This window comes from Catenulispora rubra, assembly GCF_015356825.1.
Taxonomy (GTDB): domain Bacteria; phylum Actinomycetota; class Actinomycetes; order Streptomycetales; family Catenulisporaceae; genus Catenulispora; species Catenulispora rubra.
In genome coordinates this window covers 172,311-229,047 of sequence record NZ_JAACYW010000001.1, presented here as the reverse complement: position 1 = coordinate 229,047, position 56,737 = coordinate 172,311, and the positions used below count along the sequence as shown (strand labels likewise).

Genomic DNA, 56,737 nt, shown 5'->3' with positions numbered 1-56,737 from the left:
CCGGAGGCCTCGGCACCGCTATCGCCGAGGCGCTACGCGTCCGCGGCGCCAACCTCGCGCTGCTCGACATCGACGAGGATGCCGTGCGTCGGCAGGCGGATGCGTTGGGAGGCGAGACCGTAGCGCGGGGCTGGGCTGCCGATGTCCGCGACTTCGACGGCCTTCAGAGCACGATGGCCGAGGCCGCCGAGCACTTCGGACGCCTCGACGTCGTCGTGGCCAATGCCGGCATCGACACGATGGCGCCGCTCGCCACGCTCGACCCTGCCGCCTTTGAGCGCGTCATCGACATCAACCTCACCGGCGTGTGGCGTACCTTCCGCGCGGGGCTGCCGTTCGTGCAGCAGCGTGGCGGCTACCTTCTGGCGATCTCGTCCATGGCGGCCTTCGTCCACTCCCCGCTCCAGGGTCCCTACACCGCCAGCAAGGCCGGTGTCTGGGCCCTGTGCGACTCGACCAGGCTTGAGGTGCGCCATCTCGGCGTCGGCGTCGGAAGTGCTCATCCGACCTTCTTCCGCACTCCGTTGATGGATCAGGTCGTGGCCGATCCCGCCGGCAGGACCCTCTGGGGAGGCAACGAGAAGGGCTTGTGGAAGATGATCCCGCGCGACCAGGTCGTCAAGGACATCGTCACAGGCATCGAGCGCCGAGCCGCCGTCATCGTCAGCCCTCGGAGGAACACCCTGGTGGCCCGCGCACCCGGCATCTTCCGTCCGTTGATTGACCGCATCGGCTTCCGCGGGACCACCGTCCCGGACGCCATCGACCTCGCATCGAGCACTGGCTGGCGTAAGCCGCCTTCGACCCTTGCCTAGAATCGAACATATGGTCTTATTTCGCCGATCGCGTTAGAATGCCAAGAGAAGGAAAGAGCATATTTCCGCGAGAACCGGTTTTCCGGCCTTGCCGGGTCGGAGCGAGGAGTTCCGCATGCCCGACCGCTCGCCCGATGAACTTTTCCCTGCTGAGTACATCAAGGGGTCGGCGCGCCAGGCCGATGGTCAGTCAAAGGCGGCCGGCCGCCAGATGACGGACGAAGAGTGCCGTGTGGCACTACGGGACACCGAGGGTCTTCTTCATCGTTCCTACTCCGAGTACTCGCAAGTGATCGTCGCGTACCGGGAGGGCGGTCCGATCTTGGTGGCCGAGACCCAAAAGCGGCTGCAGGATTACCGGTTGCCGAAACGCGACCACGAGAGAGAGCTCCTCGAAAAGGCGGAGCAAGTTGAGGCTGAAGTCGATCGCTGGCTACCGCATACCGTCCAGTTCACCCCCTTGCTGGCTGTCGTCTCGGTCGGTATGGACTCCGCGTTGACGGAATTGATGGCCGTAGCCTTAAGGAAAATACGAGAGCTCCCTAGCCTCGGCAGCGCCCTGGAAACCGTGGAATCTACCTTCGAGCTGCTTGGCCGGACTCTTAAGGCTCTCGAAAGTGCGGCGACCGAAGGCGACGCGAAGGCGTTGGAAGCGCTCCCGACGGACATTGAATTGAGCGAAGCGAGCGCCAAGTTCAAAGAGATCGACGACGACCTGGGTCACGCGAAAGACGCTCTCAACGTCATGGCGGCTTATGCGGTAGTTGCCGGTGTCCAGGTTGCGGCAACTTTTCAGGCGATTGCTCGGTATATCGAGTCGAGAAACGCCTATCTGATAACCTTCTTAGAGGCAACTGATCGCTCTGGAGAGCCTGAGGGTGCGACGAGTTCCGTTGTTGTCCGGGGCGGCGTCATTCAAGGCGCTTATGACGCTATCGCAACCGCTGTGGGGCAGTACGCACCTATCATACTTCCCAAGATATTTACGCAATTCCCGCTCATTGGCGGCGGCTTTGCGATATTCGACGTCGCGCGGACGATGAATGAGAAACGCAAGCTGGTAGAGGAGCGTAGGCGGCACTTTGAGGAGCTTGCCGAGGCGCACAGGGCGCGCGGCGACACGGACGAAGTGTATTGGCTCAAGGACCGCCTGAAAGACGACCGGGGTGCCGTCGACGAGCTGGTGAAATCTACGCTTGATATGTGTAGCGGCCTTACGGGCTTGGCTCTGGCCGCGCAGGCGGCCTACTGAGCCGGTGCGCGGCCGCCGCCGACGGCTTCGTGCTTTATCTCGTGGATCTGTGCCAGGCTGATCCCGATCGTTCCGTTGATCGCCTTGGGGCTCTCACCGTGTTCGAGCAGCCGCCGCACGGCAGATCGTGCTCGATGCTCAGAGCCGGCCGCGTCGGCTGCTGCTCGGGTCTCGACCTCGTCGCCGTGCTCCTGCGCGTCGAAGTAGTCCGCGAGGATTTCGCGTAGGGTTTCTTCCCGGCGGCGGAACTCTTCGGCGCGGTGCGCCAATGCGGCGTCCGCTTTGCGTAGGGCGGCTGAGTCGCGGCTGTCTTCGGCGGCCGGCGGAGTATCCGGTCTCCCGCTGGTCCGGACCACCACGCCGTTCAAGAACAGCTCGACGGCATGTCGCAGGTGCGCTTCCTCGGCTTCGGGCGTGCGGTAGATGCCGTACGCCGCGAGCCATGCGGGCAACGCGCCGACCATGGCGAAGAACTGCTCGGCTGCGAGCTCGACGTCGTCGACGGCCACGGTGCCGTCGCACTCGTGCCGGCGGAGCAGGTCAATGATCATCCGGATCTTCGGTGACCAGGTCACAGCCTGGGAACTCACGGCGAAGTCGGGGAAGCGCGGTGCCTCGGCGATCGCCATCCGGCTCAGCCGGACGATGTCGGGGTCCACGGACCGGGCCAGGATCGCCCGCGCGATCACGGTCAGCGCGTCGGCCAGGTCGTCCGGCAGGGGTTCCGCGACCCGATCGTCGCGCTCCTGGCGGGTCAGCGCCCACGAGCTCACGGCGACGAACAGCGTGTGCTTGTCGGGGTAGCGGGAGTACAGGGTGCTCTTGGTGATTCCCGCGGCCTGCGCGACCGCCTCCATGGTGGTGCGGTCGTAGCCATATTCCAGGAACGTGTCGACGGCGGCCCGCCGCAGCCTCTCGGTCAGCCGGGCCGCCTCCTCCGGAGTCGGTCGTCCAGCCCGGGTGCGTGCGGCCCCAGTCGTGGCTTCCATGCGGCAACTGTACGTTTCCGTCTGCCACGCATCAACGTCAGTGCTGGTGGGACGACTTCATTGACCTTAACCAGACGGCCTCGTATGGTTACAGGCGGCAGTACATTCGGTCTCAGTCGCTCGGAGGCAGATCGATGGCGCACTTCCCCAAGCCCCCCGAGGGCAGCTGGACCGAGCACTTCCCGTCGCTCGGCACCAGTCCCGTCTCGTTCGAGGACTCGATCTCACCCGAGTACTACGAAACGGAACGCAAGGCGGTCTTCGAACGTACCTGGCTGAACGTCGGTCGCGTCGAGCAGATCCCGAAGCGGGGCAGCTACTTCACCAAGGAGATCCACGCGGTCGGGGCATCGGTGATCGTCGTTCGCGACGCCGGGGACCGGATCCGCGCGTTTCACAACGTCTGTCGTCACCGCGGCAACAAGCTTGTGTGGAACGACCTGCCGCACGAGGAGACTCGCGGTACGGCACGGCAGTTCACCTGCAAGTACCACGGCTGGCGCTACGGCCTGGACGGCGCCTGCACGTTCGTCCAGCAGGAATCGGAGTTCTTCGACCTCGACAGGTCGGAGTTCGGGCTCGTGCCGGTGCGCTGCGAGGTGTGGCAGGGGTTCGTCTTCATCAACTTCGACGACACGGCCGCGCCGCTGAACGAATACCTCGGGCAGTTCGCGCAGGGCCTCGAAGGCTATCCCTTCGACCAGATGACGCAGGTCTTCAAGTACCGGGCCGACATCGGGAGCAACTGGAAGCTCTACCTCGACGCCTTCGCCGAGTTCTACCACGCACCGGTCCTGCACGCGAAGCAGTACGTGAGCGACGAGTCCACCAAGCTCTCCAGCTACGGCTACGAATCGCTGCACTACGGGATCGACGGGCCCCATTCGATGCAGTCCGCGTGGGGCGGGATGTCGCCGCCGAAGGACCTGCGCATGGTCAAGCCGATCGAGCGTGTCCTGCGCAGCGGTAACTTCGGCCCGTGGGATCGTCCCGACATCGAGGGCCTGGATCCCCTCCCGGCCGGTCTCAACCCTTCCGGCCACCCGGCGTGGGGCCTGGACTCTTATGTCTTCTTCCCGAACTTCATGATGGTGGTCTGGGCGCCGGGCTGGTACCTCACGTACCACTACTGGCCGACGTCGTACAACACCCACATCTTCGAGGGCACCTGCTACTTCGTGCCGCCCAAGACCGCGAGCGACCGTCTCCGGCAGGAGCTGGCCACGGTGACGTTCAAGGAGTTCGGCCTCCAGGACTGCAACACGCTCGAGGCCACGCAGACCATGCTCGAATCCCGGGCGGTCACGCACTTCCCTCTCAACGACCAAGAGATCCTCATCCGGCACCTGCACAAGACCGCCGGCGAGTACGTCTCCGCGTACAAGGAGCAGAACTAGGTGAACGCGAGAGTCGCCGTGGTGACCGGGGGAGCGTCGGGTATCGGCCTCGCGGTCGCCCAACGCCTGGCTCGCGACGGGGTCCGTGTGGCTGTCACCGACCTGAACGGTGAGGCCGCGCGGGCCGCCGCCGAGAAGATCACGGCTGAAGGCGGCACGGCTGCCGGCATCGAACTCGACGTCGGCGACCGGGCTGCCGTTGAACGCGGCTTCGACGAGGTGCGGCGACAGCTCGGCCCGGTGGCGATCCTGGTGAACTCCGCCGGCAAAGAGGGATACCGGCGGTTCCTCAACATCAGCGTCGAGGCGTGGGAACAACTGCTGAGGATCAACCTGACCGGCACGTTCCACTGCTGCCAGGTCGCTGTGCCGGACATGATCGAGGCGCGCTGGGGCCGGATCGTGAACATCTCCTCCTCGTCCGCTCTCGGTGGCCAGCCGTTCATGACCCACTACGTGGCCTCCAAGGCCGGCGTCATCGGCTTGACCAAGGCCCTCGCGTTGGAACTCGGGCCGGAGGGCATCACCGTGAACACCATCCCGCCCGGCTTCATCGACACCCCGATGCTGCGGCGCAGCGAAGAACGCGGGCTGCTCGGCGACAGCGTCGACCACCACGCCTCACAGACGCCGGTGCGTCGCCCGGGCCGTCCCGAGGACATCGCCGCCACCGCCGCGTTCCTCGTCAGCGACGAAGCGGGCTACATCACCGGCCAGGTCATCGCCGTCAGCGGTGGCCGCAACACCTGACCCCTCCGGCAGAGCCGAAAGCAGGGAGCTAAGCCATGACTGAAGAACTCCTCGTCTCTGTGGACGGGCACATCGTCGAGCCTTCCGATCTCTTCCGCACCCGCCTGCCGAAGCAGCTCAGAGATCGCGCGGTGTGGGAGGAGGACTTGACGATCGAGCCCCTCGGAGACGATGGGCGGACGCACTTCCGCAAGCTCCACACCCCGGGATTCGAAGGCTGGACGAACTCCGCCTACCCGCACTTCGACGGCTCGCCGAACACGGGTCATCCCGACCGGATCATCGAGGACCTGGACGCCGAGGGTGTCTGGGCTCAGGTGATGCACCCGAACCTGTCCTTCTTCGGGCTGTACTCGGACGACCATGAGCTGTCGATCGCGCACGCCCGCGTGTACAACGACTACGTCGCCGAGACCTTCGGCGCCTACCGCGCCAGGATCGCCCCCACCGCGCCGATTCCAATGACCCATGTCGACGATGCGGTGGCGGAGATCGAGCGTGCCGCGGGACTGGGGTTGCGGGCGATACTTCTGCCTGCTGTTTCCCCGGTGCCGTACCACAACCGGGAGCTCGACCGGGTATGGGAAGCGGCCCGGGCCAACGGAATGGTCGTGGTTTTCCATGTCGCGACCGGCGGTGTGAAGGTGGACAAGAAGGCGTCTCCCACGCTCCGAGGTCTCATCGAAACCGTCAAGACGCAGAGCCGGGAGCTGGACGACGAAGCCATCGTCAATCGAATGGTCTTCGCCGCGACGTATCAATCGCTGGCTCCCCAGCAGATCATCGCCTCGCTCGTGGGCGGCGGCGTCACCGAGCGGTTCCCGGACCTGCACTTCGTGCTGGTCGAGTTCAACGCCAACTGGCTCGTCTCGCTCATGGCCGCGCTGGACAAGGCCTGGACGCTGGGGGTCGGCCAGGACCGCGACTTCTGGGTCGGCACCTGGGACGACGCCCGCGCGGACAACGACCAGCCGGGGATGGCGCAGGTGTTCCGGCTGAACGAACGGTGGCCGTATCCCCTGAAGCCGAGCGAGTACATCAAGCGCCAGATCCACGTCTCGTTCCAAGAGGATCCCGTGGCCGTCGCCTGCCGACACATCACCGGTCTGTCCACCCTCGTGTGGGGCGTTGATTATCCCCACCCGGAGGGGACCTTCAGACGTACCCGAGAGGCCATCGCCAACCAGTTCCAGGGTGTCGACGCCGACGACCGCGCGGCGATCCTCGGTGGCACCACCGCCCGGCTCTTCGGGCTCGAGACGCCGGCCGTCGTATGAGCGCCGTGGGCGAGAGCCTCAGCGAGGATCACCCGGCGCTGCGACGGCTGCTTGACAAGGACGCGCTCGTCGACCTCGTCCATCGGTATTCGTACTGCGTCGACCACCAGCTCTCCGACGAGCTTTCGGCGCTCTTCACAGACGACTGTGTCATCGACTACGGTGCCGGCTTCGCCCCCGTCGTCCGTGGTCGAAGCGCCTTCCGGGCGATGCTCGCCAAGAACGATGAGCGCCCGGGCTACCTCGCCACCAGCCATCACAACGCCAACGTCCTGGTCGTGTTCGACACTGACGACCAAGCGACCGTGCGGACATCGGTGTACGCCTGGCATCGCACGACGGCCGGGGCGACTCCGCAGGTCTGGGGCCACTACCACGACGTTGCCGTGCGGACGCCGGAGGGGTGGAAGCTTCGCGAACGGAGACTGCACCTCCTCGGAGTCGACATCGAAGGCTGGGACGGCGATTACCATCGCGCCGCGCACACGTGCCCCGCGATAGCTGCACCCGGGGTCCCGACCGGCTGGTGACCCTGTCTGTTTTCCTGACCCGATCCGACCAGAGCTGAGCGCAAAGGACGTTTGGAAGACCGTGAACGATATCAAGACACTGAATTTCTTCCTGGACGACGATCTCGTCGCGGATCCGTATCCGTACTACGAGGCGATGCGCGGGCAGTGCCCTGTCTCCCGGGAGCCACACCACGGCGTGATGCTGGTGACCGGCTACGAGGAGGCGACGCAGGTCCTGCAGGACTCTGAGCGGTTCTCGTCGTGCATCTCGGTGACCGGTCCCTTCCCGGGCTTCCCGGTCCCGCTGGAAGGAGACGACGTCTCCGCCCTGATCGAGCAGCACCGCGACGAGCTGCCGATGAGCGACCAGCTCCCGACGTTCGACCCGCCGACCCACACGGACCACCGCGCGTTGCTGATGCGGCTCATCACGCCGAAGCGGCTCAAGGAGAACGAGGAGGCGATCTGGCGCCTCGCCGACCGTCTCCTGGACGAATTCCTCACCGGCGGACAGGGCGAGTTCATCAACGGCTTCGCCAGCCCATTCGCGCTCCTCGTTATCGCTGACCTGCTCGGCGTGCCCGAAGAGGATCAGCAGGGGTTCATCGAGGGCCTCCGGCACCGGCCGCGCTCCGAGGCGAGCGTCGGTGCCATGGGTGAGGCGATGGCGCACTCCCCGATGGAGTTCCTCTACGCGAGGTTCACCGCGTACATCGAGGACCGCCGCCGCGAACCCCGCGACGACGTGCTTTCGGCCCTGGCCGCCGCGAGGTTCCCCGACGGTTCGGTCCCCGAAGTCATCGACGTCGTCCGGATCGCGGCCAACCTGTTCTCCGCGGGCCAGGAGACGACCGTCAGGCTCCTCAGCACCGCGCTGAAGGTGATCGCTGAACGCCCCGACCTCCAGGAACTCCTGCGCAAGGAACGTCACCGCATCCCGAACCTCGTCGAGGAGTCGCTTCGGATCGAGAGCCCGATCAAGGGCGACTTCCGTCTGACCCGGGTACCGACCACCGTCGGCGGAGTCGACCTGCCGGCCGGCACCATGCTGATGGTGATGAACGGCGCCGCCAACCGGGATCCGCGCCGCTTCGACGATCCCGCGGTGTTCGACATCGAGCGCTCGAACGTCAGGCAGCACATCGCGTTCGGCCGCGGCGTCCACACGTGCCCGGGTGCGCCGCTGGCGCGGACCGAGGCCCGGGCCAGCATCGAACGACTCCTCGACCGGACGGCCGACATCAGGATCTCCGAGAGCGCGCACGGTCCCGAAGGCGCTCGCCGCTACAGCTACCTCCCGACCTACATCCTGCGCGGCCTGAGCGAACTGCACCTCGAGTTCACGCTCGCCGAGGAGGAAGGCTGATGAAGGTCGTCGTCGACGAGGACCGCTGCCGGGGTCATGCTGTCTGCTGTTCGCTGTTCCCCGAACTCTTCACGCTGACCGATGACGGCTACGCGTCGGCGGTGGAGCCCGAGGTCGCGGCAGAACACGAGGAGGACGTCCGCAACGCCGTCGCGCAGTGCCCTGAGCGCGCCATCTCGGTGAGCTGAAGCGCCCTGTGCCTGAGCTCGAACTGTCCTGCGGCCTCCCGCCCGGCCCGGATTTCGCCGATCTGACCGTCCTGGCCGAGGAACTCGGCTATGCGAGGGTCTGGATCTACGACTCGGCGCCGTTGTGGGAGGACCCGTTCGTCCACCTGGCGCTCGCCGCGCAGTGCACGTCGCGCATAGGTTTGGCGACCGCTGTCCTCATCCCCGACCAGCGTTCTGTGATGACCATGGTGTCCGGGATTGCCACCATCGCCCGGCTGTCCGGCGGACGGTTCCGGGCCTGCTTCGGCACCGGATTCACCGCGCGCCTGGCTGTTGGGCAGCGCCCCATGACGTTGGCGGCACTCGCTGAATATGTCACGGCTGTGCGGCGGTTGCTGGCCGGGGGCATCGCTGTGGTGGACGGCGCTCCGACCAGGATGATGCACGCGGACGGCCTGGCCGCGTCCCGGCCGATCGAGGTCCCGCTGTGGGTCAGCGTGTTCGGCCCGAAGGGCGCGGCGCTGGTCGGCGAGGTCGCCGACGGGGTCATCGGGCCTGCGCACCCCACGCTCCCGGCAGCCATGATCATGTCCGGTACCGTGCTCGGACCGGGTGAAGATCCGGCCTCCGACCGCGTCGCTGAGGCGATCGGACCGTGGCGGGTCGTCGACTGGCACAACGCCTACGCCAAAGGCGGCGCCGAGGCGGTCGACGGCCTGGCCGGCGGTCAGGCTTGGCGCGCGGAACTGGAAGCGCTCGCCCCGCACGACCGGCGGCACCTGCTGACGTTCGAAGGCCACGTCACCCACCTCCCGATGCGGGACCGCCGGCTGCTGGAGCACGTGGACCGCAAGACCATGGTCGGTGACCGAGCCCGGATCGCCAGGCAGCTGTCGCGTCTGTCCGACGCGGGCTACAGCGAGGTCGTCTACACGCCGACCGGGCCTGATGTGGCCCGTGAGCTGCGGGAATTCGCGTCTGCCTACTACCAGTGAACGCTGTACGCAGCCAGCGCCTGTACGGCATCGGCACGCATGACAGGCCGTTCCTACTGCGATTTCAGTAGTGCGAAGTGTCGGCATCGGCACGACGACGCGAGAGCCGTCGCCGGACACGCTGGTGGGGTAACCGAAATCAGATGCGGAGACCCTGTAATGGCTACATTCCTTGCTCGACTAGGCCGTCTGGCCTTCCGACGGCGCTGGGCCGCCGTCTTCGTGTGGGTACTCGTGCTGGTCGGCGTAGGAGCCGGAGCCGCCCTCGCGCCCAAAGCCGCCGACAGCGGCTTCTCGATGCCCGGTACCGAGTCACAGAAGGCGTTCGACCTGATCCAGGAGCGGTTCCCCGGCGGGAACGCCGAGGGTGCGACCGCGCGGATCGTCTTCGTCGCGCCGAGCGGGCAGAAGATCACCGCGGCCGGGGCCGAGGCGGCCATCGACGCCACGGTGACGGAGGCAGCCGCTGGTCCGCAGGTCGCCAGCGCGGTCAATCCTTTTCAGGCGCATGCTGTCAGCCAGGACGGGTCGACGGCCTATGCGACTGTCAACTACACCGCGAAGGCAGCCGACCTGACGGACGCTGCCAAGGCGTCGTTGCGGACTGCGCTCCAGCACGGCCAGGCCGCGGGCCTGACGGTCGAGGTCGGCGGTGACGCGCTGGCCAAGCAGCCGGCGGCCGGCGGCGCGACCGAGGGACTCGGCATTCTCGTGGCCGCGCTTGTACTGCTGATCACGTTCGGCTCACTGGCCGCGGCCGGGCTGCCCTTGCTGACAGCGATCGTCAGCGTCGGCGTCGGCACCGCTGGAATCCTGGCACTGGGCAGCGTGTTCGGGCTGTCTTCGTCGACCGGCACCCTGGCCACGATGCTGGGACTCGCGGTCGGCATCGACTACGCGGTGTTCATCGTCTCCCGCTACCGCGAGGAGCGTGCGCGGGGGCATGCGCCACAGGAAGCCGCCGGGCTGGCGGTCGGTACTGCGGGGTCGGCCGTCGTGTTCGCCGGGCTCACCGTCGTCATCGGGCTGGCCGGGCTCACCGTGGTCGGCATCCCCGGTCTGACCAAGATGGGGCTCAGCGCCGCCGGCGCCGTGGTGGTGGCCGTGCTCGTCGCATTGACGCTCGTTCCGGCCCTCCTCGGGATGTGGCCGCGTGCCGTGCTCGCCCGCTCGGAGCGCCGTGAGACTCGCAAGGCCCGCAAGCGTCTCCGGAACGGCGGAATCGCCAAGCCCAACGGCGGAACGCGGTGGGCCAGGTTCGTGCTGCGCCGTCCGCTCCCTGTTCTGCTGCTCGCGGTTGTGGGCCTGGGCGTCATCGCCGCTCCCGTGACGAAGATGCACCTGGGTACCGCCGGGGACGAGTCCAAGTCGACCGCGACCAGCGAACGCCGTGCCTACGACGACCTCGCCAAGGGGTTCGGCCCCGGCTTCAACGGCCCGCTGACTGTCGTCGTCGACGCCAAGAACGCCAAGGACCCGAAGGCTGCCGTGGCCGAGACCGTGCAGCGGATCACTGCCACTCCGGGCGTCGTGTCCGTCTCGGCTCCTCGCTTCGACGCCGCCGGCGACGCTGCGATCTTCTCCGCCGTCCCGTCCACGGCACCAGACGACCAGAAGACCGTCGACCTCATCAAGACCATCCGCGCAGAACGCCCTGCGCTCCAGTCCACCACCGGCTCGACCTTCGCGCTCACCGGCTCGACCGCCGTGAACGTCGACAGTGCTGCAAAAGTCCAGGCTGCGTTGATCCCGTACCTCGTGGTCGTGGTCGGCTTGGCCTTCGTGCTGCTGATGATCGTGTTCCGGTCGTTGCTGGTTCCACTCAAGGCGGCGCTTGGGTTCCTGCTGTCGGTGCTGGCGGCGCTCGGCGCGGTTGTCACGGTCTTCCAGCAGGGCCACCTGGCGAGTCTGCTCGGCGTGCACCAGGCCGGCCCGATCATGTTCCTGATGCCGATCTTCATGGTGGGCATCGTGTTCGGGCTCGCGATGGACTACGAGGTCTTCCTCGTGACACGTGTGCGCGAGGCCCACGTTCACGGCGAACGCTTCGATCAGGCGATCGTCTCGGGCTTCCGGCACAGCGCTCGTGTGGTGGCGGCCGCCGCGCTGATCATGACGGCGGTGTTCTCCGGGTTCATCGGCGCCGACGATCCTATGATCAAGATGATCGGGTTCGGTATGGCGATCGCGGTCCTGTTCGACGCGTTCGTCGTCCGGATGGCGATCGTGCCCGCGGCCCTCGCGCTGCTGGGGGAGCGGGCCTGGTGGATGCCGCGCTGGCTGGACCGGTTGCTGCCGAAGGTGGATGTGGAAGGCAAGGCGCTGGAGCGGGTGCCCGCCACCGAGCGGGACGCTGATGAGGCCGACACCTCGCACCAGGATGATCGCGACGTCGACTGGCAGCGACAGCCAGTCTGACAGTGGTACGCCGGAGGTGCCGTGTGCGACAGACACACGCGGCACCTCCGGCCGATTCACCGGACCATCGGTCACGATGGTCATAGCTCCTGATGGGAAGACCGATGACCGCAAGCTGGCAGCGCTATCTCCGCGACCATCCGCGCGCCGTCGACCGGGTGTTGGCGGTGCTGGTGTTCGTCGCGGCCGGCCCGGCGAGCAGATTCGCCGTCCGGCCTGCCGGTTGGTGGCCGGTCTCGCTGTGCGCTGCCATCTCCGGTGCGGCATTGTTGTGGCGCCGAACCCACCCGCGTGAGGCCGTGATCGTGACCGGCGTCTGCGCCGTCATCCTCGCCGCCCTGGGCTACTTGCTCAACATCCTGCTTCTGGCCCCGCTCATGGTGACGCTCTACACCATCGCCGACCGTGCCGACCGGCGTACCGCTCGCCTCTACACCGCCGTCGCGGTCGCGGCAGTGGTGGTCACTGCGGTGATCGCGGCGCCGCCGGGCCGCCAGGTGGTGCTGGAGACGATCGGCCCGATCGCCTGGTTGCTGATCCCGGCCGGCCTCGGTTACGTGGCCAGATTGCGGACGGCCTATCTGGAAGCGATGCAGGCCCGTGCCGAATACGCGGAGCAGACCCGGGAGGACGAGGCCCGGCGCCGGGTCGCCGACGAGCGTGTGCGTATCGCACGCGAGCTGCACGACGTCGTCGCCCACCACCTGGCCTTGGCCAACGCGCAGGCCAGCGGCGTCGCGCACCTTCTGCATTCGCATCCGGACGAGGCCGAGAAGATGGTCAACGAACTCGCCGGGACCACCTCCTCAGCGTTGCGTGAGCTGAAGGCCACGGTCGGCCTGCTCCGCCTCCCCGATGACACCGAGGCGCCCCTGGAACCCGCGCCGGGCCTCGATCGGGTGCCGGAGCTGGTCGAGGCGTTCACAGCGGCCGGCCTCGCGGTCGCCGTCTCCGTCGAGGGCCATGCGCAGCGGCTCTCGCCCGGGGTGGACCTCACCTGCTATCGCGTCGTGCAAGAGTCGCTGACCAACGTCGCCAAGCATGCCAGCGCTGGGAACGCAGAGGTTCGACTCGTCTACACGCGTGATCGTCTGCGTATCACGGTCACCGACGACGGTGGCGGCGCATCCGCCATCCACCGGTCGTCCAACACCGGCTTCGGACTCATCGGCATGCGAGAACGCGTTCAGTCCGTCGGAGGGACCCTCCGTACCGGACCGAGGCCTACTGGTGGGTTCGAAGTGGTAGCCGAACTCCCGCTGTATCCCGTCGCTTCTGAAGAAGGAACGCTTCCGTGACCCCCGAGCCGCCCCCGAAGATCCGTGTCCTGCTCGCCGATGATCAGGCTCTGCTGCGGGCGACGTTCCGGATCCTTGTCGACTCCTGTCCCGACATGGAAGTGGTCGGCGAGGCCGCCGACGGTACCGAGGCGGTCGCCTCGACCCGGGCCCACCGTCCCGACGTCGTGGTGATGGACATCCGGATGCCCGGAACCGACGGCCTGACCGCCACCGCCGAGATCTGCGCGGATCCGGAGCTGGTGGACACCCGCGTTCTGATCCTCACCACCTTCGAGATCGACGAATACGTCGCGCGGGCTCTGCGCGCCGGGGCCAGCGGGTTCCTCGGTAAGGACGTCGGTGCCGACGTGATGCTGGACGGCATCCACACCGTGGCCTCTGGAGAAACCCTGCTCTCGCCGCAAGCGACCCGGATGTTGATCGGCCGATTCCTCGCCGCGCCTGATCCCGACGACCGGCTCGGCTCTCCGGAGGCACTGGCTGAGCTGACGGCGCGCGAGCGGGAGTCTATGGCGTTCGCCGCCGAAGGGCTGTCCAACGTCGAGATCGCTGAACGAATGTTCGTCAGTCCGCTGACCGCACGTACCCACATCCAGCGTGCGATGACGAAGTTGCAGGCTCGCGACCGCGCGCAGCTGGTTGTCATGGCCTACCAGTCGGGGCTCGTCAAACCGTAACCGCGACCGTTCTGCGGCATGAACTCTCCCCGTCGCTGCCGGATTCTCGACCTCGTCACCATACCGTACGTACGGTACGGTGACGAAGAAGAGCGGTACTGAAGAGCCATCAGTAAGGGGATCCCATGCCAAGGCAGATCGAGAACTTCATCGACGGGAAGTCCCGTCCGGCTGCGGGCGGGCTTTGGCTTGACCTCGTGGACCCGGCCACAGAGCAGGTATCGGGCCGTGCGGCCTTGTCGCGGACAGAGGATGTCGCCCTGGCGTATGCCTCGAGCGCTGAAGCGGCGAAGGAGTGGAACCGGACGACGCCGGGGGAGCGCTCGCACCTGCTCGCGCAGCTGGCGGAGGCCATCGATGCGCGTTCTGACGATTTCGTGGAAGCCGAGAGCGCGGACACGGGCAAGCCCAGAAGCACGCTCAAGGAGTTCGAGATCGACACCGCGGTCGAGGATCTGCGCTTCTTCGCCGGCGCGGCCCGCAGCCTGGAGGGTCGGGCATCGGGGGAGTACATGAGGGGACATACCTCGGTGATCCGGCGTGAGCCCATCGGGGTCGTCGGACAGATCGCTCCGTGGAACTTCCCGCTGGTCATGGCCGCGTGGAAGATCGGACCGGCGCTCGCCGCGGGCAACACCACCGTCTTCAAGCCGTCGGAGACGACACCATCGAGCGCCGTACTGCTCGCAGAGATCGCTTCGGAAATCCTGGGGCCGGGGGTTCTCAACGTGATCACCGGGGACCGCGAAACCGGCCAAGCGCTCGTCGACAGTCCGGTGCCCGGGATGGTGTCTCTGACCGGCTCGGTGCGCGCCGGCCGCCAAGTCGCCGAGGCCGCGGGGGCGCGGCTGACCAGGCTGCACCTGGAGCTCGGCGGCAAGGCGCCGGCAGTCATCGCGGCCGACGCGGACGTCGAGGCCGTCGCAGGTGCTCTGGCGCTGGCCTGCTTCTTCAATGCCGGGCAGGACTGTACGGCCGCGACCAGGCTCATCGTCCACCAGGACCGCTACGACGAGTTCGTCGAGGCACTGGTTACGGAGGCGAACCGGATGCGCGTGGGCGGTCCGTTCGAGGAGGGCGTCTTCTACGGGCCCCTCAACAGCCTGGGCCAGTTGCGCATAGTCGAGGGGTTCCTTTCCCGGCTCCCGGATCACGCCCGAGTGCTGGTCGGAGGAAAGCGGCTCGACCGTGCCGGCTACTTCTTCCCACCCACGCTCGTCGCGGACGTCCGTCAAGACGACGAGATCGTGCAGAACGAGGTCTTCGGGCCGGTGGTCACGCTGCAGCGGTACTCGACCGACGACGAGGCGCTGGCGCTGGCGAACGGGACCGAGTACGGGCTGGCCGCCTCGATCTGGACCAACGACCTGCGTCGTGCCGCGCACTTCAGCCGGGAGATGCAGGCTGGTTGCGTCTGGGTGAACTGCCACCTGCCGCTCGTCCCGGAGATGCCCCAGGGTGGCTACAAGCAGTCGGGATACGGCAAGGACTTGTCCGCGTACGCGGTCGAGGAGTACACGCGGATCAAGCATGTCATGACCTTCACGGAGAACGAGTTCGTGCGGCTTGGAGACGACGGGCTGGTCGTCTCCTGACGTTTCCGGGACTTTACGTCTGTCTCGCCGGTGGCTCCACCGCGACGCAGTGGGGCCACGCGCAGGTCAGAAGGGTGCGGCACCCTCTATTCAGATGAACCGTACGTACGGTACGGTTCCAGTCCTCGGGCCGACCAGCGGTCCGATCACGGTATGTGAGGGAACGCCATGGCATCTATAGAGGAGGCGTCAGCCGACGTCGGCGTTACAGAAGCTCCAATGGCGAAGATGAGCCCCTTGCGGGCGATCGCCATGGGCGTCGTCAGTATGCAGTACGGACCAGCCCTGTCGGTCTACGGCGCTTACGTGATGATCTACTCGCCGAAGACCCCGGGACTGACCATCCTGATCACGGTCGTGCTGATGCTCGGGGTGGCGAAGGTCATCACCTTCTTCGCCCACCGTCACGTCGGCAGCGGCGGCATCCTGACCTACATCGCCAGGGATTCCGGCCGGCGGACGCCTGCCTACCTGGCGACCGCGGGCCTGTTCAGCGGCTATGTGGCCGTGCTGGGGTCCACGGTGACCGCGACCAGCGTGTTCGTCACCGGCGTCCTGTACAACCTCGGTGTCAAAGGGGCCGCCGGCGAGCACTGGCAGCTGGTGATACTCGTCCTCATCGCGGTCTGTACGACTGCGGTGTGCCATCGGGGGCTGGAGGCGTCCTTCTGGGTGGCGGCCACTCTGGGGCTCGCGTGCGTCCCGGTGGTCGTCTGGGTGATGATCCAGTACAGCGTGAAGCACGGCGTGCATTTCGCTCCTCTGTACAGCCTCTCAGGGTTCGACCTCACGTCCACGCTGTTGGGTGTGGTGTTCCTGTCGTCTGCGTTCATCGGATTCGACGCCCTCGCGACGCTGGCCTCCGATACTGAGGAGCCGCGCAGGAACGTGCCGCGGATTCTCAACGCCGTCGTTCTGGCCGGAGTCCCGGTCCTTGTCCTGAGCCTTCTGGTCGAGTCGCCGATCGCGAACACCGACGCGTTCGCCGCCGGTGACACCGTCTCCTCGATCATGGCCAAGCAGGGCGGTGTGGGGTGGATGGCTATTCCCGTCGACGTGCTCATCAGTGCCAGCATGATCGCGGCGGCAGTCGCCTTCCAGAGTTTCGCCGGCCGCTTCTTCGCCACCATGGGCTCCGTCGGCCTCCTGCCGCGTGGCCTCAGCGTCGTGGACCCCCAGCGGGGGACTCCGAAACGAGCGAATCTCGTGGCCGGCGCGTTGTCCCTGGCCATTCCGGTCGCCACAGCGATGCTTCTCCACGGCAGCCCGGCAGACGCCACCGTCTACCTGGGCGCGGCGATCGGCTACTCATGGGGCTACGCCTACATCGTCGTCGCCCTGGTCGCGGTGGTGGTCGTGGCGCGGCGGGCGAGAAATCACTGGCCGGTCGCGGTCGCCGGGGCCTTGGCCGCCGCGGGCTTCATCGCCTTCGAAGCGAATGGCCTGCGCGACGGCTTCAAGACCGCCGATTCGACTCAATCGTGGATCTGTGCCGGTGCCGTCGTGCTGCTGGCAGCCGGCTTCCTGCTGGTCCGCAAGATACGGGGTACCGAGATCGATCTGACGGCCATCGATGACGTCGAGTAGACCTCCCGGCGTGGCCGGGGAGGTGGGAGCGACGAACGTCGGGCCGGGGAAGTTGGTAGCCTGACTTGGTGAAGGCGACAGACGCGGCCGACGGGGGTTCCCGGCAGCTCATTATCCGAGCCGCGCTCGTTGTTGCGCTCCGAGAGAGTCCGGCGGCCGTCACGGTCGACGCCGTGATGAAGGAGACGGGGCTCAGCCGTGGCGGTGTGACCCACCACTTCCCCTCGCAGCAAGCCCTCCTCAAGGAGGTCCTCGCCGCCAGCTTGCGCCGGTACGCGAAGCAGTTGGGTGCGGACGACCCCGCGCCGACTGAGAGCGCCAGGACCGCCGCTTACGTGTCGGCGACGTTGGACGCCGACAGTCTCGACAGGGTCGCACTGATGCTCGGTCTGGCCGAGGCGCCGGCGCTGCTCGATGAGTGGATCGCGCTGTATCGCCGGCTGGACGACATCGAGCGGCAATCGGATCAGTCGCCGACGGACGCCTATCTGCGCCGGCTCGCCGCCGACGGGTTGTGGTGGACGCGCATGACGGATCCCGAGAGGTTCACGCCAGAACAGTTCGAAGCGCTGCTTCGAGGCGTGCTGAGCTGGACGCCCAGTCTTGACGCCCGGGCTGAAGGAGTCCGGGCGTGAAGGCCAAGCAGCGAATCCTCGACGCGGTGCCGGCCATCGCGACCACCAAAGGCCTCTCGCACGTGACCTTCGCGGCCATCAAGGAGGAGTCAGGGGTCAGCAAGAGCGGCATCCTGTATCACTTCGGGTCCAAGTCCGAAATCGTCCAGGCGCTCGTCGATCTGATGGTCGAGAACGGTTCGGCCGTCGAGGCGATCGGTGACGACCCGAGCCTGGTGCGGCAGCGGGACCTCGCCTACGCGCGCTGCAACTTCGACCCGGCATACTCGGCCATCCCGCTGCCGTGGGCGTTGGCCATCACGACGGCGCCGGAACTGACCGAAGAGCTGTCGGATCAGGCTCGCAGGATCGACGCGCTTGAAGCAGATTTGCCGCAGGACGAGTGGGTTCCGACCATGCTGACGCGGCTGGCACTGGACGGCCTGTCCTGGAGCGACCTCATCGACAAGGAACGCTTCACGCCTGAAGAGCGCGACGAGTTGTTCACGGCGCTCGTCGGCTGCCCGGAGGAGCAGGTCCACCCTTAGGGGGTGGTTGAGTCCCACGCACTCTCAGGCCAAGGGGTACCGGGCGAGACCGTCGCGGGGCCGGTAGCCGAGCCAGCGTCCACGCGACCGCCGATGCCATCGCGTGCCTGGTGGCGCGTCAATATCAGAATCCCTGTGCCGCGAAAAGCAGGTACATCCATGTCATCTGTGGATGAAGCGCCCTCAAAACTGTACCGTACGTATGGTACAGTCTCGCCGAAGTTTTGAATCCTCCGACGTCACTGGCCCGGCATGGTGCAGGCGCCTGATCGAGCAGGGAGAAGACCGCATGTCCTCACCACAAACCGACGCCGACGTCGTTGTCATCGGAGCGGGGCTCAGCGGCCTGGTGGCCGCTCGTGACCTGAGTGCTTCCGGGCGGACGGTTCTTGTTCTCGAGGCGTCACAGCAGCCCGGCGGGCGGACGTTCGCCGATGAGCTTCCCGGGCTCGGCGTCCGGGTCGAAATGGGCGGGACATGGATCCTTGAGGACGATGAGCCCGCGATCACGGCCGAACTGCAGCGATATGGCTTGGAGCTTGAGTACTCGCCCGAGCCGGAGCGGTTCGTCTTTCGCCACCAGGGCCGGCTTTCCGATGCCTCTTCGCCGTCGCCGAGCCGACAGCGCGAGCTCGCCGCGGCGATCAGCGAGGCCGTGAGCGTCGAGGGCAGCGAACCGACGGTGCAGGATGTGCTCGACGGCCTGGAATCCGACGACGAACTTCGGACTTGGATTCGAGCCTGGACGAACTTCGTGTGCGGCGCGCCGCCCGAGAAGGTGCCGGCCGCCGTGTTCAGGGACGTGCCTGCTGAATACCTGGGTGCCATGGACATGTACAGCGCCAAGCTCCACGCGACCACGGATGCTCTGATCGCAGCCCTGATCGCGGACGCTGGAGTCGAGCCGCAGCTGGGCGAGCCGGTCCTTGCGATCGATCGTCGCGGTGACCGTGTTGAGATCCAGACGAGCCGTCGGACTGTAACCGCGGCCGCCGTGCTCTTGGCCGTTCCCGTCAACACGTGGTCCGAGATTCGCGTGACGCCTGCGTTCGACGGTCAGAAGAAGGAAGTGATCGAGACAGGGCACTGCGGCCGATCGACCAAGGTGTGGATCGTCGCGACAGGGCTGGAGACGGCGGTGAGAGCAGTCGACCCCGACGGCGGCTTCTCGTATCTGCGCACCGACCGCGTCCTGCCGGACGGCCGATCCGTACTCGTCGGCTTCACGTGCGAGGACGAGCTCGCACAGGTCACGACCACAGCGGTGCAAGTGCTGGTTGACCGTGTCCTTCCGGAGTTCACCGTGGACGCTGTGCACAGCTTCGACTTCAACGAGAGCCCCTTCTTCAAGGGCGCATGGGCCAGCTATACCGAGGACATCAGCCCCACTCGCTACGCGGTTGCTGAGCCGCCGCTCTTTTTCGCCGGCGCCGACATCGCAGAGAACTTCGGCACGATCGAGGGCGCCGTCGTCAGCGGTGCTCAGGCTGCAGAGGACATCGACCACCACCTCACGCAGCGCGAATCCGCTCGCTGACCTATTTCGATGACGACGATGACGACAAGGACGTGGATGGCATGAAGGAACCCCATAAGACCTCAGTCTTGGTCATCGGCGCAGGCGTAGCGGGTTTGACCGCCGCTCGCGACCTCCGCGAGGAAGGCGTCGGCGTCGTCGTGCTCGAAGCCCGCGACCGCGTTGGCGGTCGGATCCACACGCGCAAGGACCTGGCCCCAGACCCTGTGGAGCTCGGGGCCGAGTTCGTCCACAACGCCACGAACCCGGTCTGGAGCGAACTCGAGTCGATGGGGCTCGCCAAGGGCGCCTACCGGGTGGAACCGCCCGGCGGGCACGGGGTCTATCCTCTCGACCCTCGGTGGGAGGTGCTCCTCAAGGCCGGGGCACAACTCACCCGCGACATCAACGTGGCCGACTTCGTGCGTGACGTCGAGGACGCCAACCCGCACCTCGGTAGTTTTGCCGACCTGCTGTGGTTCTTCGAGTCCAGGGAGAGCCTGGACAGCACGAGTGCGTTGCACCTGATCCTCGAGATCCAGGCCAACCAGCAGGGCGGCGAGTTCATGGGGGAGAACGACTACAAGATGCCGCAGGGTTGGAGCCCCTTCGTCGAGGCTCTGACCCACGATCTCGACATCCGTCTCGGCCACCCGGTCGACCTCATCGACTGGCGCGGCGAACAGGTCACGGTCCGAACGCGGGTGGACGGGCACTCACGGTACTTCATTGCGGACAAGGTCGTGGTGACGCTGCCCTTGGGCGTGCTGCAAGCGAACTCGGTGACGTTCCTTCCCGAGCTTCCTGAGTCGAAGCTATCGGCGGTCCATCAGTTGTCGAACGTCGACGTCGTCAAGACGATGTTCGTCTTCCCCGCGGACGTGTGGGGCGACAACCCACAGATGATCGATGCTGATGACGGCTCGAACGACAACGGATGGCTCTGCAACGCAGGCTCTGCCTATGGCGGCTCCGTCGTGGGCGTTTGGGCAGACAGCGACTTTGCCCGAGAGCTGTTGTGCATGGAGCACGACGAGATGGTCGCTCGGCTCAAAGCCGGTCTGCGAAAGATCTTGAAAGACCGCTACGTCGAGCCGACGTCCGTTGTCGCGCACTTGTGGGCAGCCGATCCCTACGCGCGGGGCGCATACAGCCACACCCCTCCGGGAGCCGCACTGGATGTCCGGGAGCGCTTGGCTGACGAGGTCGACGGCAAGCTCTACTGGGCAGGCGAGGCGACCGCCACCTTCCGGGCACGTACGGTCCAGGGCGCGTATCTGAGCGGCCGGCGCGCGGCGCACCAGATCGTCAGGGCTTCCGTACCGGTGAGCTGAGCTGACACACGCGTCGTGAAAATCCGGTCGCGAGCTCTGTCGTTCTCCAAGGCTGTCGGGTATCTTCACGTGTAGCGAGAGTGTCATTCTCCTTGGTTGAGATTGAAAATCTCGCCTCGTGGCTGGGGCCGCACGTACGACCCCTGTGTTCCTAATGCACCGAGGAGTCCTGATGAACCTTGACGACATGATCCTTGTCAGCATCGACGACCACGTGGTCGAACCGGCCGACATGTTCCAGCTGCACATGCCCGGGAAGTACGCCGAGTACGTGCCCAAGCTGATCACCAACGACCAGGGCATGGATCAGTGGGTCTATCGCGACAAGCCGGTCGGGGTCACCGGCTTGAACGCCGTCGTCGGGTGGCCGAAGGAGGAGTGGGACAAGAACCCGACCCGCTACGCGGAGATGCGTCCTGGTGTCTACGACATCCACGACCGGGTCCGCGACATGAACGTCAACGGCATCCTCGCCTCGATGTGCTTTCCGACGTTCGCCGGTTTCAGCGCCGGGGCGCTGAACCGGGTCAAGGACGAGATCACCGTCGCGATCATCTCGGCCTACAACGACTGGCACATCGACGAGTGGTGTGCGACGTACCCGGGCCGCTTCATCCCGAACGCGCTGCTGCCGCTGTGGGATACCGACGTGACCGTAGCGGAGATCAACCGGGCCGCGGCCAAGGGCTTCCGCGCGGTCACGATGCCTGAGCTGCCGCACATCGACGGGCTTCCCAGCTATCACGACGGAGACTACTGGGCGCCGGTGTTCTCGGCGCTGGCCGAGACCGGCCTGGTGATGAACCTGCACATCGGTCAGGGCTTCGGTGTGCTCAAGATGGCCTCGGACGCGCCGATCGACAACCTCATGTGCCTGGCGCCGACCGTCTCCCAGGTCGCCGTCCAGGACCTGCTGTGGGGCCCCGCCTTCCGGAACCACCCCGGCCTGAAGGTGGCGCTGTCCGAGGGCGGGGTGGGCTGGATCCCCTTCTACCTGGACCGCTCCGACCGGCACTACACCAACCAGAAGTGGCTGCGCCGCGACTTCGGCGGCCGGCTGCCCAGCGACGTCTTCCGCGAGCACGTGATGGCCTGCTACGTCACCGACCCGACCTCGCTGAAGCTGCGCCACGAGATCGGCATCGACAACATCGCCTGGGAGTGCGACTTCCCGCACTCGGACTCGATCTGGCCGAACGCCCCGGAGTTCGTGCTGGCCGAGCTGGAGTCCGCGGGGGCCGACGACGCCGACATCGACAAGATCACCTGGCAGAACGCCTGCCGGTTCCTCAACTGGGAGCCGTTCGCGGTGACTCCTCGGGAGGAGGCGACGGTGGGGGCGCTGCGGGCTCAGGCCACTGATGTCGATCTCACCATTCGTTCTCGCAAGGAATGGGCCGAGCTTTACGAGCAGCGGGAACGAGTGGCCTGATGACCTCGCTGAAGACCGGGCCGGGTGGCTGTCAGAGCTGCCCGGCGAGCAGCCGGTCGGCGTGATCGGTGGTCAGGACCCAGATCATGCGGATGTTGAAGAAAGTGTCGGGCGATTGCAGCCACGACGTCGGATCGGCCAGTACGGCGTTGATTTGGCTGCGGCTGAGCTGAGGCGCTGGGCGGAGACCGGAAACCACCATGTTCGGAACCGCCGGACCCACGAGCAGATGCGAGCTCTGGTCCCGCAGTTCGCCTCGCCGGCCGCCGACCTGATCGATCGCGATCTCATCGAAATCCGCGAGCCGCTCGACTGCGGCTGGGACGGCGCCCTTCAGTCATCCACCCAGACCGAGCTCGCCGGCACGAACCCCGGCCTGGAATCGGGACTCGGCCTCCAGCAGCCGCATCATCTCCGCCACGCGCCGCCGATACGTCCTCAGCGACAGCCCCATCCGGCGGGCCGCCGCCTCGTCGGTGAGTCCGGTCGTCAGCATGCGGAGCAGGGCCTTGCCGTCGGCGTCGATCACAGGGAGGTCTTGGCCGAGGTAGTCCTCCAGGTCGATGGCGCCCTCCCAGGCCGCGTCGAACATCGAGTACACGGCGTCGATGAGCGCTGTCGACGTCGTAGCCGTGAATTCGCGCTCGCCTCGGACGGTCGGGCCGGCCAGGATCATCGCCTTTCGGTCGCTGATGATCGTCTCGTGCGGGAGGTCGGCGGCGCAGATCCGCACCTGCGCTCCGTAGGCCCGGAGCTCGAGCAGATGCAGACGTTGTTCCTCGGAGGCGAGCGCGGTGGTGCTGTAGAGCTTGCGGACGGCCAGGCCGCCTTCCATCATCGACCGCATCTGGTCCGCCGCCGCCGGCCGTGCCGCACGGCGGGACCAGGTGTTCAGGTTCGTCGCGGCGCAGACGAACTCGTTCTCGGGTTCGGTGAACAGGTGGCCGACGCGTGCGGCTAGTTCCTGTTCACTGTGGAGGGTGATGGTCGTTTCGGCGGGCACAGGTCTCAGTTTCCGCGTCGGGCTTCGCGTCGGCAACATTGGCCACTTGCTGCCATGCGCTCGTTCGCGCGAACGGTCTTGGCAAAGCTTGAGGCATGACGGAGAACATGGTGAACGCGGCTGACACACCGAACACGACGACTGAGAACACCGATATTCCGACCTTCGCCCTCGGCGGCGACCTCGACGTCCGACGCGTCGGATTCGGGGCGATGCGCTTGGCCGCGGGCACGTTCGGCGGCCCGGCCCGGGACCCGGAGGACGGAATGGCGGTCCTGCGGCGTGCTGTGGAGCTCGGTGTGAACCACATCGACACCGCAGGCTTCTACGGCGTCGGCGAGGTCCGCGCCAACTCCATGATCCGTGAGGCGCTGACTCCCTACCAGGATGATCTCGTGATTGCGACGAAGGTCGGACCGATGGTGGACGACTCCGGCGTCCCCCGCTTCGAGGCGGCGCCCGACCAGCTGCGCGGCCTGGTCGAGGCTGAACTCCGCGCTCTCGCCCTGGAACGGCTCGATCTGGTCTACCTGCGAGTCGGTGGCACAGCGGGCCCGGGCGGCGCACCGGTGGCCGAGCGTTTCGCCGTGCTGGCCGCCCTGCAGCAGGAAGGCTTGATCCGTCACCTCGGCGTCAGCAACGTCGACCTCGAACAGTTCGAGGAAGCCCGGACGGTCGCCCCGATCGCCGCCGTCCAGAACCACTTCCACGTGCAGCACCAGGTTGCTGCCACGCTGCTCGGCCGATGCGCCGAGCTGGGGATTGCCTTCGTCCCCTACTTCCCGATCGGCGGTGGATTCCAGCCGCTCGACTCTCCCGGAGTCCTGAAGGTCGCGGCGCGCCTGGACGCGACGCCGGCCCAGGTGGCTCAAGCCTGGCTGCTCGCGATCTCCCCGAACATGCTGCTGATCCCGGGTACCGGGTCGCTGGAGCACTTGGAGGAGAACGTCGCAGCCGGTGCGCTGCGGCTGTCGGCCGAGGACTTCGCTGATCTCGCGGACGATTCCACGCGCGACGCCACAGCTCACTGAGCAGTCCAGCCGCCGTCCACGGTGAGCGTGGTCCCGGTGACGAACCGGGAAGCGTCCGAGGCCAGGAACACCGCGGCTCCGCCGAGCTCCTCGGCGGAGCCCACTCGGCCCATCGGTGTGCTGCGCACGATCCGCTCGCCCCACCGGCTGGCCAGCAGTCCGGAGCTGAGGTCGGTGTGGAAGTAGCCGGGCGCGAGGGCGTTGACGCGCACCCCGCGGTCGGCCCATTCGACCGCGAGCGTCTTGGTGAGTGCCTCGACGCCGCCTTTGCTGGCCGCGTAGGCGGCGATCCGATCGAACCCTGCTCTGGCGTGGACCGACGAGACGTTCACGATCGAGCCGGAACGCTGCTCCAGCATCACTTTGCTGGCCTCGCGACAGCAGTAGAAGGTGCCTTGCAGGTTGACGTCGAGGACTCGCAGCCAGTCGTCGTCGGTGACCAGCTCACTGCGGGTGAAGTGGGGACTGATGCCGGCGCAGTTGACCAGGGCGTCAAGCCGGCCGGTCCGCTCGGCGATCTGCTCGACCATGGCGCGCACCGCGGTCGAGTCGGCGACCGATCCGGGCAGCGTCAGTACTTTGCCGCCAAGGCCGGCGAGCTCCGATTCGAGATCTTCGAGGTCCGACACCGTTCGTGCCGTGACCGCCATGGTCGCCCCGGCTTGGCACAGGGCGACGGCGATCGCGCGACCCAGACCCTTTCCGGCTCCGGTCACCCACGCGGTCTTGTTGTCCAGGCGCAGTTCGTCGTTCACATCGGACATGGCTCAGTCCGCCGTCGGGATGTCGCGCAGGTGCCGCTTGAGGACCTTGCCCGAGGGAGTGCGGGGCAGCTCGCCGATGAAGTCGAAGCGGGCCGGCACCTTGAACTTGGCCAGGCGTGCCAGACAGAACTCTCGCAGCTCTTCGGTCTCCGCGCCTGATCCCGGGCGGAACACCACGAAGGCTCGGGGGACCTCGCCCCAGCGAGGGTGCGGCAGGCCGATGACGGCGGCCTCAAGGACTGCGGGGTGCTCGTAGAGGACTCGCTCGATTTCGGGAGTAGCGATGTTCTCGCCCCCCGAGATGATCATGTCCTTCTTCCGGTCGTCGATGTACAGGTAACCGTCCTCGTCGACGTGGCCGATGTCGCCGGTGTGGAACCAGCCGTCGCGGATGGCTGCCGAAGTGGCCTCCTCGTCGCGCCAGTACCCTGCGAAGACCTTCGGGCCGCGCAGCGTGATCTCGCCGAGCTCGCCCGCCGGGGCCTCCTCGCCTGCCTCGTCGACGATCCTGATCCGGGTGTGAGGAACCGGGCAGCCGACCGAGCCCAGTTTGGACAACGCGTGCTCGCGGTCGAGGAACGTGTCGCCCGAGACTGTCTCCGTCAGCCCGTACGCGTCGGCGAACCAGGCGTTGGGGAACGCGGTCATGATGCGGCGCAGCACCGGTTCGGGGGTCTTCTCGCCGCCACCCAGGATGACACGGACCGAGGTGCCGTCGAACTTCTCGCGGTCCGGGACTTCCAGGACCGCGTTGACCATGGCGGGCGGCAGCCACACGTTGGTGATGCCGTGGTCCTGGATCGCCTGGAGGGCGCCGGGCGCGTCGAACTTGCGTTGCAGGACCACTCTGCCGCCGGCGAAAAGGGTCGCCAGTGCCGGCATGTCCAGCCCGGCGACGTGATACAGCGGGCCGCAGACCAGGGTGGTGTCCGCCTCCGTGAGGCCGAACTGGACGATCAGGGCCAGGTTCTTGGCCTGCAGGTTCCCGTAGGTGATGCGCACGCCCTTGGGGCGCGAGGTGGTGCCGGAGGTGTACATCAGCCTCTGGAGGTCGTCGAGGTCGACGTCCACCGGTTCGACCCGGGCGCCCCGATGGCGGGCCAACAGGTCTTCGTAACCGGTCCACGGCTCTTCTAGAGTGGCGCCGCCCACCAGGATCCGGTGTTCGAGGTCGGGCAGGCCGCCGGCCAGCCGGTCCAGCGCGGGGACGAACTCCGGTTCGGTGACGATGGCCTTCACCTGGGCGTGGCCCAGGATGTACCGCCATTCCTCCTCGGACAGGCGGTAGTTCAGCGACAGGAAGACCGCGCCGAGCCGGTTGGCCGCGTAGACCACTTCCAGGAACTCCGGCTGGTTGTACAGGAGCAGACCGATGACATCGCCGCGCCGGATGTCCAGCTCGGCCAGACCGGCCGCCAGCTCGTTGACGCGCGTGTGCATGTCCCTGACCGTCAGGCGCCGTTCGCCCTGGACGACGGCCGCCGCGTCGGGCCGTTGCGTCAGGTGGTAATCGAGGATGCTCGCGAAATTATGCACAGGACTCTCCTGCTCAGAGGTGGTCTGTTGCCACCTCCTGCGATTTAGTGTACCCATTGGTCTATAAAACCGATGCGCCGAACTCTATGCCGGTGCGCAGTCCTCGACAACCCTTCGCACGCTCCCGATTCCGGGGTTTCCTCAGGGGGTTTCCGTGCCACGTATCCGCCTCGACACCGACGGCCCGGTCGTCACGGTCCGCCTCGACAACCCGCCGATGAACGCCTTCGACAGCGCGCAGCGAGATGAGCTCGCCGCTTGTGTAAGGGATCTGCGGGACGCACGCGGCGTCCGAGCCATGGTGCTCCACGGCGGCGACCGGCTGTTCGCAGCCGGGGCGGACATCAAGGCCCTGGCAGCCATGGACCCCGATGAGGCCAGAGGCTGGAACCGCGCGCTGCAGCGGACCTTCGACGACGTGGCACGGCTGCCGATGCCGGTGGTCGCGGCGGTCACCGGCTACGCGTTGGGCGGCGGCCTGGAGCTGGCCCTGTGTGCCGACTACCGGGTGCTCGCCGAAGACGCGATCCTCGGCCAGCCGGAAGTCCAGCTCGGCATCATGCCGGGCTCGGGCGGCACTCAGCGGCTCGCCCGGCTGATCGGTCCGTCCCGGGCGAAGAACCTGCTGATGACCGGCCGCCGGGTGGGCGCCGAGGAGGCACTGCGGCTCGGACTCGCGGACGAGGTGGTGCCCGCCGGATCGGCTTACGACGCCGCGCTCCGTTACGCCCGCAAGCTCGCAGAGGGGTCGTCGGCGGCGCTGGAAGCCATCAAAGAAGCGGTGGACCACGGTGCCGACATCGACATCTCCGCCGGGCTCGCCCTGGAACGAGCGCTGTTCGCAGGGGTCTTCGGCACACCGGACGCGGCCACCGGGATCCGCTCCTTCATCGAGCACGGCCCCGGCCACGCCCGTTTCGGCGGCACGGCTCAGGACTAGGCGCGCTCGAGATCTCGACGACGGAAGAAAGGGGCGGGGTGCGTGAAAGCACTGCGTTGGCACGGTGCGAGGGACCTCCGGCTGGAGGACGTGGCTGAGCCCCCGGAGCCGATGCCGCATGAGGCCGTGGTGGAGGTGTCCTGGTGCGGTGTGTGCGGTACGGATCTGCACGAGTTCCTCGAAGGCCCGCACATGATCCGCAGCGGTCCGCACCCGTTCACCGGGGCCAGCCCGCCGCTCGCCCTCGGCCACGAACTGAGCGGCACCGTCGTCGCACTCGGTGCGCCCGCGCCCGGGGTCGAGGTGGGCGACCGGGTGACTGCGGATCCGTGCTGGCGCTGCGGCGTGTGCTACTGGTGCACACGCGGCGAGTACCACCTGTGCCCCCAAGGCGGCTCCGTGGGGCTCGCTTCGCCCGGTGCCTTCGCCGAGCGCGTCACCGTTCCGCTGGCCGGGTTGACGCGGCTGCCGGACAACGTCGACGACGGGATGGCGGCCGTGGCCGAACCGCTGGCCGTCGGCCTGCACGCCGTGACCCGTGCCGGCCTGCGACCGGGCGACAACGTGCTCGTCCTCGGCGGCGGCCCGATCGGGGTCGCGGTGGTGCTCGCCGCGCGCCTGGCCGGCGTCGCAGGGCTCTACGTCAGCGAGCCCCTGGCCGGACGACGCGAGATGCTTCTGGGTCTCGGCGTCACCGAGGCCTTCGACCCGCGCGAGACCGACGTGCGCCGTGAGGTGTTCCTGCGGACCGGCCGTATCGGTCCGGACGCCGTTTTCGACGCGACCGGCGTGCCGGGACTCGCCTCGCAGGCGGTCGCCATCGTCCGCCGCGGCGGACGGGCTGTGCTCGCCGGCGTCGGTCACGGCAGCGTCGAGTTCGACATGGGGCAGCTCGTCTTCTACGAGCGCTCCGTGCTCGGCACGCTCGGCTACAACTTCGACATCCCCCGCGTGATCGACCTGATGAGCACCGGGCGCCTGGACGCCTCGGCGCTGATCACCGGGCGTTTCGAGCTCGCGGCCGGCGCCGCGGTCTTCGAGGACCTGGTCGCCGACCGGGCCCGGCACCTCAAAGTTCTGCTGACCCCGAAGGGACTGTGACATGGATTTCGACCTCCCCGAGGAGACCAGGGACCTGCAGGACGTCGTGCGCGAGTTCGCTGCGAAGGAGATCACCCCTTTTGCCGCGCAGTGGTCCGAGGACGAGCACTTCCCGGCCGAGGTCTTCACCAAGCTCGGCGGCCTCGGCCTGATGGGCATGCTCGTGCCCGAGGCGTACGGCGGCGCGGGCTCCGACACCGTCTCGTATGTCGCGGTGATGGAAGAACTCGGAGCGGCGGACCAATCTGTCGCTTCCTCCTGGAACGCACACTCCACCATCGCCTCACTGCCGTTGCTGGCCTACGGCACCGAGGAGCAGAAGCAGCGCTGGCTGGCGCCGCTGGCCCGGGGCGAGGCCATCGGGGCCTTCGGCCTGACCGAACCCCAGGCCGGCTCCGACGCGGCCGGCATCACGACGACCGCCAAGCGGGCGGACGGTGGCTGGGTGATCAACGGCACCAAGATGTTCATCACCAACGCCGGGACCGAGATCAGCCAGGGCGTCACGCTGCTGGCCGTGACCGGCTCGGGTGCGGACGGAGGGAAGCGGTACGCGACCTTCTACGTCCCCACGGGCACAGCCGGCTACTCCTGCGGCCGCAAGATCCGGAAGCTCGGCTGGCATGCCATGGACACCCGTGAGCTGGTCTTCGCGGACTGCTGGGTTCCGGACGACCATCTCATCGGTGAGGAGGGCAACGGGCTGCGGCAGTTCCTGTCGGTGCTCGACAAGGGGCGGATCAGCGTTGCCGCGCTGGCTCTGTCACTGGCCAAGGCATCGTTGGCGTTGGCGGTGAAGCACGCCAGGGAACGGCACCAGTTCGGTCGCCCGCTGACGGACTTCCAGGCGATCGGCCACAAGATCGCCGACATCGGCACCGAGTTCGAGGCCGCCCGCTGGATGGTCTACCGCGCTGCCTGGCTCGCTGATCAGGGCCGTCCGTACAGCACGGCGGCAGCCATGGCCAAGTTGTACGCCTCGGAGGCCGCCAATCGCGCGGCGTCCGAGGCGGTGCAGATCCACGGCGGCTACGGATACGTCCGGGAGTCCGAGATCTCCCGGTTCTACGCCGACGCCAAGATCCTCGAGATCGGCGAGGGGACCAACGAGATCCAGCGCAACGTCATCGCCCGCGCGCTGGTGAAGCAGCCGTGACGCCGTTCGCGGTGCGCTGTGGCGCACCGCGGTTCCGGTCAGTCGCCGACGAGGACGGCCTCCCACTCCTTTTCCGGGTCGAGGGGCTGGTCCGGCCGGTCGCGTTTGAACTCCGCGGCCTGCTTCTCGACGTCCGGCAGTCTTCTGCCCGGTGCGGCGAAGCCGCGGAACAGCGTCGTGCAGTACTCGCGGGACAGGAAGTCGGCATCCCACCGGCCGTCCGGCCGCAGCCACTGGTACGTGTGGTTGTGCATGTTGAGGAACTGCAGGGTGGCCAGGCGTGTGTCGAGCTCCCGGAACGTGCCCAGCTCCACGGCCTCGGTGAGCAGGTCGGTGATCATCTGCTCGAAATCGGTGCGCTGGCCGAGCAGGGTCTCCAGGTGCTCGCCACTGAGGCTGCGGTAGTCGTGCTCGTAGACCCAGATGTGGTCGAGCCGGTGGAAGATGATCTCCAGCAGGGCCTCCGACAGCAGTCGGAGGCGGAGCAGCGGATGCGCGTCGAGCTCGGCGATCTGCCGCGCCCGGACCAGCAGGGGGCGCATGACCCGCGACTGGATCTCGACGAGCAGGTTCTCCTTGGACTGGATGTAGTAGTACAGCGCGCCTCTGGCGAGCCCGACGGCCTGGCCCAGGTCGCTGACGGAGGTCGCCTCGTAGCCGTGGCGGGCGAATAACTCGGCGCCGATGTCGATGATCTTCTGGCGCCTGATCTCGAATCCCGGTCCGTGGCCCGGTGGTCGTGGCATCGGCTGTCTCCGCGGGGTTCGGGTGGGTTCCGGCAGTTGGTTGGACCAAACGGTACATGAAATCTGATCGCGGGTGGCGCGCGCGGCGCGGTGCCCGCGCGAGCATTGCGAGGACGCATGACCCAGCCATCGCAGCCCGCCGACATGGAGCTGCTGGAGATGTACCGCCGGATGCGGCGGATCCGGCGCTTCGAGGAGCGGGCGTCCGACCTCTACAAGGCCACCGAGATCCCCGGCTTCCTGCACCTGTCGATCGGGCAGGAGGCCAGCGCGGTCGGTGCCTGTTGGCCGCTGACCGAACGGGACGGGATCACCTCCACTCACCGCGGCCACGGCCATGTCCTGGCCAAGGGCCTGGACACGGCGTCGATGATGGCCGAGCTTATGGGCAAGGACGCGGGGACCTGCCACGGCCGCGGCGGTTCGATGCACATCGCGGATCCGGGCCTCGGGATCTATGGAGCCAACGGCATCGTCGGCGCCGGCCTGCCGATCGCCGGCGGGGTCGCGACCGCGGCCAAGTTGCGGGGCGCCGGCGACGTGGTGGTGGCCTTCTTCGGCGACGGCGCGGTGGCGCAGGGCATGTTCCACGAGGCGGTCAACCTCGCCGCGGTGTGGGACCTCCCGGTCGTCTTCTTCTGCGAGAACAACCACTACTCCGAGTTCTCTCCCGCCTCGACACAGCACCGGGCCTCGCTTTCCGCCCGAGCCGCCGGGTACGGCATCGCTTACGAACACGTCGACGGCAACGATGTCGTCGCGGTTGCGCAGACCATGGGCGAGATCGTGAGGCGGCTGCGCGGTGGTGGCGGTCCGGTCTTGGTGGAGGCTGAGACCTACCGCTGGCACGGGCACTACGAAGGCGATCCTGAGCGGTACCGCTCACCGGAGGAGGTCGCGGCCGCGAAGGAGCGCGACCCGCTGCTGATTGCTCGCCGTCGCCTCGAAGCCGTCGGCGTGGGCGTCTCGCTCGTCGACGCTGTCGACGAGGAGATCGACAAGGAGATCGAGGCGGCGATCGACTGGGCGAGGGGGATGCCGGAGCCTGCCGTCGAGAGTCTGTACGACTACGTGTCGGCACCGCGACCGGCGATTCCCGAGCCCGCGCCGGTGCCGGCCGACGCCGAGATCTTCCGTTCCATGGACGCCGTGCGACTGGCCCTGGAACACGAACTCGCGGCCGATCCCGACGTCTTCATCGCCGGGATCGACGTCGGTGACGGCGGCAACGTCTTCGGCCTCACGCGCGGGCTGGCGCACGCCTTCCCGGGCCGGGTCCGCGATACGCCGATCAGCGAGAGCGCCATCCTCGGGGCCGCGGTCGGTGCGGCCATGGCCGGCATGAAGCCGGTCGTGGAGGTCATGTACATGGACTTCATCGGCGTCTGTCTGGACATGCTGCTCAACCAGGCGGCCAAGCTGCGCTTCATGACCGGGGGCCGGGCCTCGCTTCCGCTGGTGGTGCGTACCCAGTTCGGCGCGGGTCGCTCGTCCGGCAGCCAGCACTCGCAGAGCCTTGAGGCGCTGCTCGCTCACATACCGGGGCTGACCGTGGTGATGCCGTCCAACCCGGCCGACACCTATGGCCTGCTGCGCGCCGCGATCCAGGACCCCAACCCGGTGGTGTTCGTCGAGAACCGGCTGCAGTACGGCTTCAAGGCTCCTCGGCCGCCGGTCGACCACCTGGTTCCGTTGGGCAAGGCCAAGGTGGTCCGGGAGGGCGCCGACGTCACGCTCGTCTCATGGTCGCGGATGGTCCAGGACTGCTTGCGCGCCGCGGAGCAGCTCGCCGGCGAGGGCGTCAGTGTCGAGGTGATCGACCTGCGCACGATCTCGCCGCTGGACCGCGAGACCGTCCTCGCGTCCCTCGCCAAGACCAGCCGCCTCGTCATCGTACACGAGGCGGTACGGGACTTCGGCGTCGGCGCCGAGCTGGCCGCGATGGCGGTCGACGAAGGGTTCTGGCACCTGGACGCGCCGGTCACCCGTGTGGCGCCGCCGGCGACACCCGCTCCCTACGCGCCTTCGCTGGAGCGGGCGTGGCTTCCGTCGGTCGACACCATTGCCGAGACCGTGCGGCGGATCGCCGCCGTCTGATGGCACTACGGGCGACGATGACTGGAGCCGATATAGGCTTCGCTATGTAGTTTTGAGTAGGCCCACGGAATGGGTATGCGCTGACCCTCGAAATTTCTGTAGCTGTAATCTGGGGAAATAACGGAAGAGACCGAGTCCAAGCGGAAGATCGCGCAGGTCTTCACCTCTTCTGGTTTGAGATCACGGATGATCTTGACTGCGGCGGCCATGTTGGCGCCAGTAAAGAGGTGGTTGTCCACGATCAATACGCGGCGCCCCTTGAGAGTGGGCGGCAGGCCGCTGGTGTCCAGCAATGGCTCGCCGGCTCGGGCTCTGCCTGCGGTTGGGGCATCGATGAAATACAGTATCTTGATTCCGAGATTCAGAGCCAGCACTGCCCCGGGGACGGCCCCGTCTCCCAGTGCGACGATGGCATCAGGTGGCGGGTTCTGGTGCTGAATTTGCGCGGATACGTCCTCGATGCCTCGCAGGGCGATTTTCCAGGTGTACCGTTTCTTGAGTGAAACGGTGACGCCGAAAAGCGTCGAAACTCCAATCACGAGGCCTGCTATGCCAACTACAAAGGAGATCGTTTCCAACGCCATCCCCCGCATATCGCTCGAGGCTCGGGTCGCACTGAACACGGATCCCATGCCCGATTTCTCTAGTGATCGAACGCCTCGCCGGTGGTCTCAGGCGCGCGTGGGCTACGGCCGGCACATTTGGAGTTGCGCGGCACACCGTGGCGGGAGGTACTGCGGCGGCTTCGCTGATCAGCCCATGTAGTCGCTTCATGGAGTGGAACGCGGGCCAGAGCCAGGCGAAGACGCCGCAAGCACGTCAGACGGTTGCGACCGGTGTGAGTGGGCTGCCCTGGACACCGGGGAGGCGCAGCGGGGGAGCGGTCAGCAGGAACCGGCTGCGGCTGTGTTCCCGCAGCCAGGTGGCGAGGTCGTGCAGGTACCACAACTCGCCGAGCGCGACGCCGAGCTTGAACAGGCAAAGGTGGTGGATCGGCAGCAGCGTGTGTCGCTCCCGGTTCCGGTCCGGGACCAGCCCCTCGACCGCGTAGTTGTCCGCCACGAGCGCCGAGATCTGCGACTCGGCGATCCAGTCCAGCAGCGCTGGGTCGTGGGAGTCGAGGTAGGGGGCCGTGGCGTGGATGGCCACGGGATCGGGGTCGCGGCCCCAGGCGAGGACCTGGGTGGCGAAACCGGTGTGCAGGAGGAGGACGTCGCCGGGCTCGACGACGACGTCGTCCGCGGCCATTATCTCCAGGAGGGTCTTGAGGTTGACCGGCTGCCACTGCGAACCCAGGTGGTGGGCCAGGTCGACCAGCACGCCCCGGCCCTGGACCCCGTGTGCCGCCATGTGCTCCAGGCCGAGGTGGCGCGCGAAGCTGAGGCTTCCGCTGCCGTCTCCCTTGGCGTCCTCCTGCGGGCCGACGATGTCGGTGCCGGCCCGGAAGCCGTTGTAGTAGACCGGCTCGTCGACGCCGTCGCCGTCGGCGTCGAACTCGGCACCTTGGTGGGCCAGCGAATCCCACTGGGTCGAGTACTGCAACCACAGGGTCACCACGTCGTCGGACCAGACGTCGATGAGGCTCGGCGCGATCGACTCGCGGGCGATGACGTTGTAGAAGGTGTCCTGCTTGTACTGCAGGTCCTCCGTGGGCCTGAGGATCGGCGGGTAGCGACGCTGATTCAGGGCTGTCCCGCCGGGATAGTCCAGCGGCAGGCTCAGGCTGAAGGCGATCCCGTGCTGAACTTCGCGGACGCCCTGGAGAACCTTCTCGGGGGTCATGAGGTTGATGCGCCCGAGCTCGTCGTCCTCACCCCAGTCGCCCCACGTCGATCCCGGCGGACGCTGCTGCCAACGCTTGGTCACGGTCGAGCCTCCTCTTGGCGCGGGTCGTCGCCGACCGGCTCCGGCAAGCCATTGTGATGTCTTGGCAACGAATATTAGACTGACTGGTCGAAATATCAAATGACCTCGGAGGGGCCATGACTGAGTCCATAGAAGTGTCGGTCGCCGTGGGCGTGCGGGCGGCCGTTGCCGCGTACGCGCAGGCGCTGGACGCCGGACGGACCGACGACCTGGTCGAACTGTTCACGCCGGACGGTGTCTCGGACATAGCCGGCATCGGCGTGTTCGAAGGGCGCGAGGCGCTCCGTGCCGCCTACGCCGGCTTCGCGCCGAAGCGCCCGCAGCTGCACCTCGTGTCCAACACCGTCGTCACCTCATGGACCGAGAGCGAGGTGACGGCGGTCAGTGACCTGGCGTTCTTCCTGCGCGGCAAGTCTGGATGGGCGGTGCAGGCCGTCGGGCGTTATGACGACACCCTGCGCCTTCACGAGGGCGTGTGGCGGTTCCAGCGAAGAGTTACGACTTTTCTGCCCTAGATGCTGATGAAGACCTTGGCTTCTGACGTCGTCGTTTCGTCGGAGGGGTCAGACTGCTGTTTGTCCGGGGGAGTGGACCGCTGAGCTGGTCGAGTTCGATGTGTGGTCACGTGCCCGGGGGCTGACCCGAGCTGGGGGAGTGTGCTCGCATTGCCGCCCGAGCATCGGGAGCAGCTGTTCCCGGCGTTGATGTTCGCCGACGCGTTGGGACGGTCGTGGCTTCCGGGCGGTCCAATCGTTTCTTCGCCGTATCGCATGAGGCTATTCGGAAGTCGGGCATAAGCCCTCACCTAGTCGCCGGGAACATCGCCAGACCTGAAGTTCCTTTGCGAGCCTGGACGTCGGGGAAGCCCGTGCCGCCGCGGGTTTGATCAGGCGGCCCGCCCGGCCGAACGGAACTCGGTCGGCGTGACGCCGTACGCGCGGCGGAAGGCTCGAGTGAAGGTCGTGGTGTCGGTGAAGCCGCACGATGCCGCGACCGCGGCGACGCCGGACTCGCGGCGGCGCGGGTCACCGAGCGACTGCCGGGCCCGCTCCACCCGCTGCTCGCGGATGTACGCGGCCGGCGAGGTACCGAGATCGCGGAAGAGCGACGTCACGTAACGTACCGATACGTGATGCCGGTCGGCGATCGTGCCCGGTCCGAGCGCGGGATCGGCAAGGTTTTCACTGATGAATGCACGCATCATCAGCAGCAGGGCCTCTCGGCCCGCTGCCTGAGGGGCCGCGGCGCCGCTTGCTGACCGGAGCGCTGTCGCCAGCAGCTCGCCGGCCGTATGCGCGAGTTCGGCGCGCTGCAGCGGGTCGTGAAGTTCGTCCTCGACCTCGGCGAGCTCCCGAAGGAATGCGGAGAGCACGCGCAGCGTGGGATCCGCCATAGGCAGCGGTCGTAGACACATCTTGCTGGCATCGCCGAACCAGTGCCCGACCTCCTCGTGCGAGACCTTCAAGACTGTCTGGCCGACCGGCGTGGGCCACCTGAACCGATACGGGCGTGAGGCGTCCCACAGCACAGCCTGCCCCGCAGGGACCTCGGCGGAGCGTCCGTCCTGCTCCACCAGGCCGGCGCCGCCCCGCTGGTGCAGCACGAGCATGTAATCGGACCTCGGGGCCCCGGACACATGCTGTCGTGAGCGCAGAACGTCCATCGGTTTCGACACCAGCCGGGCCATGGCCGTCGTCGGCGAATAGACGGTGGTGTCCACGGTCCCGCGGAAGTCGGACGCGACACTGTCGATACCGCAAGGCGCGAAACTATCACTGCAGATCTGCGCCCATTCCTCGGCGCTCGCGGCGGTGAGAGTACTCATGCCGCAAGGATCCGTAGCGTCGGTTTCGGCCGTGTGAACGAATTGTTCCGCGGACTTTGCGTCATGCGCGGTGCCGCTCAGCGTGCCCAAAAAGCCGACGCAACCGTGCCCGCAACGCCGGTTCCCACTTGACGGCCGCGGTTACCTTTCTGGCCACAGCACTCGCAGCCAGCAGTGGGCGGCTCCCGCCCACACCGAAAAGGAGCGACATCGTGAGCAAGCCCGAGTTCTTCGTCACGCCCGGCTATGGCGAGCGCAAACTGGAGCTCTTCCACTATTCGCAGGCCGTGAGAGTCGGAAACCGGGTGGAGACCGCCGGGCAGGGCGGCTGGAACGACGACGACGAGTTCCCTGAGGGCATTGCTGACGAGATCGCTCGGGCGTTCGAGAACGTCGAGCAGACTCTGGCCCTCGCCGGCGCGGACTGGCAGCACGTAGTCCATGTGAACTCCTACCACTTGCCGCTCGACGAGACGGCAGTTCAAACGATGGCGGAGCGCTTCCGCCACTACCTACCGGGCCAGGCGCCCATCTGGACGTGCATCGGGGTGCCGGCCCTGGGCGACCCCAGGATGCGCGTCGAGATCCGTGTCACCGCGGTACTTCCGGAATGACAGCAGCGGAGCTTGCCATGACCGTGCCCCACACCGTCGTCTTCGCCACCCGCCGCAAAGCCGGCCTGACACGTGAGGAGTTCGCTGAGCACTACCGCAGCGTTCACGCGCCACTGGCGCGAAGGCTCCCGGGCCTCCTTGAGTACCGCCAGACTCTGCTGCGAGCGGACTATCAATGGCACGGTCAGCGGTGCGAATACGATGCCATTTCCGTCTATGTTTTCGAGAGCGACGAAGCCGCCGAGGCGGCCTGGACGTCTCCCGAAGGCGTCGCCGTCGACGACGACACGGGACTGTTCATCGACTGGGATACCGTCATCGCCTATCCCGGCACCGTCACTGACATTTATCGCCCTATGTGACATGCCTGGTGCTGCTCTGCACAACGGGAAGCAGAGCCGAACGCGGCATCAGACGGGCGCATCCCCACAGTCACCCACGGCTCGGGCGGCGCATGAACTCTGATACGCACGCCAACTCCCCTGATTAATCCGGGGTCGATCCTTGTATCCGCCACTCAGGAGACCCGCCATGTACGACGAACAGCAGAGCGAGACAGTCAACGGAAACACCCCAGGAACGCGCCGAGTCGAGACCCATTCCACGGACTACATCCCGGGAAATGAGCGCCACGGCACCGTGTGGCAGCAGGCACCGTTCTGGTTCATGATCAACGCAAACGTCACCACGGCCCTCACCGGTGTCATCGGTGCGGGTCTTGGCCTGGGCATCGTCTGGTCCTTGGTGGCGATCACGGCCGGGGGGTTGTTCGGCACGTTCTTCACGGCGTTCCATGCAGCTCAGGGCCCTCAGCTGGGCCTGCCCCAGATGATCCAGTCCCGGGTGCAGTTCGGCAGCCGAGGTCTGGTCGTGCCGTTGGCAGTGGTGGTTCTGATCCAGTGCGGCTTCGGCGTGTTCTTCGTCATCCTCGGCGCGAACTCGCTGTCCGGCATGACCACGCCCCACAACGGTCCTTACGAGGTGCTCATCTGTTCAACGGCTGCGGTCATCGCCATTATCGGACACGACCTGGTGCACCGCGTGCAGCGCTATCTGTCGATCCTGGTACTTGTCACTTTCGCCCTCGTGACGGTCGGAGTGCTCAGCGAGGTGGACCTGGGCGGACTGGTCGGCGCCGGGGGCTTCGCGTGGACGGCGTTCCTCGCCCAGTTCGGCGCTTCGGCCGCCTACCAGATCGCACTCGCGCCCATGGTCTCCGACTACACACGCTACCTGCCGAAAGAGACAGGTACGAGGCGGGTGGTCGCCATGGTCTTCCTGGGCTCCCTGGGCTCCGCGACATGGCTCGAGATGCTCGGCGCCACCGTAACCACTGCGCTGCCGCACATGGATACGGTGGAGGCGATCCGGCATTACGGGGACGCATTCATCGGCGGCCTGGGCTGGATCACCCTCGCCGTCACGCTGTTCTCGGTGATCGGTGTGCTGCCGACGACCTTTTACAGCGCGGCCATCAACGCTCTCAGCATGGTGGACGCCTTCCGCCCGCTCCGGCCTTCGGCACGATCGCGCGTCCTGGTCATCGCAGCGCTGACGGCCCTCACCTATCTCGCCACCGTCGGGATCCCCGACCACTACCTGAACAGCTTCTCCAGCTTCCTTTCCTTGCTGGCCTACCTGCTGGTTCCGTGGACCGCGGTCAACCTGGTCGACTTCTATCTGATCCGGCACAGTTCCTACGCCATCAGCGAGATACTCGCCCCTGGTGGCGGTGTCTATGGCCGGTGGGGCGTGCGGGGACTCGGATCGTACGCGATCGGGCTCGCCGTGATGGTGCCGTTCTTCTCCACCTCCTTGTTCACCGGCCCGGCCGCCCGCGCGCTGGGCGGCGCTGACATCTCGCCGCTGATCGGGCTTCCCGTCTCCGCGCTGCTGTACTGGCTGCTCATGCGCGGCGCAGACCTTTCGGCGGAGCGCGACGCCATCGTGCGTGACCCCGAGCGCCTTTTGGCTTTGCACGACAGGGCGGCCGTCCCGGTGCTCGGGACCTTTGTCCCGGCAGCTCCCGGGCAAGCCACCGCGTGACAGCAGGGCCCAGGCCCCACCGAGCCGGCCCTGCACGCCCGAATCACCGGCCAATCCGAAGCATCCTGCACCGAGCGAGGTACAGAACCATGGCAGTCGACGACTCTTCCACGGACCCGGCCCGCCGACCGCTACCGGCGCTTAGCCTGCGCCACGTCAGCAAATCCTTCGCCGGTCAGCGGGCACTCGCCGATGTGTCCTTCGACGTCCCCCGCGGGGAAATCACCGCGCTGCTGGGCATGAACGGCTCGGGCAAGTCGACGCTGATCAAGATCCTGGCAGGTGTGTACGAGCCCGACCCCGGCGGCATCCTGCACGTGGCGGGCGAGCCGGTGACCCTGCCGATGCGGCCGGCCCAGGCGCACGCCCACGGCCTCCGCTTCCTGCACCAGGACGTCGGTCTCGTCGGGGCGCTGTCCATCGCGGACAACTTCGCCCTGGCGGAAAGATTCCGTACCCGGGGCCCGTTCATGGCGATCGACCGCCGGGCGCAGAACCGGCACGTCGCACGGGCGCTGGCGTTCTTCGGGATCGACCGGGACGCGGCGAGTCTGGTCTCGGCGCTGGATCCGACGACCCGGACCATGGTCGGCGTGGCGCGGGCCTTCCAGGACCAGGACGACTCCGCACAGTCGGCCGAGGCAAGTTTCCGCAAGAACATCCTCGTCCTCGACGAACCGACCGCCTCTCTGCCCGCAGAAGAGGTCGGCACCGTCCTGAGGACTCTGGAGCGCCTGCGGGCCGCCGGTGGCACGGTCATCTACGTCAGCCACCGTACCGACGAGGTACGCCGTATTGCCGACCGGCTGCTCGTCCTGCGCGACGGGCGCCTCGTCGCCGACCAGGAGTCGCAGGGACTCAGCTCCGCCGCGATCGTCTCCCTCGTCATCGGTCGTACCTTCACTCCGGAGGCGAGGGCCGAACGTCCCCAGGTCCAAGCGGACCGTGATGCCGCGCTGACCGCCGACGGCCTGTCGGGCCGGAGACTGAGAGACGTCGGACTACAGGTCCGTGCCGGAGAGATCCTCGGTGTCGCAGGGCTGGTCGGTTGCGGTCGTAGCGAACTCATCCGGATCCTTGCCGGCGCCGAGCAACCCACTGCGGGCCGGATGACTGTCGACGGCAAGCCGTACGCCCCCGAGGCGCCCGCCGACGCTTTGGCCCGCGGCGTCTCCTGCGTACCGCAGAACCGGCACGTCGACGGCTGCGTGCTGCCGATGACCGTACGAGAGAACCTTTCTCTGGGACGGCTGCGCAGTTTCGTCACCGGCGCAGGCACGCTTCGTGCGGACGCGGAGCACGCCGATGCAGCCCGGTTGATCGCTGACTACTCGGTCAAGCCGGCCGACTCCGCGCGGCCGATCGCCACATTGTCCGGAGGCAACCAGCAGAAGGTCGTGGTGGCTCGCGCGGCGAGCCGCCGAGGCCGGGTCCTGCTGCTCGACGAACCCACCCAGGGTGTCGACGCCCTGGCCAAACAGGAGATCGCGACCTCGATCAGAGCGTTGGCATCCGGCGGCACAGCTGTGCTGCTCGCCTCCAGCGACTTCCAAGAACTCGCAGCCCTGTGCGACCGGGTGTTGGTTCTGGACCGGGGTGCGCAGGTCGCCCTGGTCGAAGGCGACGACATCAGCGAGGAGCGGCTCACGCTCCTGTCCACCAGGGCTCACGCACCGGCCCACCTGAAGGAGCCCACATGACAACGTCGGCCACATCCGCGGCATCCACTGCATCGCAGCAACCAGATCTGCCGGAGCAGGCCCCGTCCCCGCCGCCACGCACCTGGCGTACAGCCGCGAGCGGTGCGGTGTCCGGCTACGGCGCCCTGATCTTCCTCGCTCTACTGGTCGCGACGTTTTCCGTGGCGGCTCCCGATACCTTTCCCACCTGGGACAACGCCAAGGCGGTCCTCGCCGACCAGTCCATCCCCGGGATCCTCGCCCTGGCTGCGATCCTCCCGCTCGCGGCGGGCGAGTTCGACCTGTCCCTCGGCGCGATCCTAGGGTTCAGCGCGATCTTCTCCACCTGGGCCTCCAACGCGGGACTGCCATGGCCGCTCGTCGCCCTGCTCACCTTGCTGGTGGGCTGCGGAACCGGTTTCCTCAACGCGTTCCTGGTGGTCAAGGTCGGAGTCAACGCGTTCATCGCGACACTGGGCGTCGGCACACTGCTCGCCGGCGGCAACCTCATCCTCACCAACAGCTCCCTGCTGACCCTGAATTCGGGCTCGTTCGCCGATCTGACCATTACCAAGCTCGGCGGCGTACAGACTGTCCTCGGCTACTTCCTCGCCCTGGCCGTGGCGCTCTGGTTCGCGATGGAGCGCACACCGTTCGGCCGCTATCTGCGCGCCACTGGCATGGGACGGGACGCGGCTCGACTTAGTGGAGTGCGCACCGGCCGCTATCTGACCACCGCGTTCGTCGCCGCAGGAGCGCTCGCCGCCATCGCGGGCCTCCTGCAGGCGTCGAGATCGGGCAGCGTGCCACCGGGTATCGGACCGGACTTCCTGCTCCCCGCCTACGCCGCGGCCTTCCTCGGCGGCACCACGATCAAGGCAGGCTACTTCAACGTCTGGGGCACTGTGGTCGGCGTTTTCCTGCTGGCGGTCGGCTCCAACGGTCTGACTCTTCTCGGTGCCCAGACCTGGGTGACCAACATCTTCAACGGAACGGCCCTCATCGTCGCGGTCGCCGCCTCGGTACTCCTCGCTCGCAGCCGGGCCACCCACACCTCGTCCTGACCCCAGTCGGCTTCCATCGCCCCAATCCAAGGAAACAACCATGACCGCTCTCAGATCACGCGCGCTCACCGTCCTGCTCGGCGTCTCGCTGTCCGCCGCATTGCTCGCCGGCTGTTCCAAGACGGACAGCAGTGCCTCCGGATCCTTTTCCGCCGCCGGACTACAGGCGGCGACGGACTACGTCGGAAAGTACCGAGCCGACGTGACGTCCGCCAGCCTGCCCGCCTCGTCTCCGCCCGTCGCGCCGGGACGTTTGATCGTGACGATCCCGTGCAGCTACGCAGCCGAGAACTGCAAGCGCGGAGTCGACGCCTTCGCCGAAGCCGCCAAGGCGGTCGGCTGGGAGACCAAAATGATCGACCCCGCCGGTGATCCCGACAAGGGACGCGCGGCCGTGCAAACCGCGATCCGGCTCAAAGCCAACGGGATCTTCTTCTTCTCCGGCAACGGCGATCAGCTCAAGCCCGCCCTCGACGATGCCCGTGCCGCCGGCCTGGCACTCGTCGACGCACAGGGAGGCCCCTTCAAGCAGGGGCAGTTCGACACCACGGTGGAACCCGACGCCTACGACTACGGCATGGTGATGGGTGCCCAGATGACAGTAGCGACCAAGGGCAAGGGCAAGATCCTGCTGGTCAACGATCCCGAATTCCCCTCCGTCGTGCAGTACCACGAGGGCGTTCTGGCGGCGCTGAAGAAGTACTGCCCCGGATGTAAGGTCACGGACGACATCCACTTCCAGATCGCCGGCCTGTCGACGACCCTGCCCACCCAGTTCCAGGCGGCACTCGCCGCACACCCCGACACCGACATGGTCTGGGCCGCCTACGACGCCGCGGCCACCGCCGTCATCCCCGTCATCCAGCGCAGCACCAACGGCGACAAGATCCAGTTGGTCTCCTCCGACGGCAACGCCGCGAACCTCGACGACGTCAAGAAGGGAAAGGTGCAGACCGCCGACGTCGCCACATCGACCGAATGGAACGCCTATCAGGCACTGGACGAGATGAACCGGATCTTCAACAAGGAGAGCGTGCCGCTCACCGTCACCAGCCCATTCAAGCTGATCACTGGGGACAACCTCACGACTGTCCCCTGGAACGGCGACGTGGACTGGCGGGGTACATACCTCAAGCTGTGGGGCCGGACAGGCTGAACCCCTTCGGCTAGAAGCGCAAGGCGTAGGAGATCTCTGGGGCTTAGGGACCGCGGTGTTCGGATACCTTCGTGAAGACGAACGCCGAGTAGTCGCTCTCGACGGCTCCAGCGATCACCTTCTGCAGGTTCCGCCGCCCCTTCGGATTCAACAGCTGCGCGACAGGCTTGCCGGGGATGTTGGCTCCGTAGAAGTAGCTGCTCTCCAGGAAGGGGGACTGTGAGCCGGAGTCGTTGACCATGTCGGTCCACTTCTCCTCGGCAGCGGGGTCCGTCTCGATGACGTCCTGACCGTGGTCGCGGGTGCGAACGAGCGCGTCGGTGACGAAGTCCACCTGGTCGCTGGAGTACCGCGGGTTGTTGCCCATCGCGCCGTGCGGTCCGCCTGGGAAGAAGAAGTTCGGGAAGCCGGCGGCTGCGACGCCGAGATAGGTGCGTGGGCCGTCCGCCCAGTAGTCCTCGAGGGCGAGGCCTTGCCGCCCGCGCACGCCCAGCCGCTTCAGCGCACCGGTGCCGAAGTCGTAGCCGGTGGCCCAGATGATGATGTCGATGTCCTGCACGCCGTCGGCTGTTTCGATTCCCGACTCGGTGATGCGGACGATCGGTGTCTCCCGGAGCGAGACCAACGAGACGTTCGGCTTGTTGTACGTCTCGAAGTAGCGGGTACCGAAGGGTGGCCGCCGCCCGGCGTAGCCGTGGTCCTTGGGTATCAGCTTGTCCGCGGTCTCGGGGTCTTCCACGATGCCGCGGATCTTCCCGGCGATGAACTCGCACCACTCGGCGTTCGCGACGGGATCGGTGAGCAGGTCGACGTAGTGTTCGGTCAGCTTGGTGAAGCCTGGGCTATTCCACATCTTCTCGTAGAACTGCTGCCGCTGTTCCTCGCTGTCCTGGTGGGCCTTGCGCAGGTTGGCGGTGTGGAGGAACCCGCTCGGCGAGCTGCCCAGCGTCTCGCGGATGGTCTCGTAGTCCGCCTTGAGGGCCGACTGCTCCTCGGCAGTGATCGGCGCGTTGTTGAGCGGCGTGCACCAGTCCGGGGTCCTCTGATAGACCGTGAGCGAGGCCACCTCGTCGGCGATGGCAGAGACGATCTGCACGCCGCTGGATCCGGTGCCGACGAGGGCCACGCGCTTGCCGGTGAAGTCGATGGGGGTCGTCGGCCAGCGGCCGGTGTGGTGTTGCTCCCCTCGGAAGTGCTCCTGCCCGGGAACCTCCGGGATGAACGGCACCGAGAGGATGCCGGTCGCCGCGATGAGGAAGCGTGCGCGCACCGAGGTGCCGTCGTCGGCCTGTATGGTCCACGTCCCGGCCGGCTCGTCGTAGACGGCTGACGTCACCTTGGTGTTGAAGTGGATGTCGCGCCGCAGGTCGAAGCGGTCGACCACGTAGTTGAAGTAGCGCTCGATCTCGGGCTGTCCGGCGAACCGCTCCGACCACTCCCACTCCTCCCACAGCTCCTTCGAGAACAGGTAGCCGTAGGTGTAGCTCTCGGAGTCGAAGCGCGCCTCGGGATAGCGGTTCCAGTACCAGGTGCCGCCGACCCCGGCGCCGGCTTCGAGCAGTCGCACCGAGAACCCGGCTTCGCGGGCTCGGTACAGCTGGTAGATCCCGGTGACGCCGGCTCCCAGGATCAGGACGTCGATGTCGACGTTGTTTCCAGCGCCGGTGTCCTTCGCCGCCTCGCTCATGTGCCCTCCAGGGTGGCCCGGGACCATCTCTCCCGGGTGGGATCGCGCAAAAATAGACCGACCGGTCGTTATAACGTCAGCGTAGAGGGGTCGACGGATCCGATCAATGGCCGCGCCGCGGTGTGCTGTGAGCTGGGTCTCCGTCCCCCGCATTGATTGTACCGACCGCTAGGTCTATTTTTCGTCTGACAGACATCGCACTCAAGCGGCAACGGAGTCATGCGTGAGGATCGAGGACGACGCCACGGGGATTCGCGGGGTTCTGCCATGACGGCCCCGGCCCGTGTGCTGGTGGTCGGTGCGTCCGCGGCGGGACTGGCCACCGCCGAGGCGCTGCGGCGCAAGGGATACGCCGGCGGGATCTCCGTCCTCGGCGACGAGGCGCACGCTCCCTACGATCGGCCGCCGCTGTCCAAGCAGGTGCTGTCCGGCGCGTGGGAGCCGGCGCGGGCCGTCCTTCGCCCTCCCGAAGCCCTGTCGGCGCTGGACGCCGAGTTCGTCCTCGGCGACTCGGCGATCGCATTGGACGTGGAGGCCCGGACCGTGCGCGTCAACAGCGGACGGGACCTGCAAGCCGACGCGATCGTCATCGCCACGGGAATGCGAGCGCGCAAGCTCCCCGGACAAGATCACCTTTCCGGCGTCCATGTGCTGCGCTCCCTCGACGACGCACTGGCCCTGCGACAGGCCTTGTCGGCCTGCTCGCAGCTGGTGGTCGTCGGTGAGGGCGTCCTCGGGGCCGAGATCGCGGCCACGGCGCGGACCTTGGGCCTGGACGTCACGATGACCGGACCGCAGTTGGCGCCGATGGCATTGCAGGTGGGCTCACTGGTGGCGGGAGTGCTGGCGGAGCTGCATACCGAGCGCGGCGTGAAGTTGCGGCTGGGGGACGGTGTCGCAGGGCTCGTCGGCGAAGAGGGCCGGGTCGCCGGTGTGCGGCTGGCTTCCGGTGCGGTTCTGCCGGCCGACGTCGTGGTGGTCGCGATCGGCGCCACTCCGACGACGGAGTGGCTGACGGACAGCGGTCTGCGTCTGGACAACGGCGTGGTCTGCGATTCGCGGTGCCGCGCGGCAGAGGGGATCTACGCGGTCGGCGACGTGGCCCGGTGGCACCACGAGCAGCTCGGCCGGTTGATCCGGCTGGAGAACCGGACAAACGTCACCGAGCAGGCCGATGCCGTCGCCGGCGCGATCCTCGGAGAAGACCGTCCGTACGTGCCGGTGCCGTACTTCTGGACCGATCAGTTCGACACGAAGATCCAGGTACACGGCGTGCTGCCGGTCGACGCCGAGGTGGACGTCGTCGAGGGCGATGTGGCGGCGCGGCGCTTCGTCGCGCGGTACCACAGCGGCGGCCTGGTCACCGGCGTCCTCGGCTGGAACATGCCCAAGCAGGCCCGCCTGTGGCGGCAGAAGGTCGTCGACGCGCTCCCCGCCCTGGCTCCCACCAACTGAACGATCAGGAGAGGTCTTATGAAGGTCGTCATCGACGAGGAGAAGTGCGTCGCGGCCGGGCAGTGCGTCTCGGCCGCCATGGACGTGTTCGACCAGCGTGACGAGGACGGCGTCGCCGTGCTGCTGATGGAGAATCCGCCGCCGGAGCGGGCCGACGACGTCCGCAACGCCGCGGTGATGTGTCCGGCGCTGGCGATTCGGATCGAGGAATAGCGTGCCCCCCACCATTTCTGGAGGAAAGACCATGGCTGACTCGGACACCGGCGCGACCGCCGCCGGCATAGCCGTTCCGGAGTACCCGACCCCCCGTTCCAGCCAGTGTCCGTTCGCCCCGCCGGCCGAGCTGCTCGAGCTGCGGGACGCGAAGCCCGTGGCGCGCGCCCGCATCTGGGACGGCAGCACCCCGTGGCTCGTCACCGGGCACGCCGCCCAGCGTGCCATTCTGACCGATCCGCGGGTGAGCACGGACGAGCACGTCCCCGGTTTCCCGTTCCCGACCCAGGCCATGGCCGAGACGGTCGCCCACAGGCCGCTGACCATCTTCAACGCGGACGGGGACGTGCACGCGCGGATCCGGAAGATGATGACGAGCCCGTTCACGCGCAACCGGATGGAGAAGCTCCGGCCGGCCATCCAGAAGTACACCGACCAGCTCATCGATCAGATGCTGGCAGGTCCCAACCCGACCGACCTGGTGACCACTCTGTCGCTGCCCCTGCCGTCGCTGATGATCTGCGAACTGCTCGGCGTGCCCTACAGCGACCACGACTTCTTCCAGGAACACGCTTCCGTGGCGACCAAGCGCGATGTGACCGCCGAGGAGAACGTCGCGTCCATGCAATCGCTCGGCGGTTACCTCACCCGGCTGCTCGAAGCCAGGATCGAGGAGCCGGGCGACGATGTGCTGTCAGACTTCGCCGCGCGGGTGAAGGTGGAGGAGCTGACCATCGCCGACGCCACGCTGCTGTGTATGGTGCTGTTGATCGCCGGTCACGAGACCAGCGCGAACATGATCACGCTGGCCACCGCGCTGCTGCTCGAAAGCCCGGAGCAGCTGGCGCTCCTGCAGACGGCGCAGAACCCGCAGTTCGTCGCGAACGCGGTCGACGAGCTGTTGCGCTACCTGACCATCGCACACCTCGGCCAGCGCCGGATCGCCCGCGAGGACATCGAGCTCGAGGGCGAGACGATCCAGGCCGGGGACGGCATCGTCGTCCCGCTGCCCGCCGGCAACTGGGATCCGGCGGCGTTCCCCGAGCCGGACCGTCTCGACCTCACCCGTGAGGCCCGGCACCACGTCGCCTTCGGCTGGGGCCCGCACCAGTGCCTGGGGCAGCAGCTCGCCCGGATCGAACTCCAGGTCGTCTACGGGACGCTCTACCGGCGCGTGCCGACTCTGCGCCTGGCGGTCTCCCGGGACGAGCTCGAGTTCCGGGGCGATTCGCTCGCCTACGGCGTCTACGAGCTGCCCGTGGCCTGGTAGCGCATCGGGGCCGGAAGGCGCCGGTCTCTGGACCAGCCGGTCCCTGGAACGTCAGCGCGCGACGAGGCGCGAAGTACGACGAGTGGCACGAGCGGGAGTCACCTATGAACGAGTTCGGTTTCGAAGGACGGGTCGCGGTCGTCACCGGCGGCGGCCGGGGCATCGGGCGCGCGTACGCCCGCCTCCTGGCCGAGCGGGGGGCGAAGGTCGTCGTCAACGACCTCGGCGGTTCGATCGAGGGCGAGGGCGCCGACAGTGGGCCCGCGCAGTCGGTCGTCGAGGAGATCGCCGCCGCCGGCGGCGAGGCGACGGCCGACACCAGCGACGTGTCGACGGTGAGCGGGGCCGAAGCGATCATCGAGTGCGCGCTCGACCGCTTCGGCCGGGTCGATGTGCTGGTCGCCAACGCCGGAATCATCCGGTGGGGCGGCCTGCCGGACGTCGATCTGGCGAATCTCAAGCAGCACCTCGACGTTCACCTGATCGGCTCGTTCAACACCCTGCGCGCCGCGTGGCCGCATTTCATCGAGCAGGGTTACGGCCGAGTCGTGCTGACGACCTCTACCGGCGTGTTCGGTCTCGAGAACAACCTGTCGTACGCCGCGGCGAAGGCCGGCGTGATCGGCCTGGCCCGCAGCGCGAGACTTGCCGGCGAACGCCATGGGATCAAGGTCAACGTGATCGCGCCGGCGGCGCAGACGCGCATGGCCGGGGGCGAGCCGTTGGGCGACGATGCCCAAGCTGTCCCCGGCCGCCCTTTCATGCCCTCGGATGCTGTGGCGCCGCTGGTGGGGTTCCTGGCGCATGAGAGCTGTCCCGTTAGTGGAGAGATCTATACGGCCGGCGCCGGCCGTTTCGCGCGGCTCTTCATCGCCTCGACAGATGGCTTCGTGCACGAGGATGGCCCAGCCACCGTCGAGGACGTCGCCGAACACTGGGACGCGATCAACGATGAGAAGGACTACTACGTCCCCTCGGATTTGATGGGGTGGTCCGGATCGTTTCTCAAGCACCAGCTCAGCGCTGGAACAGGGGCCCGATGATGCCGGCCATCGATCAGTTCCGCCGGGTCGAGCCCGCGACGCTGGCTGCTTTCGATCGGCTGCCGCGGTGGGATCCTTCGAGCATCGCGACGCTGCGGGCTTCCTACGCGGCGGTCAGCGCGCGACCGGTGCCTCCGGACCCGCGGGTCCAGCGCAGCGACGCGGTCATCCCGGGTTGTGACGGGCGGCCCGACGTGGCGGTCCGCTGGTACCGCCCGGTGGACGCCGGTGCCGGTGAAGCGTTGCCCTGCCTGGTCTGGCTCCACGGTGGCGCCTACGTCATGGGCAACCTGGCAGAGAACGACGACCGCCTGGACCGGATGGTGATCGAGCTCGGCTGCACGGTCGTCTCTGTCGACTGGCGCCTCGCCCCGGAGCACCCCTATCCGGACGGTCTGGACGACGCGGAAACGGTCTGGCGCCGCGTTGCCAAAGACCCGGCGGCGTTCGGCGTCGACGCGGAGCGGATGGTCGTCGGCGGGGCGAGCGCGGGCGGCGGCTTGGCGGCCGCACTGTGCTTGCGTCTCCGGGACGCCGGCGTGCCGCAACCACGACTGCAGCTGCTCGTCTACCCCATGCTCGACGACCGCGAGCTGACGGCGTCGATCCGCGCGAGCGAGGACCCGGGCCATTGGGGCCTGTGGCACCTGTCGGCGAACCGCTTGTGCTGGCAGGCGTATCTGGGCGGTCTCGCGGGCGGCGAGGTCCCACCGACCGCGGCGCCGGCGCGCGCCGAGGATCTGAGCGACTTGGCGCCGGGCTTCGTCGGGATCGGCGACGTCGACGCGTTCCTTGATGAGAGCGTCGACTACGCGGTGCGTTTGTCGCGCGCAGGCGTACCTGTGGAGCTGCACGTCTATCCGGGGGTTATTCACGGCGGGTTCGTCGCGCGCCCGAGTACGCAGCGGACTACGCAGTTCCTGAGCGACGTGTATGAGGCGCTGGCGACTGCGTTCGAGTAGAGGCGGTGGCCGTCCCGGAGCCGGTACGCCAGACTCGGGTTCCGTGCGCGACGATGATGAACCGGTGCCCGAACGCTTCCGTCCGGTCCTGGAGCAGATCGCCGAAAGAATCGCGGCGGGCGACTACGACTGCCTCACGCGGGACTTCTCTCCATACGCCGACGCTCCGGTCCACGACCTTGGCGTGTGGGCGCGCGATTATCCGGCCACCTTTGTGGCCTTTCCGCCGGAGGCATGGCAATACGCCCACGTGTTCCATGACCGCGAGCGTGGCGAATGGATGATCGACATCGAGCTGTGGTCTGTCGAGGAGGGCCGCAGCGACATGATGCTCGAGACCGTCATTCGCGAGCACGACGGCCAGGTCCAGGTCGAGATCAGAGATCTTCGCGTGCCGTAGTTCGGGCAGTACCTCCACGTCTCCGCTCAGGGCGAGTGCACGATACGTCCTGAGCGATAGCCGCTGCCGAACTCATGGACGGGCTGGAACGGGCTCAGTGTTCAGCGCGTCTGCGCCTGGAGGTTCAGCGCGATGTCGGTCAGCATGTCTTCCTGCACCCGGCGAGTTTCCGCCGGCCGGCCTCGATGAGGATCTCGCGCGCGACGCGCACCGGGCGGTTTTGGAACGGCCGTACCAGGTCGGCGCTGGCGTCGGCGCGGGCAGTCGCGGACTTCAGGAGGTCGGCGCGGGCGACATGGAGAGCTCCCCGGTGCGCAGCGCCGAGGTCACACCGCCGTCCATGAGCAGGTCGGCGCCGGTGATGAAGCCGGCGTCCGGCCCGAGCAGGAACGCGGATACCACAGCGACCTCCTCGGGGGTGCCGAAGCGTCCGGCCGCGCAGGTGGTGCGGACGTGCTCGAACCACGGGCCGCGGGGTCCGGAGAGTTCGTCCAGGGCCAGCGGGGTGATGATGACGCCGGGGCTGATGGCGTTGAGGCGGGCTCCGCGCTTGCCCCACGCCGCGGCGGCCGTCTGGACCCGCAGGGAGTTGGCGCGCTTGGACAGTGCGTAGGCATGCACCGAGGAGCCGATCTGGTCGGGCTGCAGGAACGGCAGGCTGAGCAGATCGGCGGTGTCGGTGGTGGCCAGAGCGTGTTCGACGTCGGGGGCGTAGGGGCTCTCGCGGTGCCCGGCCATGCTGGCGATCACGATGCCGGCGCCGCCGGGGGCGATGACGTGGGCGAACGCGTCGAGGACCATCGCGGTGCCCAGCAGGTCGACGTGCAGGACGCGTTCCGTGCTGGCCTGGGTGGGCGAGACGCCCGCGGTGTGGATCACCTGTGTGACCGGGCCCAAGGCGGCTGCGGCGTCGGCCAAGGACTCGACCGCGCCGCGGTCGGAGACGTCGGTGACGCGGGTGGTCACCTCGTAGCCTTCACCGCGGAGCTGTTCGGCCGCGGCCAGGGCGTTCTTCTCGCTGTAGTCGGCGAGCAGCACGGTGCGGCCGGTGCCGACGCGGCGCGCGATGGCCACTCCGATGCTGCCTGAGCCGATGACGACAGCGACTTCGTTGCTCATGAGGAGGTTCCTTCCGGGAGGATTTCAAAGGTCGTAGCTCGGGCTTTGTCCGCAGTGATCCGGGCTACCGGACCGGGGTAGCGGTTGTATTTGGAGCGGTAGGCGGCGTCGATGCGGTCCTGAAGGGCATCGGTAGGGTCGACAACGGCGAACACGACGTCGCTGGCGATGCCGCTGGAGGTGAGGTGTCCTTCGTGGCTGGCGCTCGCCGTGCGGTACCAGGCGCCGGCGGCCCCGTTGACCGAGCGGATGTACACCTTCGAGCCGACCCGGACGGCCCACACGGTCCTGAGCGCGGCCAGGGCGCCGTCGGAGCGGCGCGGGGCGATGTGCACCTCGTCGTGCCTGTCGATCTCGGCCAGGTCGCTTTCGGTCCAGGCAGTGGTGGTCATCACTCCTCCTCGTCTGGTTGCTGCTCGTTGACGATCCTCGCTGCCATGGGGCGATGCCCACGGCGGCGACCCGTTTGGGTGCAATTCGCGAGAGCTGCGGCGGTCATGTGTGGCACTGCCGGTGGTCGTGGTTGCGTAAGTAAGTCAACGCGTCTTGGCCACGCGCGGGGAGTGACTGTTCTTCCAGGTAACGGCAGTACCTCCTTCGTGCGGCCGTCTTGCCGCTGACCGCGCCTACCCTGGATCTCATGGACATCCGAGCGGAGCACCGAGCCCAGGTGAAGGAGTTCCTCGTCTCCCGGCGTGAACGCCTCACCCCGCAGCAGGCCGGGCTACCCGCCTACGGCGGGAGCAACCGCCGCGTTAAGGGGCTGCGGCGCGAAGAGGTCGCCCTGTTGGCGGGTGTCAGCGTCGACTACTACGTGCGTATGGAGCGCGGCAACCTCGCCGGCGCCTCGGACGCGGTCCTCGACGGCGTCGCCAACGCTCTGCAGCTGGACGAGGCCGAGCGTGCCCACCTGTTCGACCTCGCCCGCGCTGCGGGGCCCACGACCGCGCGGGGACGCCGGGTGAAGAGCGACGGTGTCACCGACGGGCTGCAACAGGTCCTGGACGCCATCACCGAGGCTCCGGCCTGGGTCCGCAATGCCCGGCACGACCTGCTCGCGGCCAACCAGCTGGCCCGCGCCCTGTATGCGCCGGTCCTGGCCGACCCGCGCCGCCCGGCGAACAACGCCCGCTTCGTCTATCTCGACCCCGCGGCCCGCGAGTTCTTCAGCGACTGGGAGCGCGCCGCGGACGACATAGCGGCCATGCTCCGTTCTGAAGCCGGACGCAACCCCCGTGACCGTCAACTGATCGAACTCATCGGCGAGTTGTCCACCCGTAGCGAGGACTTCCGCACCCGCTGGGCCGCCCACAACGTCCGTTTCCACCGCGTCGGTCGCAAGCGGCTGCATCACCCCGTGGTCGGCGCCCTGGACCTCGATTTCGAGGCTATGGAGTTCCCGGCCCACCCCGGCCTCACCCTGCTCGTCTACACCGCCGCGGCCGGCACTCGCGCGGCCGACGGCCTCAAAGTACTGGCGAGCTGGGCCGCCACCGCCGAACAGGCCGGAGAGCTTGCCCACCACTGACGGTGAATAGCTGGCGGCATAGCGCAACGGCTCGGCCCTGACGCGCGATGAGAACATCCGACGATGCCCTGTGTACCTCGAGCCCGGACTTAGGCGGCGCCGCGGCGATCGGCTCACGACCGCTAGCGGGTTCGACAGCTATATCGATGACCAGCGCGGCTTGGCTCGTATCCGGCCTGAGCCGTCCGGCTCATGGTCCATAGCGACGAGGCCGAGTTCTCTGACGCACGACTGTCTTCCGAGTGCTGGAAGCCTCGGGAAATCATTGGACTGTCGGACGGGATGACGCTGGTCCATCGAGTGCACCGAGAGCGCCTCACCAGTCAGCACGATCGGGAGCACATCCAGCACGTGTCCATGCGTGTCGTACACCGGAGTCAGCGACCGCTCACATGACCGGCGGAGTAGTTCAATCTCGGACGGGTGGAGGCGTGGCCGTGAGGTGGTGAAAGCAATCCAGCAGTCGATACCGATCGCTCGGATTGAGTCCTGCACGCTCTCCAGGAGTTCGAGGTCTTCGGCAGTGAGAAGTTCGCGTGGCTTAGGAGCGTCGGGGTGGCCGGCCTTGGCCTCCCCGATGACGATCGCGGGCATCGCAAAGTCTTGGGCCGCGATTACGAAGTCCAACTCGCGCGCCTGACCGTCCTTTGTCAGCTCGGCGCCAACGACATGAAGTGGCGTATTGCCGTCCAGCATCTGTTCGAATGCGGCCGCGAATACGGACAGCGCCGCCATCACCGGGACAGTCTCGTTGAAATGGGCCGGGTCGAAGGCTTGTGTTGCGCGAAACTCCCATGCCATCGGGCTCCCAGGCTTCTCGGCCAAGTAGCGGGCCAGTGGCAGCGACGCCGCACAGAGCTCGCACGTGATCAAGTCTCCAAGCGATGGCGGCGGGATCCTCACTGCGCTGCCGCAACCCATGCATGTCAGACGGGCTTGGGGCTGGAGGACCCCGCAGCTCCCAAGGACACCGAGAACGGCATTGGCGTAGTCCTCGTGCGGTCTGTTTCCCCCAAGGCCCGCGACGCGTTCCCACCCACCAGCGTACTTCGTCGCCAATCCCAGCAGAGTCTTCACGTTGACGCCGTCTCGGCAATCCAGTGCCTTACGAACGACCCCGCGTACCGCCGGCTGGTTTGCCAGGCTGTCTTCTCGTGCTCCACCGAGCAGGCCGATGCGATGTTGAAGTCGTCGGCCGTTCTCGCCGATGCGTGCTGCGAAGCCGGCTTCCGACAGCAGCCCGACAATGAACGGCTCCGCGCGGAAGAATCTGAGGTCAACCGACTCATTCGCAACGCGGGTCGGGAAAACGTACCCGCGATCACGGGCCCTGAAGAATGGAGTGAGAAGGTCGTGGAGCCGAGCCGTTAGCCGACGTGCCGCAGGGATGATCGCCCGAGTACCGGCAGGCAGTCCCGACTCACTCAAGACCTCAACTATCGCAGCGACCATACCTAGGTGGGTCCACGATGAGCGGCGAGGTAAGAAATCCAACGATGGTACCGGCACCGAAATCGAACCGTGCGAGAGGTCAACGTCAGCGTTGAAAGACCTGGTGTGCCGTGTCGTCATTGGGCCGAAGCATGACTCGTCGAGGCCCTTGTCGTATTGCTGGAGCCTGAATCGTCCATCGTCAACCAGGCTCACGAGCCGTCGTGGAAGGTCGTCCTCCCAGCTGTGCCAGACGGCGATAGCAGTTGGCTTCCCGGGCGGACCGTCAGCAGCAACCTGAGCCAGCCATCTGGCGAGGGCAGGTTCAAGGATGTCGGCATGCTCATGCGCCCACGGCATGACCTCGTGCCCGCAGGCACGGAGGTTCCACCATGACACCAAGTCACTTACGCTATCGGGTTCGATGACAACGATTCCTCTGTGCTGTGAGTGTGGCTCCAGCACGACTTCTTCTCTTGTCACCGAGAGCTGATCGATGGTCGACGGCGGATCCGGTGGCAACAGCAGTCCCCGTCCCAACCGTATCGGTGATGCGATCCGTTCCCACGCCATACGGTCGGCGATTTGTGGCGCTTCACTTCCGAACTCGCCGAACCAGATGGCCAGAACCCTGGTCATTGGGTGGTCGGGCTCCCAGGTGACGTAGGCAGTTCGAACGGTCTCGAGTCGCTGCGTCCGGAACCAGTCGAACAAAGCGGATGCCGGAAGCAGATGATTGTCGAGCCCGGAGTCGTCTCTTAAGAACGGCGATCGGTTTTGAAACGAGCTCCAAGCAAAACCTGCTGTTGATGCGAGCCGACGAGCTGCGCCGCCGGTGCCAACGGCATGCAGAACATCGACTCCCAGCGCGACTGCCTCACTTAGCACGCGCGCTTCATCTTCCGCCTGGAAGATTGGAAACCCCACGCCGCCCCAGGTGCTCGTCGCCAAATTCACCGCGCGGCGAAGCGACTCCCAGTTACCAGGGTCGATGATCAGGCCGACGCGCACCGGCCGGAGGGCTACTCTTCCCGCGATGTATCCAGCAGACATCGTGCCAACTTCATCTAACTCATGACCGATGGAAGCCATCAGGATAGCGATAGACGTATCGCGGCATAGGCCATTTCCTGCCGTGGCGTTTTCGCGACGGTGCCGGGGACCACCCGTTGGCGTGCGGCCCCTGAAGACCTTGTGGCGAGCGTGTGATCCGCAAGGTCGAGATCGAGGACTTGGTAGCCTGGCCGCCGAGCTGAGCGGAGTGCCCGGACGGGGTCGACCAAGCGACCACACGAAAGAGCCCCCGAAACGACCTAGCGGTCCCGCCGACGATCCGGCGGGACCAGAGTGATCAGTGCGTCTGAGCCTGCAGGTCCAGCGCGATATCGGTCAGCATGTCTTCCTGCCCGCCGACGAGCTTGCGCCGGCCGGCCTCGATGAGGATCTCGCGGGCGTCCACGCCGTAGCGCGATGCCGCGATCTCCGCGTGACGCAGGAAGCTGCCGTAGACGCCGGCGTATCCGATCGTGAGAGTCTCCCGGTCGACGCGCACCGGGCGGTCCTGGAGCGGCCGGACCAGGTCGTCGGCGGCGTCCTCGAGTGCGAACAGGTCGCAACCGGTCTTCCAGCCCCGGAGGTTCGCCACTGCGATGAACGCCTCGATCGGTGCGTTGCCGGCCGCGGCTCCCTGTCCGGCCAGCGAGGCGTCGACGCGGATCGCTCCCTCCTCGACCGCGGCCACCGAGTTGGCGACGGCGAGTGAGAGGTTCTCGTGCGCGTGGATCCCCACTTGTGTCGACCCGTCGAGGACGTCTCGGTACGCCCGCACCCGTTCACGGACGTCGTCCGTGGTCAGGCGGCCGCTCGAGTCGGTGATGTAGACGCAGTGCGCGCCGTAGGACTCCATCAGCAGGGCCTGCTGAGCAAGCTCTGCGGACCCGATCATGTGGCTCATCATCAGGAACCCCGAGACGTCCATCCCCAATGCGCGCGCCTCCGCGATGTGCTGTGCCGACACGTCGGCCTCGGTACAGTGCGTAGCCACGCGCACTGAACGCACGCCGAGTTCATACGCGCGCCGAAGCTCGGTGATCGTGCCCACGCCTGGGAGCAGCAGTGTCGTGATGACGGCGCTCTCCGCGCTCTCGACTGCGGCAGCGATCCATTCCCAGTCCGTGTGGCTCCCCGGACCGTAGTTGAGGCTGGAGCCGGCCAGGCCGTCGCCGTGGCTGATCTCGATCGCGGCGACGCCTGCGCGGTCGAGGGCGCGCACGATCTCGCTGACCTTCTCCGGGGTGATCCTGTGCCTGATCGCGTGCATGCCGTCCCGGAGGGTCACGTCCTGGACGTAGATCTCATTCTGAGTATTGATCCCGGCCGTCATCACACCGCCACCTTCGGCCGGTTCGTGATCCGTTCGGCGACACGCATTGCCGCCGATGTCATGATGTCGAGGTTCCC

General features: G+C 67.2%; 53 protein-coding genes (2 of these 53 only partly in view). 38 read left to right on the top strand and 15 right to left on the bottom strand.

The window, feature by feature from the left end:
* Positions 1 to 815: the 3' portion of an SDR family NAD(P)-dependent oxidoreductase gene (locus tag GWK61_RS01045; RefSeq protein WP_194903883.1), read on the top strand. 49 nt of this gene lie to the left of the window's left edge; the window shows 815 of its 864 coding nt (coding positions 50-864); its start codon lies off the left edge, out of view; it ends in the stop codon at positions 813 to 815.
* A gap of 115 nt (positions 816 to 930) precedes the next feature.
* Entirely contained in the window at positions 931 to 2,067 is a 1,137-nt protein-coding gene (locus tag GWK61_RS01040) for a hypothetical protein (RefSeq protein WP_194903881.1), read from the top strand.
* On the opposite strand, the gene GWK61_RS55835 is transcribed toward GWK61_RS01040, so the two are convergent.
* Entirely contained in the window at positions 2,061 to 3,056 is a 996-nt protein-coding gene (locus tag GWK61_RS55835) for a TetR/AcrR family transcriptional regulator (RefSeq protein ID WP_228561524.1), read from the bottom strand. The two genes, GWK61_RS01040 and GWK61_RS55835, sit on opposite strands and share 7 nt — an antisense overlap.
* Positions 3,057 to 3,190: 134 nt before the next feature.
* On the opposite strand from GWK61_RS55835, the gene GWK61_RS01030 reads away from it, so the two are divergent.
* From GWK61_RS01030 to GWK61_RS00950, 17 genes are all read left to right on the top strand, one after another.
* On the top strand, positions 3,191 to 4,453 hold the full coding sequence (locus GWK61_RS01030) for an aromatic ring-hydroxylating oxygenase subunit alpha (protein ID WP_194903880.1): 1,263 nt from the start codon (positions 3,191 to 3,193) through the stop codon (positions 4,451 to 4,453).
* Positions 4,454 to 5,203 carry an SDR family NAD(P)-dependent oxidoreductase gene (locus tag GWK61_RS01025; protein WP_194903878.1) on the top strand — a complete coding sequence of 250 codons (750 nt, stop codon included), beginning with the start codon at positions 4,454 to 4,456 and terminating at the stop codon, positions 5,201 to 5,203.
* A 35-nt stretch (positions 5,204 to 5,238) separates the two neighbouring features.
* The gene (locus GWK61_RS01020) at positions 5,239 to 6,480 is read left to right on the top strand and encodes an amidohydrolase family protein (RefSeq protein WP_194903876.1); all 1,242 of its coding nucleotides are present in this window, start codon (positions 5,239 to 5,241) and stop codon (positions 6,478 to 6,480) included.
* Positions 6,477 to 7,010 (top strand): nuclear transport factor 2 family protein, encoded by a 534-nt coding sequence (locus tag GWK61_RS01015; protein WP_194903874.1) that lies wholly within the window; start codon positions 6,477 to 6,479, stop codon positions 7,008 to 7,010. The genes GWK61_RS01020 and GWK61_RS01015 overlap by 4 nt, the downstream gene beginning before the upstream one ends.
* A gap of 61 nt (positions 7,011 to 7,071) precedes the next feature.
* Positions 7,072 to 8,358 carry a cytochrome P450 gene (locus GWK61_RS59200; protein WP_194903869.1) on the top strand — a complete coding sequence of 429 codons (1,287 nt, stop codon included), beginning with the start codon at positions 7,072 to 7,074 and terminating at the stop codon, positions 8,356 to 8,358.
* Positions 8,358 to 8,546, top strand: a complete 189-nt coding sequence (locus GWK61_RS01005; protein ID WP_194903866.1) for a ferredoxin — start codon at positions 8,358 to 8,360, stop codon at positions 8,544 to 8,546. Before GWK61_RS59200 ends, GWK61_RS01005 begins: the two co-directional genes overlap by 1 nt.
* Before the next feature lie 8 nt (positions 8,547 to 8,554).
* Positions 8,555 to 9,523 (top strand): LLM class flavin-dependent oxidoreductase, encoded by a 969-nt coding sequence (locus GWK61_RS01000; protein WP_194903864.1) that lies wholly within the window; start codon positions 8,555 to 8,557, stop codon positions 9,521 to 9,523.
* Positions 9,524 to 9,682: 159 nt separating this feature from the next.
* On the top strand, positions 9,683 to 11,941 hold the full coding sequence (locus tag GWK61_RS00995) for an MMPL family transporter (RefSeq protein ID WP_194903862.1): 2,259 nt from the start codon (positions 9,683 to 9,685) through the stop codon (positions 11,939 to 11,941).
* 104 nt (positions 11,942 to 12,045) lie between these two features.
* Positions 12,046 to 13,239, top strand: a complete 1,194-nt coding sequence (locus tag GWK61_RS00990; protein ID WP_194903859.1) for a sensor histidine kinase — start codon at positions 12,046 to 12,048, stop codon at positions 13,237 to 13,239.
* Entirely contained in the window at positions 13,236 to 13,919 is a 684-nt protein-coding gene (locus GWK61_RS00985; protein ID WP_323747356.1) for a response regulator transcription factor, read from the top strand. Before GWK61_RS00990 ends, GWK61_RS00985 begins: the two co-directional genes overlap by 4 nt.
* A 125-nt stretch (positions 13,920 to 14,044) precedes the next feature.
* Positions 14,045 to 15,514, top strand: coding sequence for an aminobutyraldehyde dehydrogenase (locus tag GWK61_RS00980; RefSeq protein WP_194903857.1), 1,470 nt, complete (start codon positions 14,045 to 14,047; stop codon positions 15,512 to 15,514).
* Between the two features lie 219 nt (positions 15,515 to 15,733).
* Complete coding sequence (locus GWK61_RS00975) at positions 15,734 to 17,101, top strand: APC family permease (protein ID WP_194903855.1); 1,368 nt, start codon at positions 15,734 to 15,736, stop codon at positions 17,099 to 17,101.
* Between the two features lie 68 nt (positions 17,102 to 17,169).
* Complete coding sequence (locus GWK61_RS00970; RefSeq protein WP_194903853.1) at positions 17,170 to 17,736, top strand: TetR/AcrR family transcriptional regulator; 567 nt, start codon at positions 17,170 to 17,172, stop codon at positions 17,734 to 17,736.
* Entirely contained in the window at positions 17,733 to 18,263 is a 531-nt protein-coding gene (locus GWK61_RS00965; RefSeq protein WP_194903852.1) for a TetR/AcrR family transcriptional regulator, read from the top strand. The genes GWK61_RS00970 and GWK61_RS00965 overlap by 4 nt, the downstream gene beginning before the upstream one ends.
* 289 nt (positions 18,264 to 18,552) lie before the next feature.
* Positions 18,553 to 19,800, top strand: a complete 1,248-nt coding sequence (locus GWK61_RS00960; RefSeq protein ID WP_194903851.1) for a flavin monoamine oxidase family protein — start codon at positions 18,553 to 18,555, stop codon at positions 19,798 to 19,800.
* A gap of 41 nt (positions 19,801 to 19,841) precedes the next feature.
* Entirely contained in the window at positions 19,842 to 21,113 is a 1,272-nt protein-coding gene (locus GWK61_RS00955) for a flavin monoamine oxidase family protein (RefSeq protein ID WP_194903850.1), read from the top strand.
* Positions 21,114 to 21,285: 172 nt separating this feature from the next.
* Positions 21,286 to 22,545 (top strand): amidohydrolase family protein, encoded by a 1,260-nt coding sequence (locus GWK61_RS00950; RefSeq protein ID WP_194903849.1) that lies wholly within the window; start codon positions 21,286 to 21,288, stop codon positions 22,543 to 22,545.
* A 31-nt stretch (positions 22,546 to 22,576) separates the two neighbouring features.
* Here GWK61_RS00950 and GWK61_RS00945 read toward each other — a convergent pair whose 3' ends face one another.
* Together GWK61_RS00945 and GWK61_RS00940 are read right to left on the bottom strand one after the other, a co-directional pair.
* A complete protein-coding gene (locus tag GWK61_RS00945) occupies positions 22,577 to 22,747 on the bottom strand; it encodes a hypothetical protein (RefSeq protein ID WP_194903848.1) in 171 nt (56 codons plus the stop codon).
* Between the two features lie 135 nt (positions 22,748 to 22,882).
* Positions 22,883 to 23,548 carry a helix-turn-helix domain-containing protein gene (locus tag GWK61_RS00940; protein ID WP_228561522.1) on the bottom strand — a complete coding sequence of 222 codons (666 nt, stop codon included), beginning with the start codon at positions 23,546 to 23,548 and terminating at the stop codon, positions 22,883 to 22,885.
* Between the two features lie 107 nt (positions 23,549 to 23,655).
* Here GWK61_RS00940 and GWK61_RS00935 point away from each other — a divergent pair, with 107 nt between their 5' ends.
* Positions 23,656 to 24,579 (top strand): oxidoreductase, encoded by a 924-nt coding sequence (locus GWK61_RS00935; protein ID WP_194903987.1) that lies wholly within the window; start codon positions 23,656 to 23,658, stop codon positions 24,577 to 24,579.
* Here GWK61_RS00935 and GWK61_RS00930 read toward each other — a convergent pair.
* Positions 24,573 to 25,343, bottom strand: coding sequence for an SDR family NAD(P)-dependent oxidoreductase (locus GWK61_RS00930; protein ID WP_194903846.1), 771 nt, complete (start codon positions 25,341 to 25,343; stop codon positions 24,573 to 24,575). The genes GWK61_RS00935 and GWK61_RS00930 overlap by 7 nt on opposite strands.
* Positions 25,344 to 25,346: 3 nt before the next feature.
* Positions 25,347 to 26,879: an acyl-CoA synthetase gene (locus GWK61_RS00925; protein ID WP_194903845.1), complete on the bottom strand. Its 1,533-nt coding sequence runs from the start codon at positions 26,877 to 26,879 to the stop codon at positions 25,347 to 25,349.
* A gap of 154 nt (positions 26,880 to 27,033) precedes the next feature.
* On the opposite strand from GWK61_RS00925, the gene GWK61_RS00920 reads away from it, so the two are divergent.
* The 3 genes from GWK61_RS00920 to GWK61_RS00910 are packed head-to-tail and all read left to right on the top strand — an operon-like array spanning position 27,034 to position 30,076.
* On the top strand, positions 27,034 to 27,819 hold the full coding sequence (locus tag GWK61_RS00920) for an enoyl-CoA hydratase/isomerase family protein (RefSeq protein WP_194903844.1): 786 nt from the start codon (positions 27,034 to 27,036) through the stop codon (positions 27,817 to 27,819).
* 42 nt (positions 27,820 to 27,861) lie between these two features.
* Positions 27,862 to 28,920, top strand: coding sequence for a 2,3-butanediol dehydrogenase (locus GWK61_RS00915; protein ID WP_194903843.1), 1,059 nt, complete (start codon positions 27,862 to 27,864; stop codon positions 28,918 to 28,920).
* Between the two features lies 1 nt (position 28,921).
* Positions 28,922 to 30,076, top strand: a complete 1,155-nt coding sequence (locus GWK61_RS00910; RefSeq protein WP_194903842.1) for an acyl-CoA dehydrogenase family protein — start codon at positions 28,922 to 28,924, stop codon at positions 30,074 to 30,076.
* Between the two features lie 38 nt (positions 30,077 to 30,114).
* On the opposite strand, the gene GWK61_RS00905 is transcribed toward GWK61_RS00910, so the two are convergent.
* Complete coding sequence (locus GWK61_RS00905; protein ID WP_194903841.1) at positions 30,115 to 30,822, bottom strand: TetR/AcrR family transcriptional regulator; 708 nt, start codon at positions 30,820 to 30,822, stop codon at positions 30,115 to 30,117.
* 117 nt (positions 30,823 to 30,939) lie between these two features.
* Between GWK61_RS00905 and GWK61_RS00900 the strand changes: the two genes are divergently transcribed.
* Positions 30,940 to 32,919 (top strand): alpha-ketoacid dehydrogenase subunit alpha/beta, encoded by a 1,980-nt coding sequence (locus tag GWK61_RS00900; RefSeq protein WP_228561519.1) that lies wholly within the window; start codon positions 30,940 to 30,942, stop codon positions 32,917 to 32,919.
* Positions 32,920 to 32,924: 5 nt separating this feature from the next.
* Here GWK61_RS00900 and GWK61_RS00895 read toward each other — a convergent pair whose 3' ends face one another.
* Positions 32,925 to 33,551 (bottom strand): phosphoribosyltransferase, encoded by a 627-nt coding sequence (locus GWK61_RS00895; RefSeq protein WP_194903840.1) that lies wholly within the window; start codon positions 33,549 to 33,551, stop codon positions 32,925 to 32,927.
* Between the two features lie 187 nt (positions 33,552 to 33,738).
* Entirely contained in the window at positions 33,739 to 34,785 is a 1,047-nt protein-coding gene (locus tag GWK61_RS00890) for a cyclase family protein (protein WP_194903839.1), read from the bottom strand.
* A gap of 116 nt (positions 34,786 to 34,901) precedes the next feature.
* Here GWK61_RS00890 and GWK61_RS00885 point away from each other — a divergent pair, with 116 nt between their 5' ends.
* Positions 34,902 to 35,300, top strand: a complete 399-nt coding sequence (locus tag GWK61_RS00885) for a nuclear transport factor 2 family protein (RefSeq protein WP_194903838.1) — start codon at positions 34,902 to 34,904, stop codon at positions 35,298 to 35,300.
* Between the two features lie 371 nt (positions 35,301 to 35,671).
* Here the strand turns inward: GWK61_RS00885 and GWK61_RS00880 are convergent, their stop codons facing one another.
* On the bottom strand, positions 35,672 to 36,610 hold the full coding sequence (locus GWK61_RS00880; RefSeq protein ID WP_194903837.1) for a helix-turn-helix domain-containing protein: 939 nt from the start codon (positions 36,608 to 36,610) through the stop codon (positions 35,672 to 35,674).
* A gap of 212 nt (positions 36,611 to 36,822) precedes the next feature.
* Here GWK61_RS00880 and GWK61_RS00875 point away from each other — a divergent pair, with 212 nt between their 5' ends.
* From GWK61_RS00875 to GWK61_RS00850, 6 genes are all read left to right on the top strand, one after another.
* Complete coding sequence (locus GWK61_RS00875) at positions 36,823 to 37,224, top strand: Rid family hydrolase (protein WP_194903836.1); 402 nt, start codon at positions 36,823 to 36,825, stop codon at positions 37,222 to 37,224.
* A 17-nt stretch (positions 37,225 to 37,241) separates the two neighbouring features.
* On the top strand, positions 37,242 to 37,586 hold the full coding sequence (locus GWK61_RS00870; RefSeq protein WP_194903835.1) for an EthD family reductase: 345 nt from the start codon (positions 37,242 to 37,244) through the stop codon (positions 37,584 to 37,586).
* Between the two features lie 169 nt (positions 37,587 to 37,755).
* On the top strand, positions 37,756 to 39,270 hold the full coding sequence (locus GWK61_RS00865; protein WP_194903833.1) for a purine-cytosine permease family protein: 1,515 nt from the start codon (positions 37,756 to 37,758) through the stop codon (positions 39,268 to 39,270).
* Positions 39,271 to 39,359: 89 nt separating this feature from the next.
* Positions 39,360 to 40,970, top strand: a complete 1,611-nt coding sequence (locus GWK61_RS00860; RefSeq protein WP_194903831.1) for a sugar ABC transporter ATP-binding protein — start codon at positions 39,360 to 39,362, stop codon at positions 40,968 to 40,970.
* Positions 40,967 to 42,013 (top strand): ABC transporter permease, encoded by a 1,047-nt coding sequence (locus tag GWK61_RS00855; RefSeq protein WP_194903829.1) that lies wholly within the window; start codon positions 40,967 to 40,969, stop codon positions 42,011 to 42,013. The genes GWK61_RS00860 and GWK61_RS00855 overlap by 4 nt, the downstream gene beginning before the upstream one ends.
* Positions 42,014 to 42,053: 40 nt before the next feature.
* Positions 42,054 to 43,169 carry a sugar ABC transporter substrate-binding protein gene (locus tag GWK61_RS00850; RefSeq protein WP_194903827.1) on the top strand — a complete coding sequence of 372 codons (1,116 nt, stop codon included), beginning with the start codon at positions 42,054 to 42,056 and terminating at the stop codon, positions 43,167 to 43,169.
* Between the two features lie 43 nt (positions 43,170 to 43,212).
* Here the strand turns inward: GWK61_RS00850 and GWK61_RS00845 are convergent, their stop codons facing one another.
* The gene (locus GWK61_RS00845; protein WP_194903824.1) at positions 43,213 to 44,856 is read right to left on the bottom strand and encodes a flavin-containing monooxygenase; all 1,644 of its coding nucleotides are present in this window, start codon (positions 44,854 to 44,856) and stop codon (positions 43,213 to 43,215) included.
* Between the two features lie 267 nt (positions 44,857 to 45,123).
* Here GWK61_RS00845 and GWK61_RS00840 point away from each other — a divergent pair, with 267 nt between their 5' ends.
* From GWK61_RS00840 to GWK61_RS00815, 6 genes are all read left to right on the top strand, one after another.
* Positions 45,124 to 46,311, top strand: coding sequence for an NAD(P)/FAD-dependent oxidoreductase (locus tag GWK61_RS00840; RefSeq protein ID WP_194903823.1), 1,188 nt, complete (start codon positions 45,124 to 45,126; stop codon positions 46,309 to 46,311).
* Positions 46,312 to 46,329: 18 nt separating this feature from the next.
* Positions 46,330 to 46,524 (top strand): ferredoxin, encoded by a 195-nt coding sequence (locus GWK61_RS00835; protein ID WP_194903822.1) that lies wholly within the window; start codon positions 46,330 to 46,332, stop codon positions 46,522 to 46,524.
* 31 nt (positions 46,525 to 46,555) lie between these two features.
* Complete coding sequence (locus GWK61_RS00830) at positions 46,556 to 47,794, top strand: cytochrome P450 (protein ID WP_194903821.1); 1,239 nt, start codon at positions 46,556 to 46,558, stop codon at positions 47,792 to 47,794.
* 104 nt (positions 47,795 to 47,898) lie between these two features.
* On the top strand, positions 47,899 to 48,837 hold the full coding sequence (locus GWK61_RS00825) for an SDR family NAD(P)-dependent oxidoreductase (protein WP_194903820.1): 939 nt from the start codon (positions 47,899 to 47,901) through the stop codon (positions 48,835 to 48,837).
* Complete coding sequence (locus tag GWK61_RS00820) at positions 48,837 to 49,799, top strand: alpha/beta hydrolase (RefSeq protein ID WP_194903819.1); 963 nt, start codon at positions 48,837 to 48,839, stop codon at positions 49,797 to 49,799. Before GWK61_RS00825 ends, GWK61_RS00820 begins: the two co-directional genes overlap by 1 nt.
* A gap of 43 nt (positions 49,800 to 49,842) precedes the next feature.
* On the top strand, positions 49,843 to 50,199 hold the full coding sequence (locus GWK61_RS00815; RefSeq protein WP_194903818.1) for a DUF7668 domain-containing protein: 357 nt from the start codon (positions 49,843 to 49,845) through the stop codon (positions 50,197 to 50,199).
* Between the two features lie 273 nt (positions 50,200 to 50,472).
* Here the strand turns inward: GWK61_RS00815 and GWK61_RS00810 are convergent, their stop codons facing one another.
* Both GWK61_RS00810 and GWK61_RS00805 read right to left on the bottom strand, forming a co-directional pair.
* The gene (locus GWK61_RS00810; RefSeq protein ID WP_194903817.1) at positions 50,473 to 51,318 is read right to left on the bottom strand and encodes an SDR family oxidoreductase; all 846 of its coding nucleotides are present in this window, start codon (positions 51,316 to 51,318) and stop codon (positions 50,473 to 50,475) included.
* The gene (locus GWK61_RS00805) at positions 51,315 to 51,710 is read right to left on the bottom strand and encodes a DUF2255 family protein (RefSeq protein ID WP_194903816.1); all 396 of its coding nucleotides are present in this window, start codon (positions 51,708 to 51,710) and stop codon (positions 51,315 to 51,317) included. The genes GWK61_RS00810 and GWK61_RS00805 overlap by 4 nt, the downstream gene beginning before the upstream one ends.
* A gap of 248 nt (positions 51,711 to 51,958) precedes the next feature.
* Between GWK61_RS00805 and GWK61_RS00800 the strand changes: the two genes are divergently transcribed.
* A complete protein-coding gene (locus tag GWK61_RS00800) occupies positions 51,959 to 52,846 on the top strand; it encodes a helix-turn-helix domain-containing protein (RefSeq protein ID WP_194903815.1) in 888 nt (295 codons plus the stop codon).
* Positions 52,847 to 52,984: 138 nt separating this feature from the next.
* On the opposite strand, the gene GWK61_RS00795 is transcribed toward GWK61_RS00800, so the two are convergent.
* From GWK61_RS00795 to GWK61_RS00785, 3 genes are all read right to left on the bottom strand, one after another.
* Positions 52,985 to 55,369 (bottom strand): hypothetical protein, encoded by a 2,385-nt coding sequence (locus tag GWK61_RS00795; RefSeq protein WP_194903813.1) that lies wholly within the window; start codon positions 55,367 to 55,369, stop codon positions 52,985 to 52,987.
* Positions 55,370 to 55,628: 259 nt separating this feature from the next.
* Positions 55,629 to 56,660 (bottom strand): 4-hydroxy-2-oxovalerate aldolase, encoded by a 1,032-nt coding sequence (dmpG, locus tag GWK61_RS00790; RefSeq protein ID WP_194903811.1) that lies wholly within the window; start codon positions 56,658 to 56,660, stop codon positions 55,629 to 55,631.
* Positions 56,660 to 56,737, bottom strand: partial view of an acetaldehyde dehydrogenase (acetylating) gene (locus tag GWK61_RS00785; protein ID WP_194903810.1) — the final stretch only. The gene runs 861 nt beyond the window's last position; 78 of the gene's 939 nt are visible here — the last part of the coding sequence; its start codon lies beyond the right edge, outside the window; it ends in the stop codon at positions 56,660 to 56,662. The genes dmpG and GWK61_RS00785 overlap by 1 nt, the downstream gene beginning before the upstream one ends.

Excerpts from the sequence above, each read along its gene's own strand:
- GWK61_RS01040 (WP_194903881.1), top strand. The coding sequence starts at position 931 with ATGCCCGACCGCTCGCCCGATGAACTTTTCCCTGCTGAGTACATCAAG.
- GWK61_RS55835 (WP_228561524.1), bottom strand. The coding sequence starts at position 3,056 with ATGGAAGCCACGACTGGGGCCGCACGCACCCGGGCTGGACGACCGACT.
- GWK61_RS01030 (WP_194903880.1), top strand. The coding sequence starts at position 3,191 with ATGGCGCACTTCCCCAAGCCCCCCGAGGGCAGCTGGACCGAGCACTTC.
- GWK61_RS01020 (WP_194903876.1), top strand. The coding sequence starts at position 5,239 with ATGACTGAAGAACTCCTCGTCTCTGTGGACGGGCACATCGTCGAGCCT.
- GWK61_RS01015 (WP_194903874.1), top strand. The coding sequence starts at position 6,477 with ATGAGCGCCGTGGGCGAGAGCCTCAGCGAGGATCACCCGGCGCTGCGA.
- GWK61_RS01005 (WP_194903866.1), top strand. The coding sequence starts at position 8,358 with ATGAAGGTCGTCGTCGACGAGGACCGCTGCCGGGGTCATGCTGTCTGC.
- GWK61_RS00995 (WP_194903862.1), top strand. The coding sequence starts at position 9,683 with ATGGCTACATTCCTTGCTCGACTAGGCCGTCTGGCCTTCCGACGGCGC.
- GWK61_RS00990 (WP_194903859.1), top strand. The coding sequence starts at position 12,046 with ATGACCGCAAGCTGGCAGCGCTATCTCCGCGACCATCCGCGCGCCGTC.
- GWK61_RS00980 (WP_194903857.1), top strand. The coding sequence starts at position 14,045 with ATGCCAAGGCAGATCGAGAACTTCATCGACGGGAAGTCCCGTCCGGCT.
- GWK61_RS00975 (WP_194903855.1), top strand. The coding sequence starts at position 15,734 with ATGGCGAAGATGAGCCCCTTGCGGGCGATCGCCATGGGCGTCGTCAGT.
- GWK61_RS00960 (WP_194903851.1), top strand. The coding sequence starts at position 18,553 with ATGTCCTCACCACAAACCGACGCCGACGTCGTTGTCATCGGAGCGGGG.
- GWK61_RS00955 (WP_194903850.1), top strand. The coding sequence starts at position 19,842 with ATGAAGGAACCCCATAAGACCTCAGTCTTGGTCATCGGCGCAGGCGTA.
- GWK61_RS00950 (WP_194903849.1), top strand. The coding sequence starts at position 21,286 with ATGAACCTTGACGACATGATCCTTGTCAGCATCGACGACCACGTGGTC.
- GWK61_RS00945 (WP_194903848.1), bottom strand. The coding sequence starts at position 22,747 with ATGGTGGTTTCCGGTCTCCGCCCAGCGCCTCAGCTCAGCCGCAGCCAA.
- GWK61_RS00935 (WP_194903987.1), top strand. The coding sequence starts at position 23,656 with ATGGTGAACGCGGCTGACACACCGAACACGACGACTGAGAACACCGAT.
- GWK61_RS00930 (WP_194903846.1), bottom strand. The coding sequence starts at position 25,343 with ATGTCCGATGTGAACGACGAACTGCGCCTGGACAACAAGACCGCGTGG.
- GWK61_RS00910 (WP_194903842.1), top strand. The coding sequence starts at position 28,922 with ATGGATTTCGACCTCCCCGAGGAGACCAGGGACCTGCAGGACGTCGTG.
- GWK61_RS00905 (WP_194903841.1), bottom strand. The coding sequence starts at position 30,822 with ATGCCACGACCACCGGGCCACGGACCGGGATTCGAGATCAGGCGCCAG.
- GWK61_RS00900 (WP_228561519.1), top strand. The coding sequence starts at position 30,940 with ATGACCCAGCCATCGCAGCCCGCCGACATGGAGCTGCTGGAGATGTAC.
- GWK61_RS00895 (WP_194903840.1), bottom strand. The coding sequence starts at position 33,551 with ATGGGATCCGTGTTCAGTGCGACCCGAGCCTCGAGCGATATGCGGGGG.
- GWK61_RS00885 (WP_194903838.1), top strand. The coding sequence starts at position 34,902 with ATGACTGAGTCCATAGAAGTGTCGGTCGCCGTGGGCGTGCGGGCGGCC.
- GWK61_RS00880 (WP_194903837.1), bottom strand. The coding sequence starts at position 36,610 with ATGAGTACTCTCACCGCCGCGAGCGCCGAGGAATGGGCGCAGATCTGC.
- GWK61_RS00870 (WP_194903835.1), top strand. The coding sequence starts at position 37,242 with ATGACCGTGCCCCACACCGTCGTCTTCGCCACCCGCCGCAAAGCCGGC.
- GWK61_RS00865 (WP_194903833.1), top strand. The coding sequence starts at position 37,756 with ATGTACGACGAACAGCAGAGCGAGACAGTCAACGGAAACACCCCAGGA.
- GWK61_RS00860 (WP_194903831.1), top strand. The coding sequence starts at position 39,360 with ATGGCAGTCGACGACTCTTCCACGGACCCGGCCCGCCGACCGCTACCG.
- GWK61_RS00855 (WP_194903829.1), top strand. The coding sequence starts at position 40,967 with ATGACAACGTCGGCCACATCCGCGGCATCCACTGCATCGCAGCAACCA.
- GWK61_RS00850 (WP_194903827.1), top strand. The coding sequence starts at position 42,054 with ATGACCGCTCTCAGATCACGCGCGCTCACCGTCCTGCTCGGCGTCTCG.
- GWK61_RS00845 (WP_194903824.1), bottom strand. The coding sequence starts at position 44,856 with ATGAGCGAGGCGGCGAAGGACACCGGCGCTGGAAACAACGTCGACATC.
- GWK61_RS00840 (WP_194903823.1), top strand. The coding sequence starts at position 45,124 with ATGACGGCCCCGGCCCGTGTGCTGGTGGTCGGTGCGTCCGCGGCGGGA.
- GWK61_RS00835 (WP_194903822.1), top strand. The coding sequence starts at position 46,330 with ATGAAGGTCGTCATCGACGAGGAGAAGTGCGTCGCGGCCGGGCAGTGC.
- GWK61_RS00830 (WP_194903821.1), top strand. The coding sequence starts at position 46,556 with ATGGCTGACTCGGACACCGGCGCGACCGCCGCCGGCATAGCCGTTCCG.
- GWK61_RS00825 (WP_194903820.1), top strand. The coding sequence starts at position 47,899 with ATGAACGAGTTCGGTTTCGAAGGACGGGTCGCGGTCGTCACCGGCGGC.
- GWK61_RS00820 (WP_194903819.1), top strand. The coding sequence starts at position 48,837 with ATGCCGGCCATCGATCAGTTCCGCCGGGTCGAGCCCGCGACGCTGGCT.
- GWK61_RS00810 (WP_194903817.1), bottom strand. The coding sequence starts at position 51,318 with ATGAGCAACGAAGTCGCTGTCGTCATCGGCTCAGGCAGCATCGGAGTG.
- GWK61_RS00805 (WP_194903816.1), bottom strand. The coding sequence starts at position 51,710 with ATGACCACCACTGCCTGGACCGAAAGCGACCTGGCCGAGATCGACAGG.
- GWK61_RS00800 (WP_194903815.1), top strand. The coding sequence starts at position 51,959 with ATGGACATCCGAGCGGAGCACCGAGCCCAGGTGAAGGAGTTCCTCGTC.
- GWK61_RS00795 (WP_194903813.1), bottom strand. The coding sequence starts at position 55,369 with ATGGCTTCCATCGGTCATGAGTTAGATGAAGTTGGCACGATGTCTGCT.
- dmpG (WP_194903811.1), bottom strand. The coding sequence starts at position 56,660 with ATGACGGCCGGGATCAATACTCAGAATGAGATCTACGTCCAGGACGTG.